Annotated in this window: 44 protein-coding genes (1 of these 44 running past the window's edge); 20 read left to right on the plus strand and 24 right to left on the minus strand. The window is 71.2% G+C overall.

All coding sequences use genetic code 11. The annotated features are described in order from the left end of the window. Positions 1 to 2,369 carry the 3' portion of an AAA family ATPase gene (locus ACH34Q_RS21280; RefSeq protein ID WP_395984739.1) on the plus strand. It extends 478 nt beyond the left edge of the window, so only the last 2,369 of its 2,847 coding nucleotides appear in the window; its start codon lies off the left edge, out of view; it ends in the stop codon at positions 2,367 to 2,369. Positions 2,370 to 2,759: 390 nt separating this feature from the next. Continuing rightward, a complete protein-coding gene (locus ACH34Q_RS21285; RefSeq protein WP_395984740.1) occupies positions 2,760 to 3,200 on the plus strand; it encodes an ATP-binding protein in 441 nt (146 codons plus the stop codon). Positions 3,201 to 3,249: 49 nt separating this feature from the next. Here ACH34Q_RS21285 and ACH34Q_RS21290 read toward each other — a convergent pair whose 3' ends face one another. Both ACH34Q_RS21290 and ACH34Q_RS21295 read right to left on the minus strand, forming a co-directional pair. Next, positions 3,250 to 4,857: an AMP-binding protein gene (locus ACH34Q_RS21290; RefSeq protein WP_395984741.1), complete on the minus strand. Its 1,608-nt coding sequence runs from the start codon at positions 4,855 to 4,857 to the stop codon at positions 3,250 to 3,252. Next, on the minus strand, positions 4,854 to 5,153 hold the full coding sequence (locus tag ACH34Q_RS21295) for a WhiB family transcriptional regulator (protein WP_395984742.1): 300 nt from the start codon (positions 5,151 to 5,153) through the stop codon (positions 4,854 to 4,856). Before ACH34Q_RS21295 ends, ACH34Q_RS21290 begins: the two co-directional genes overlap by 4 nt. A 317-nt stretch (positions 5,154 to 5,470) precedes the next feature. Between ACH34Q_RS21295 and ACH34Q_RS21300 the strand changes: the two genes are divergently transcribed. Continuing rightward, positions 5,471 to 6,526: an alpha/beta hydrolase gene (locus ACH34Q_RS21300; RefSeq protein ID WP_395984743.1), complete on the plus strand. Its 1,056-nt coding sequence runs from the start codon at positions 5,471 to 5,473 to the stop codon at positions 6,524 to 6,526. On the opposite strand, the gene ACH34Q_RS21305 is transcribed toward ACH34Q_RS21300, so the two are convergent. Beyond that, the gene (locus ACH34Q_RS21305; RefSeq protein ID WP_395984783.1) at positions 6,507 to 8,129 is read right to left on the minus strand and encodes an MDR family MFS transporter; all 1,623 of its coding nucleotides are present in this window, start codon (positions 8,127 to 8,129) and stop codon (positions 6,507 to 6,509) included. The genes ACH34Q_RS21300 and ACH34Q_RS21305 overlap by 20 nt on opposite strands. A 167-nt stretch (positions 8,130 to 8,296) precedes the next feature. On the opposite strand from ACH34Q_RS21305, the gene ACH34Q_RS21310 reads away from it, so the two are divergent. Next, positions 8,297 to 8,887 (plus strand): TetR/AcrR family transcriptional regulator, encoded by a 591-nt coding sequence (locus tag ACH34Q_RS21310; RefSeq protein WP_395984744.1) that lies wholly within the window; start codon positions 8,297 to 8,299, stop codon positions 8,885 to 8,887. A gap of 5 nt (positions 8,888 to 8,892) precedes the next feature. Here the strand turns inward: ACH34Q_RS21310 and ACH34Q_RS21315 are convergent, their stop codons facing one another. Both ACH34Q_RS21315 and ACH34Q_RS21320 read right to left on the minus strand, forming a co-directional pair. After that, the gene (locus ACH34Q_RS21315; protein WP_395984745.1) at positions 8,893 to 10,518 is read right to left on the minus strand and encodes an ankyrin repeat domain-containing protein; all 1,626 of its coding nucleotides are present in this window, start codon (positions 10,516 to 10,518) and stop codon (positions 8,893 to 8,895) included. A gap of 92 nt (positions 10,519 to 10,610) precedes the next feature. Next, a complete protein-coding gene (locus ACH34Q_RS21320) occupies positions 10,611 to 11,321 on the minus strand; it encodes an IclR family transcriptional regulator (RefSeq protein WP_395984746.1) in 711 nt (236 codons plus the stop codon). Between the two features lie 120 nt (positions 11,322 to 11,441). Here ACH34Q_RS21320 and ACH34Q_RS21325 point away from each other — a divergent pair, with 120 nt between their 5' ends. From ACH34Q_RS21325 to ACH34Q_RS21370, 10 genes are all read left to right on the plus strand, one after another. Next, positions 11,442 to 11,882, plus strand: coding sequence for a nuclear transport factor 2 family protein (locus ACH34Q_RS21325; protein WP_395984747.1), 441 nt, complete (start codon positions 11,442 to 11,444; stop codon positions 11,880 to 11,882). Next, the gene (locus tag ACH34Q_RS21330; protein ID WP_395984748.1) at positions 11,879 to 12,679 is read left to right on the plus strand and encodes an SDR family NAD(P)-dependent oxidoreductase; all 801 of its coding nucleotides are present in this window, start codon (positions 11,879 to 11,881) and stop codon (positions 12,677 to 12,679) included. Before ACH34Q_RS21325 ends, ACH34Q_RS21330 begins: the two co-directional genes overlap by 4 nt. Continuing rightward, the gene (locus ACH34Q_RS21335) at positions 12,672 to 13,460 is read left to right on the plus strand and encodes an SDR family NAD(P)-dependent oxidoreductase (RefSeq protein WP_395984749.1); all 789 of its coding nucleotides are present in this window, start codon (positions 12,672 to 12,674) and stop codon (positions 13,458 to 13,460) included. Before ACH34Q_RS21330 ends, ACH34Q_RS21335 begins: the two co-directional genes overlap by 8 nt. Next, on the plus strand, positions 13,457 to 14,941 hold the full coding sequence (locus ACH34Q_RS21340) for an FAD-dependent oxidoreductase (RefSeq protein ID WP_395984750.1): 1,485 nt from the start codon (positions 13,457 to 13,459) through the stop codon (positions 14,939 to 14,941). Before ACH34Q_RS21335 ends, ACH34Q_RS21340 begins: the two co-directional genes overlap by 4 nt. Positions 14,942 to 14,956: 15 nt before the next feature. Next, on the plus strand, positions 14,957 to 16,273 hold the full coding sequence (locus tag ACH34Q_RS21345) for an MFS transporter (protein WP_395984751.1): 1,317 nt from the start codon (positions 14,957 to 14,959) through the stop codon (positions 16,271 to 16,273). A 45-nt stretch (positions 16,274 to 16,318) separates the two neighbouring features. Beyond that, positions 16,319 to 16,897 (plus strand): MarR family winged helix-turn-helix transcriptional regulator, encoded by a 579-nt coding sequence (locus ACH34Q_RS21350; protein WP_395984752.1) that lies wholly within the window; start codon positions 16,319 to 16,321, stop codon positions 16,895 to 16,897. Between the two features lie 145 nt (positions 16,898 to 17,042). Beyond that, the gene (locus ACH34Q_RS21355; protein WP_395984753.1) at positions 17,043 to 18,248 is read left to right on the plus strand and encodes a homogentisate 1,2-dioxygenase; all 1,206 of its coding nucleotides are present in this window, start codon (positions 17,043 to 17,045) and stop codon (positions 18,246 to 18,248) included. After that, positions 18,245 to 19,081: a hypothetical protein gene (locus ACH34Q_RS21360; RefSeq protein ID WP_395984754.1), complete on the plus strand. Its 837-nt coding sequence runs from the start codon at positions 18,245 to 18,247 to the stop codon at positions 19,079 to 19,081. Before ACH34Q_RS21355 ends, ACH34Q_RS21360 begins: the two co-directional genes overlap by 4 nt. Then, on the plus strand, positions 19,078 to 20,256 hold the full coding sequence (gene fahA, locus ACH34Q_RS21365) for a fumarylacetoacetase (protein WP_395984755.1): 1,179 nt from the start codon (positions 19,078 to 19,080) through the stop codon (positions 20,254 to 20,256). Before ACH34Q_RS21360 ends, fahA begins: the two co-directional genes overlap by 4 nt. Positions 20,257 to 20,359: 103 nt before the next feature. After that, entirely contained in the window at positions 20,360 to 21,574 is a 1,215-nt protein-coding gene (locus tag ACH34Q_RS21370; protein ID WP_395984756.1) for an Ig-like domain-containing protein, read from the plus strand. A 43-nt stretch (positions 21,575 to 21,617) separates the two neighbouring features. Here the strand turns inward: ACH34Q_RS21370 and ACH34Q_RS21375 are convergent, their stop codons facing one another. The 7 genes from ACH34Q_RS21375 to ACH34Q_RS21405 form a co-directional block, all read right to left on the minus strand. Further along, positions 21,618 to 22,112: a DinB family protein gene (locus ACH34Q_RS21375; RefSeq protein WP_395984757.1), complete on the minus strand. Its 495-nt coding sequence runs from the start codon at positions 22,110 to 22,112 to the stop codon at positions 21,618 to 21,620. Positions 22,113 to 22,144: 32 nt separating this feature from the next. After that, the gene (locus tag ACH34Q_RS21380) at positions 22,145 to 23,404 is read right to left on the minus strand and encodes a DUF4032 domain-containing protein (RefSeq protein WP_395984758.1); all 1,260 of its coding nucleotides are present in this window, start codon (positions 23,402 to 23,404) and stop codon (positions 22,145 to 22,147) included. A gap of 5 nt (positions 23,405 to 23,409) precedes the next feature. Continuing rightward, positions 23,410 to 24,735 carry an ABC transporter ATP-binding protein gene (locus ACH34Q_RS21385; RefSeq protein WP_395984759.1) on the minus strand — a complete coding sequence of 442 codons (1,326 nt, stop codon included), beginning with the start codon at positions 24,733 to 24,735 and terminating at the stop codon, positions 23,410 to 23,412. A 17-nt stretch (positions 24,736 to 24,752) separates the two neighbouring features. Next, complete coding sequence (locus tag ACH34Q_RS21390; RefSeq protein ID WP_395984760.1) at positions 24,753 to 25,583, minus strand: carbohydrate ABC transporter permease; 831 nt, start codon at positions 25,581 to 25,583, stop codon at positions 24,753 to 24,755. Continuing rightward, complete coding sequence (locus tag ACH34Q_RS21395; RefSeq protein ID WP_395984761.1) at positions 25,583 to 26,524, minus strand: carbohydrate ABC transporter permease; 942 nt, start codon at positions 26,522 to 26,524, stop codon at positions 25,583 to 25,585. The genes ACH34Q_RS21390 and ACH34Q_RS21395 overlap by 1 nt, the downstream gene beginning before the upstream one ends. Positions 26,525 to 26,537: 13 nt before the next feature. Beyond that, the gene (locus tag ACH34Q_RS21400; RefSeq protein WP_395984762.1) at positions 26,538 to 27,887 is read right to left on the minus strand and encodes an extracellular solute-binding protein; all 1,350 of its coding nucleotides are present in this window, start codon (positions 27,885 to 27,887) and stop codon (positions 26,538 to 26,540) included. A 391-nt stretch (positions 27,888 to 28,278) separates the two neighbouring features. After that, on the minus strand, positions 28,279 to 29,241 hold the full coding sequence (locus ACH34Q_RS21405; protein WP_395984763.1) for an SCO0930 family lipoprotein: 963 nt from the start codon (positions 29,239 to 29,241) through the stop codon (positions 28,279 to 28,281). A gap of 241 nt (positions 29,242 to 29,482) precedes the next feature. On the opposite strand from ACH34Q_RS21405, the gene ACH34Q_RS21410 reads away from it, so the two are divergent. Next, the gene (locus tag ACH34Q_RS21410) at positions 29,483 to 30,583 is read left to right on the plus strand and encodes a hypothetical protein (protein WP_395984764.1); all 1,101 of its coding nucleotides are present in this window, start codon (positions 29,483 to 29,485) and stop codon (positions 30,581 to 30,583) included. A 59-nt stretch (positions 30,584 to 30,642) separates the two neighbouring features. Here the strand turns inward: ACH34Q_RS21410 and ACH34Q_RS21415 are convergent, their stop codons facing one another. Next, on the minus strand, positions 30,643 to 30,819 hold the full coding sequence (locus ACH34Q_RS21415) for a DUF6243 family protein (protein ID WP_395984765.1): 177 nt from the start codon (positions 30,817 to 30,819) through the stop codon (positions 30,643 to 30,645). 215 nt (positions 30,820 to 31,034) lie between these two features. Between ACH34Q_RS21415 and ACH34Q_RS21420 the strand changes: the two genes are divergently transcribed. Further along, a complete protein-coding gene (locus ACH34Q_RS21420) occupies positions 31,035 to 32,105 on the plus strand; it encodes a quinone-dependent dihydroorotate dehydrogenase (RefSeq protein WP_395984766.1) in 1,071 nt (356 codons plus the stop codon). A 1-nt stretch (position 32,106) separates the two neighbouring features. Here the strand turns inward: ACH34Q_RS21420 and ACH34Q_RS21425 are convergent, their stop codons facing one another. The 4 genes from ACH34Q_RS21425 to ACH34Q_RS21440 form a co-directional block, all read right to left on the minus strand. Next, entirely contained in the window at positions 32,107 to 33,555 is a 1,449-nt protein-coding gene (locus tag ACH34Q_RS21425; protein WP_395984767.1) for a methyltransferase, read from the minus strand. Next, complete coding sequence (locus ACH34Q_RS21430; RefSeq protein WP_395984768.1) at positions 33,552 to 34,379, minus strand: N-acetylmuramoyl-L-alanine amidase; 828 nt, start codon at positions 34,377 to 34,379, stop codon at positions 33,552 to 33,554. The genes ACH34Q_RS21425 and ACH34Q_RS21430 overlap by 4 nt, the downstream gene beginning before the upstream one ends. A 65-nt stretch (positions 34,380 to 34,444) precedes the next feature. Next, a complete protein-coding gene (locus ACH34Q_RS21435) occupies positions 34,445 to 34,678 on the minus strand; it encodes a hypothetical protein (protein WP_395984769.1) in 234 nt (77 codons plus the stop codon). Between the two features lie 152 nt (positions 34,679 to 34,830). Further along, on the minus strand, positions 34,831 to 35,913 hold the full coding sequence (locus tag ACH34Q_RS21440; RefSeq protein ID WP_395984770.1) for a LacI family DNA-binding transcriptional regulator: 1,083 nt from the start codon (positions 35,911 to 35,913) through the stop codon (positions 34,831 to 34,833). Positions 35,914 to 36,212: 299 nt separating this feature from the next. On the opposite strand from ACH34Q_RS21440, the gene ACH34Q_RS21445 reads away from it, so the two are divergent. Next, positions 36,213 to 36,893: a TetR/AcrR family transcriptional regulator gene (locus tag ACH34Q_RS21445; protein ID WP_395984771.1), complete on the plus strand. Its 681-nt coding sequence runs from the start codon at positions 36,213 to 36,215 to the stop codon at positions 36,891 to 36,893. Positions 36,894 to 37,320: 427 nt separating this feature from the next. Here the strand turns inward: ACH34Q_RS21445 and bldC are convergent, their stop codons facing one another. Continuing rightward, entirely contained in the window at positions 37,321 to 37,524 is a 204-nt protein-coding gene (bldC, locus tag ACH34Q_RS21450; RefSeq protein WP_012850682.1) for a developmental transcriptional regulator BldC, read from the minus strand. Positions 37,525 to 37,842: 318 nt separating this feature from the next. Beyond that, positions 37,843 to 38,697 carry a hypothetical protein gene (locus ACH34Q_RS21455; protein WP_395984772.1) on the minus strand — a complete coding sequence of 285 codons (855 nt, stop codon included), beginning with the start codon at positions 38,695 to 38,697 and terminating at the stop codon, positions 37,843 to 37,845. A gap of 159 nt (positions 38,698 to 38,856) precedes the next feature. Between ACH34Q_RS21455 and ACH34Q_RS21460 the strand changes: the two genes are divergently transcribed. Beyond that, positions 38,857 to 39,966 (plus strand): Leu/Phe/Val dehydrogenase, encoded by a 1,110-nt coding sequence (locus ACH34Q_RS21460; protein WP_395984773.1) that lies wholly within the window; start codon positions 38,857 to 38,859, stop codon positions 39,964 to 39,966. 308 nt (positions 39,967 to 40,274) lie between these two features. Next, entirely contained in the window at positions 40,275 to 40,487 is a 213-nt protein-coding gene (locus ACH34Q_RS21465) for a DUF3073 domain-containing protein (protein WP_395984774.1), read from the plus strand. A gap of 85 nt (positions 40,488 to 40,572) precedes the next feature. Here ACH34Q_RS21465 and ACH34Q_RS21470 read toward each other — a convergent pair whose 3' ends face one another. From ACH34Q_RS21470 to ACH34Q_RS21490, 5 genes are all read right to left on the minus strand, one after another. Continuing rightward, positions 40,573 to 41,220: a vancomycin high temperature exclusion protein gene (locus ACH34Q_RS21470; protein ID WP_395984775.1), complete on the minus strand. Its 648-nt coding sequence runs from the start codon at positions 41,218 to 41,220 to the stop codon at positions 40,573 to 40,575. A gap of 72 nt (positions 41,221 to 41,292) precedes the next feature. Next, a complete protein-coding gene (gene purM / locus ACH34Q_RS21475; protein ID WP_395984784.1) occupies positions 41,293 to 42,321 on the minus strand; it encodes a phosphoribosylformylglycinamidine cyclo-ligase in 1,029 nt (342 codons plus the stop codon). Positions 42,322 to 42,332: 11 nt separating this feature from the next. After that, positions 42,333 to 43,835: an amidophosphoribosyltransferase gene (gene purF, locus ACH34Q_RS21480; RefSeq protein WP_395984785.1), complete on the minus strand. Its 1,503-nt coding sequence runs from the start codon at positions 43,833 to 43,835 to the stop codon at positions 42,333 to 42,335. A gap of 71 nt (positions 43,836 to 43,906) precedes the next feature. Beyond that, positions 43,907 to 44,542, minus strand: coding sequence for a LamG domain-containing protein (locus tag ACH34Q_RS21485; RefSeq protein WP_395984776.1), 636 nt, complete (start codon positions 44,540 to 44,542; stop codon positions 43,907 to 43,909). Between the two features lie 112 nt (positions 44,543 to 44,654). Next, positions 44,655 to 45,095: a sterol carrier family protein gene (locus ACH34Q_RS21490; protein ID WP_395984777.1), complete on the minus strand. Its 441-nt coding sequence runs from the start codon at positions 45,093 to 45,095 to the stop codon at positions 44,655 to 44,657. A gap of 166 nt (positions 45,096 to 45,261) precedes the next feature. Between ACH34Q_RS21490 and ACH34Q_RS21495 the strand changes: the two genes are divergently transcribed. Continuing rightward, positions 45,262 to 46,161: serine/threonine-protein kinase (locus ACH34Q_RS21495; protein WP_395984778.1), on the plus strand; the 900-nt coding region annotated here is incomplete at its 3' end.

Consider the following 46,161-nt stretch of genomic DNA (forward strand, 5'->3'; position numbering starts at 1 on the left):
GCTGGATCGACGACGCCCACCGGCTCGACCGGGTGTCGCTGGAGGCGCTGGCGTTCACCGCGCGCCGGATCGGCGACGCCCCGGTCGCCATGCTGTTCGCCGCCCGTACCGGGCACCAGGCGTCCGCCGTGGACGACTGCCTCGCCGACATCCCGCGGCTCCCGCTGGGCCCGCTCGACGAGGCCGACGGCGTCCGGATGCTGGAGAGCCTCACCCGCGGCGACCTGGACGACGAGCTGGCCACCGAGGTGGTCGAGCTGGCCAGCGGCAACCCGCTGGCGCTCGCCGAGTTCGCCGCCGCGTTCACCCCCGACCAGCTGGCCGGCACGGCGGCACCGCCGCGCGCGCTGCCCGCCCGCAGCACGCTGCGGTCCCACTACCGGCGCCGCTACCTGCGGCTGACGTCCGGGGCGCGGCGGCTGGTCCTGCTGGCCGCCGCCGACGACCGGCTGGACCAGAACACGCTGGCCCGCGCCGCCTCCGAGGACGGCATCGACATGCGGGAGCTGGAATGGGCCCGCGCCTCCGGGCTGATCCGGATCGAGGGCGACCGGGTGGAGATGGCCAGCCCGCTCGTCCGGTCCAGCCTGTACGCGGACGCCTCGCCGGCCGAGCGGCGCGCCGTACACGACCTGCTGGCCCGCGTCCTGGACCGCGGCTGGCACGCCCCGCGCCGCAGCTGGCACCGGGCCGCGATGGCCGAGGGCGCCGACGACGCGCTGGCCGGCGAGCTCACCGGCGCGGCCGAGGTCCTGCAGGGCGTCGGCAGGCACGCCGAGGCCACCCGCTCCTGGCAGCGCTCGGCCGAGCTCACCGCCGATCCCGAGGCGCGCGCCGACCGGTACATCGCCGCCGCCCGCGAGGCCTGGAAGGCCGGCCGGATGCGGCGCGCCCGCGCGATGCTCAGGCAGGTCCGCCCCTGCACCGCCGACCCGGGCCGGCTCGGCCGCGCCGACCTGCTCCAGGGCGAGATCGAGCTGTTCGACGGGCTGCCGGTGATGGCGCTGTGGATCCTGCAGGAGGCCGCCGAGCAGCTCGCCGAGGTCGACCCGCCGCTCGCGCTGAACGCGCTGCTGCAGGCCTCGGCCGCCGCCGACACGACCGGCGACCACCACTGCCACCGCGTGATCGTGGAACGTGCGATCCGGCTCGCCGAACGGTCCTCGCCGGCGGAGTCCCCGCTGGTGGAGCTGGCCCTGGAGTACTTCACCGGGATGGCGGCGGCCGCGCACCACCGGCACCAGGAGGCGGCCGGCAGGCTGGGCCGCGTCCTGGAGCTGGCGGACGCGATGGACGACGGGGACGTCAAGACCTGGGCGGCGGCCGCCGCGATCGTGCTCGGCGACGACCGGCGGGCCCGCGAGCTGGCCGCGCGGGCGGTCGCCGGGAGCCGGGGCCGGGAGGGCGCGGTGATGGAGCCGAGGGCGCTGACCCTGCTGGCGCACTGCGAGGTCCTCCTCGGCCGCTACCCGGCCGCCGAGTCCACCGCCCGGGAGGGGCTGCGGCTGGCCCGCGCCGCCGGGCAGCGCAACCAGGCGATCGAGCAGCGGGCCGTACTGGCGCTGCTGGCCGCGTTCCGCGGCGACCGGGACACCGCGCTCGGCCATCTGGACGGCCTGGCCGAGGAGGGCGGCCGGCGCGAGCTGGTCCGCGCCACCTCGCTGGGCAGCTGGGCGATGGCCTGCCTGGACCTGGCCGACGACCGTCCGGCGGACGCGGTCGCCCGGCTCCGCCACCCGACGGGCGCGGGCTACCCGATCCTGCGGCTGCTGGCGATCCCGCACTTCGTCGAGGCCGCCGTCCGGATCGGCCGGCCCGAGATCGCGCGGCGCGCGCTCGCGGCGTTCGAACGCTGGGCGGCCCGGTCGCAGAGTCCCGGCCGGCGAGCCCTGGTCGAACGCTGTCGGGCCCTGCTGGCGGACGACGACGAGACCGCCGCCGCGCACTACGAGGAGGCGCTGCGGCTGCATGAGGACGGCGAGTCGGCGTTCGAGCTGGCCCGTACCGCGCTGCTGTACGGGCACCGGCTGCGGCGCGGCCGGCGTCCCCGCGACGCGCGGGCGCATCTGCGCAACGCCGCGCACATCTTCCAGCGGGCCGGCGCCGAGGCCTGGGCCGCCCGCGCCCGCGCGGAACTGCGCGCGGCCGGGGAGACGCTGGAGGACACGGAGCGGACGGAGGCCGGGCCGCTGGACGAGCTGACCGCGCAGCAGTTGCAGATCGCCCGGCTGGTCGCGGGCGGCGCCACCAACCGGGAGATCGCCGCGCAGCTGGTGATCAGTCCGCGCACCGTGGACGGCCATCTGCGCAACATCTTCGCCCGGCTCGGCATCCGGTCCCGGATCGAGCTGGCGCACCTGCTGCGCTGAGCGCATGCCGGACTGAGCGGGGTCGGACCGAGCACGGGCCGGACCGAGCACGGGCCGGACTGAGCGCGGGCCACGTCCCGAACGACCGAGGTCGCGGGCGGCAGGGGGTGCCGGGAGGCCCTCCGCCGCCCGCGACCTCTGCGGTTTCGGCGGAGCGGCCCGGTTTCCGCCTTGCATCGCGGTACGGTGGAACCCGCCATCGGTCCGGCCCCGGTACCCGCCCCGGGACCTCGGCTCGGGGCTGCCTCTCCCTGAAGAAAAAAGATCAGTCGCACGATGCGTTGCCTCATCACTCCCTGTAGATGAATGATGACGGTGCGCGCTTCCGATCTCACAGAGTGGTGATCCCGTGATCTTCGGTAAGACATGGACCGTCATGGAGGCGCCGTCATGACGACCGCCATGGAACGCCTCGGCGACCGGCTCCTGTTGTCCGGTGGCCTCGTGCAGGGACGGGCGGCTCGCCGCGCCGTCCGGGAGCGCGCGGCCAAGGTCATCGGCGACGGTGACCTGCTGGACGACATCGAGCTGATGACCTCCGAGGCCATCGCCAACGCCGTGCTGCACGGCTCCGAGCCGATCGGGGTCACGGTCACGACCGACGGGCACCAGGTGCGCGTCGAGGTCCGTGACGGCGGCCCGGACGGGCGGCGCGACCTGGCCAGATGCGGCACCGACCACGGCCGCGGCCTGGGCGTCATCGACGCGCTCGCCGCCGAGTGGGCCTTGGAGCAGTCGACCGGCGAGACCCGGCTGTGGTTCGTCGTGGCGGCGTGCGCCGGACCGTCGCCCGGCTGCACCTGCTCCGTACCGCCCGCTCCACCGCCTTGACCGGCCCCGTGGCCGCCGCCACGGCCGCCACCGTGGGCGCCGGTGCGGGTCAGGCCGGGTCGTCCTGGGCTTCGGGAGTGAGACGGGCGCGGACCACCTTGCCGGTGGCGTTACGCGGTAGCTCACCGACGAAGTGCACGTCCCGGGGCACGGCGAAGCGGGCCAGGTTGGCACGCACGTGCGCGCGCACCGCGTCGGCGTCGAGCGTTTCGCCGGGCTTGGGCACGACGTACGCGACGAGCCGCTGCCCGAACTCGTCGTCCGGTGCCCCGATGACCGCGACCTCGCGTACCTCCGGCAGCCGCGCGAGCACCTCCTCGACCGCGCTCGGGAACACGTTCTCGCCACCCGAGACGATCATGTCGTCGTCCCGGCCCCGGACGAACAGCCGGCCCGCCTCGTCCAGCCGGCCGAGATCGCCGAGGCACATCAGCCCGTCCCGCATCTCCTTGGTGCCGCCGCCGACGTAGCCGGCGAACAGCAGCTCGTTGGCGGCGAAGATCCGTCCCGTGGTCCCGGCCGGCACCGGCTCGCCCCGCTCGTCCAGGATCGCCACCCGGGTCCCCGGCGGCGGGGTCCCCGCCGTGTCGGGGCTCGCCCGCAGGTGGGCGGGGGTCGCGATGGTGACCCAGCTGGCCTCGGTCGACCCGTACAGGTTGTAGAGGACGTCGCCGAACGCGTCCATGAACGCGGTCGCCAGCTCGCCCGGCAAGGCCGACCCGCTGACCGCCGTGATCCGCAGCGACGAGGTGTCGCAGGAAGCCAGCGTTTCAGCGGGCAGCTCCAGCACTCGCTGCAGCATGACCGGGACCGCGACCAGCGCGGTGGCCCCGGTCGACTCGACGGCCTTCAGGGTCGACTCGGGATCGAAGCGGCGCCGCAGCACGATCGTCGCGCGCAGCGAGATCGCCGTCTGGAGCATCGCGTAGCCCCAGGTGTGGAAGAGCGGTGCCTCGATCAGCATCCGCTCGTGCAGCCGGTACGGAATCCGCGACAGGATCGAGGCGAGCGGCGTCATGCCCGGACGGGAGTGCCGATCGGCGCCCTTGGGCGGGCCGGTCGTCCCCGAGCTGAGCATGATCGTACGGCCGGCCTTCGGCGGCGGCGCGAGCCTGGTGTCCGGGGCCGACGCGATGAGCTCGTCGAGGCCGCGGTCGGGCCCGTACGCGGTCACCACCCGTACCGCGTCCGGTACGGCGGCCAGAAACTCGGCGAACTCGGGGTCGGCGATCACGACCCCGATCTCGTGCCGTTCCAGTACGGCCAGCAGCTGCGCGGTGCTCATCCCGGTGTTGAGCAGTACGAGATCGGCGCCGCCCTTGCTGCACGCGATGAGCGTCTCCAGCATGCCCCGGTGGTTGCGGCACAGCACCGCGACGCGGGACCCGCCGAGCACTGCGGCCAGCCGGTCGGTACGGGCGTCGAGCTCCGCGTACGTGAGCTCGCCGTCGTCGTCGATGAGCGCGATCCGGCCGGGGTCGCGGGCGGCGGCCGACGTGAACGTGCCGCCCAGCAGGGTGCCCCAGCGCCGCAGCGCGTTCAGCTGGCGGGCGACGCGGTGCGGCGGGCCGGGACGCAGCAGCCCGCTGCGCGCCATCATCGCCGCGATCCGGCCGACCGCGCGGGTGCGCCGTCCGATGTCCGATGCTCCGCTCATGCGCCGCCCCCACGACGGTTCGGGGGAAGGCGGCGGGCCTGGCTCCGCCGCTCGCCCGGGGTCATGCCGCCCCAGATGCCGTACCGCTCCTCGCTCATCAGCGCGTGCGCCAGGCACTGGCGGCGGACGCGGCAGCCCTCGCAGATCCGCTTGGCCGGGCCGGGGTCGGCGTGGTCGGGGAAGAACAGCTCCCAGTTCCCCACGCACTCCGCGCCGTCCATCCAGATCTCGGCCAGGGGCTCGGCCACGGTCGCGCGCACGGCGGCGGCGGGCGGGTAGGCGGTAACAGGGGCCATGGACATGGGCCTCCTCCCAGGAAGCGGCGGGGATCGGGCGGCTCTCCGCTTGGGTCCCGACCGTAGGGGCGGCGGTACGGGGCGGGCTCCTGCGTCAGACCAGGTATTCGGACGCGTCGTTATTAACGTCATGACAACTTCCGGGTGCGAGCGGCCGGCCTACACGGCCCCCCACCCCCTGCGCCTACTCAATCCCGCTCAGTCCAGTAAGCCCGGATTGTCACACTTGTACCTAGATCCACTCGGCCCGATCCAGGACACTGCACCGACGGCCGTGTGCCCGAAACCCGATCCGGCCATCGCAGCGAGGTGAAGGCATGACAGGTAAGGCCCGCCTGACGAGGCGCCGTCCGAGCTCCGCCCCGGGCCGCGGCAGGCGGCCACTCGCCGCCGGCGCGCTCGCCGCCGTCATGGTCGCGTCCCTGGGTGTCACGGCCACCGGTACGGCGCAGGCACGGACCGGGTTCGCCCTCAAGGCGGCCGACACCGGGGCGAAGATCACCAAGACCGCGAAGCTGAGCGCGAACCAGGTGGACGTCACCATCGACTCGCCGTCGCTGGGCAAGTCGGTCAAGACCCGGATCCTGCTGCCCGCGAACTGGCGGGCGGACGCGACCACGACCTGGCCGGTGCTGTACGCCTACCACGGCGGCCAGGACGGCTACACCTCGTGGACCCGCAACACCGACATCGAGGCGTGGGCCGCCCAGTACAACGTCATCGTGGTCATGCCGGAGGCCTCGAACGGCTCGTACGCCGACTGGTTCAACTACGGCAAGCGCGGGACGCCCAAGTGGGAGACGTTCCACACCACGGAAGTGCGCCAGCTCATGGAGCGCAACTACCACGCGGGTGGGCTGCGCGCGGCGATCGGGAACTCATCGGGTGCCCAGGGCGCGTTCTCCTACGCCGCCCGCCACCCGGGCATGTTCAAGCACGTTGCGTCACTGAGCGGGCTGCTGTCGATGCGCTCGCCCGGCATCCCGGCCCTGCTGATGTTCACCAACGCGGGCAACGGCCAGGACCCGTTCGCCATCTGGGGCATCCCGTGGGCCGACGACGCCAACTGGAAGTCGTACGACCCGTCCGCGCAGGCCGAGAAGCTGCGCGGCACCAAGCTGTTCTTCTCTTCGGGAACGACCGGCCGGCCAGGCCCCGGTGACCCGGACGTCGCGCCGTGGGACATCGGCCTTCTCAGCGAGATCGCCATCGGCAACAACAACGTCGAGTTCCGCAAGCGCCTGGACCAGCTCGGCGTTCCCTACACGGCCCACATCTACGGGGACGGCCGGCACAACTGGCCCGCCTGGATCCGCGAGACCAAGACCGTGTGGCCGTCCCTGATGGCCTCCATCAGCGCTCGGAGGCTTTGACACCGGCCGTCGCGGGCACGGCCTCGGACCCGGCTTCGGCCTCGGACCCGGCTTCGGGCTCGGGGCCGGCTTCGGGCTCGGGGCCGGCCCCCGCCTCGGGGGCGGCGGGCATGTCGAGGGCGTCACGCAGGACGACCGGCTTGAGCGCCGCCGCCGCGATGATGCCGACGACCGCGATGGCGGCCGAGACCAGGAAGATCTGGCCGGTGGCGTCGCCGTACGCGGCGCGTACCACCTCCTGGACCGGGCCCGGCAGGGCCGCGATGTCGAGGCTGCCCCCGGCCGCGTCGCCGCCGCCCTGGACCCCCATCTTCTCCAGGCCGCGGGTGATGTTGGTGGCGACATGGCTGGCCAGGATGGCGCCGAGCACCGAGACGCCGATCGTCCCGCCGAGTGAGCGGAAGAACGTGACGACGCCGCTGGCCGCGCCGATCTCGCGCAGCGGTACGGAGTTCTGCACGACCAGCACGAGGTTCTGCATCGAGGCGCCGACGCCGATACCGACCAGCAGCATCCCGAACCCGACGTACACCAGCGGGGTCGTGGCGTCGATGAAGCCCAGCACGAGGAAGCCCGCGGTCAGCACGACCGTCCCGAACACGATGTAGGGCTTGACCTTGGCGGTCTTGGTGGTGAGCCGGCCGATGATCGTGGACGAGAGCAGCACGCCGGCCATCATCGGGATGGTGAGCAGGCCCGCCTTGGTCGGGCTGTAGCCGCGGCCGATCTGGAAGTACTGGCCGAGGAAGACCGCTCCGCCGAACATCGCCATGCCGACCGCCAGGCTCGCCACGATCGACAGCGCGGTGTTGCGGCGGGCGATGACGTCCAGCGGGATGACGGGCTCGGCGACCTTGGCCTCCACCAGCACGGCCACGGCCAGGATCGCGACGCCGCCGCCGGCCATCGCGGCGGTCTGCCAGGACAGCCACGGGAACGAGGCGCCCACGAACGTGATCCACAGCAGCAGCAGGCTGACGCCGCCCGCGATGAACAGCGCGCCCCAGTAGTCGATCTTCACATCGTCGCGCCGGATCACCGGCAGCTTCAGCGTCTTGTGCAGCAGCACGAACGCCACCACCGAGAACGGGACGCCGACGAAGAAGCACCAGCGCCAGCCCAGCCAGGAGGTGTCGACGATCAGGCCGCCCAGCAGCGGGCCGCCCACCGTCGCCACCGCCATCACGCCGCCGAGGATGCCGTAGTAGCGGCCGCGCTCGCGCGGGCTGATCATGCTGGCCATCACGATCTGGACCAGGATCTGCAGCGCGCCCATGCCCAGGCCCTGGAAGGCGCGGGCGGCGATCAGCTGCGTGGTGTCCTGCGCGAAGCCGGACAGCAGCGAGGCCACCGTGAAGATCACGATCGCCAGCTGCAGCAGCTTCTTCTTGTCGTAGAGGTCGGCCAGCTTGCCCCAGATCGGGGTACTGGCCGTGGAGACCAGCAGGGTGGCGGTGACGACCCAGGTGTACTGCGACTGGCTGCCCTCGAGCGCGCCGATGATCTGCGGCAGCGCGGTGGACACGACGGTCCCGCTCAGCATCGCGACGAACAGCACGAGCAGCAGGCCGCTCAGCGCGTTCAGGATCTGCCGGTGCGTCATCGGCGGGGCGCCGGGTCCGGACGAGGTCTGCACGCTCAAGTGCTGCCTCCAGGCGTGAGGTTCGGGGAGAGTGACACAGCTGAAATGCCGCTCGACCGGATAATATTCCCAGTGGGCAACTTTTCCCAGTGAGCATGATTAATTTCCCTGGATAGGCTGGTCGCATCATGGGCACCCCGGTGGGACTGCGCGAACGCAAGAAAGAGGCGACGCGCACGGCGCTGCACGAGGCGGCGGTACGGCTCGCGGTCGAGCGCGGCCTCGAGGAGGTCACCGTCGAGGCCATCGCCGACGCCGCCGGTGTATCCCGCCGCACCTTCTCCAACTACTTCGCCGCCAAGGAGGACGCCCTCCTCTACGGCGACGAGCAGCGGATGGAGACGCTGCTGGAGGCGTTCACCGCCCGCCCGCCCGGCGAATCCTCCTGGGCCGCGCTCCGGCTGACCTGCCATGCCCTGTACGAGGAGAAGGGCGAGCCCGACCCGCAGTGGGCCGTCCAGACCCGCCTCGCCCGCCGGCATCCGACCGTCCTGGGCCGCCAACTCGCCCACGTCGCCACGTTCGAGCGCCGCCTCGCCGAGGCCATCGCCGCCCGCGACGGCCTCCCCGAGACCGCCCTCCGCGCCCGCGTGATGGCGGCCGCGTTCCTGACCTCCATGCGGGTCGCCTCGCAGCGCTGGACCGACGAGCAGCCGCCCCGTTCACTGCGCACCCTCATGGAGCAGACCCTCGACGAGATGTCCGGCCCGTTCGCCTGACCCCCCTAGCTCAGCCTCTCTTTGAGGAAGTCCAGGTCGTCACGTCGGTCGAGCATCTGGGCCGGCCAGGAGGCCGGGTGGCCCGGATCGGCTCGCGCGCCCGCGTCCAGGAGCGCCCGTACGGTCGCGGCGGGCGCCGGCCCAACGATCGCCGCCATCAGCGGCGTCCGTTCCTGCGCGTCGCGCGCCTCGATGTCCAGCCCCGCGTCCAGCAGCCGGGGCAGCAGTTCCTCGTACTCCAGACGGCTCAGGCAGTGCAGCAGCGAACGGCCCTCGCCGTCCCGCGTGAACGGGTCGTGACCGAGATCCAGGAGCCGGAACACCCCCTCGGTGTCGCCGTACGAGGCCCTCCAGAACAGCTCCCGCCGCTGCTCTCGCAACGCCCGGGGCAGCGCGCCGCGTCCCGCCCACTCCTCCCGTACGGCGAAGCAGCCCGCGACCGCACCGCCCAGGGCACGCATCGCATGCTCCCGCTGCCACTCCTGGTCCGTGTGGTCATGGCACAGCCGCCCGTTGCGGAACGACACCTCATGCCACTTTCCCTGGCACCGCACCCGCGCCAACCCCGGAGGCTCAGGTTCACGTGGCCCGACCGGTCCGGCCGCCGGCTCCCGCGCCGGGAACAGAGCGTCCCGTACGAGCGGATGCAACTCGTCCGGGGTGAGCCGCCCCGCCCGCACCAGATCAAGATCTGGAAGCCGATGCCAGAACATCTCAGGCAGTTGAGGAACGTCCTTCTGCCGGCCCGCTTCAGCCGGATACATGGCGCGTAGGCCGTTCCCCTGCTCGGGCAACTCCAGCAACAGGCCCGCGCGGCCGGCCGGACCGTACTGATCCAGGCTCTGTTGAACGACGAAGGTCCGTGCACCCTCCGGGGCAAGCCGCCTGACCTCCGCCTCCACCCGGTACAGAGCGATCGGAAGCAGCCGCAGCATTTCGAGCCGCCGGTCCCTGGAGAGCCGTTCATTCCTCCACAACCGCAACTCGATACCGGCCGCCGCGAACGCCGCCTCGACCTCGCCACGCTCATGCAGCGACGAGATCCACTCGGCCTGCTCGACCGCCCCCTCGGGCTCCGAACCGGGCAGCTCCTCCCGCAATGTCCCGTCCGCGTTGAAGAACGGCGCCCGCTCTCGCCCCCCGCCCCGTACGAGAAGCTCCCCGGCCCGCCGCACGTCCCAGAGATGGCGAGGCGTGAACCACGTCGCTCCCTTCCCCTGACCGAAACCGAGGCACGGCCGCATGCTCCCCCCGCGACCGGCCCCGGCCAGGCGGAGCATCGGAAAGTCCCCAGACCGAAGGAACGACACCTCAGGCCCACTCGAATCCCCGGGACGGTACTCACTCAACACCTGCGTGTTCCCGCCATCGCCCACATGCCAGCGGAGCAGGTCAGGGGCCAGATGCCGCAGGTCCTCCTCCAGCGCCTCCGCAACGGCCGCGCCGTACTTCCGGCGAACCTCGCCCAGCTCGAATCCGACCTCGATCCCCGCCGCCGCACAGGCACCACGCCAGTCCCCCGCGACCCGCCGCCCGGTGGCCCGCTCGATCACCCAGCGAGGCACCCCGTACCGCCGTTCCCGCTCCCACCCGGCCGCGACCTGCCCAGTGAACGGCCCAACCCTCACCATGCCCCGCACCCTAAGCCCACCCGAGCGGTTGAACACGCGGCGGCACCGGCTTGCCCGCCTCCTACCGGGAGGCACTCATTCACTGGCCAGGGTCAGCGGAGGTGGGTGGCTAGGCGGTCGGCGGCTTCGAGGACGGTACGGCCCAGCTCGTCCACATCGGGGGCCTCGAAGAGGGACAGGCCGATGCTCGTCTGGGTACGGGCGCCGGGGACGACGGCGGAGACGCCGATGACGGACGAGGCGATCTCTCCGTAGGAGACGGCGAAGCCGCGGCTGCGGGCCAGGGCGACCTCCTCGCGCTCACCGGGGACGGGCGGGAGGGCGGCCAGCAGCGCCAGGCCGGCCGAGCCGCGGTCGATCGGGTCGACCTGGCCGGGACGGAACGCGACGTGCATCCGGGCGCGGCGGGGTTCCACGATCATCAGCATCCGGACCGTCTCCGCGTCCTCGCGGACGACCAGGTGCGCGGTCGCCTGCGTGCGGTCGGTCAGCTCCTCCAGGACGGGCCTGGCGAGGGTACGCAGGTCCTGCTCGACCGGCTCGGCCAGCCGGACCAGGCCGGTGCCGAGGGAGATCCGCTTGAAGCGGTCCCGGCGGCACAGGTGGTGGGCCTCCAACGTCCGGACCAGGCGGTGCGCCACGGTGCGGTGTACGCCGACGGCTTCCGCGATCTCGGTGAGTGACAGCCCGTTCGGATGGCGGACCAGCAACTCCAGGATCTGCAGGCCGTTGTGCAGCGTCTTGGACATCCCGGAATCCGGCTGGATCGCGGCCGGGACGCCGTCGCCGCGCGTCGCTGACATGGCACTCCTCTTGACGGACGTGAAGCAGGCTACATACGGTGGCCGAACATCGCACGTTGATTGCGATAATCGCACATCTCACCGAGAAAGCAAGCGCTTCCGGACAGAAAGGTCCATGACATGCCGCCCGCCGACCCGATCAGCGCCGAGACGCTGCTGCGCATCCAGTGGCTGTACGGGGCGCAGAGCCATCTGATCGACGAGGGCCGGGCAGCGGAGTGGGCGGCGACGTTCACCCCGGACGGGGAGTTCCACTCGCCGTCCTATCCCGAGCCCGTGATCGGCACCCGCGACCTGACGGCCTTCGCCGAACGGTTCGCGGCCGGTGCCGGACGGGCGCGCCATGTCCTGACCAACGTCCATGTCGAGGCGGCGGACGCCCATCGCGCCACGGTCCGCGCGTACCTGCAGATCGTCAGCACGCCGGCCGGCGGGCCGTCCCGGCTCGACCGGATGACCACCCTCACCGACGACCTGCTCCAGGTCGGCGGCCGGTGGCTGATCCGGCGCCGGACCGTCCGCCGCGACGACGCCCCTGAAACCACCGAGGAGAACGCATGACCGGCACAGCCGGGCCCGGGCGGGTCCAGCACGATCCGATGACCGCCGTGTACCCGGAGTTCCCGGGCAAGGTCGCGGTGATCACCGGCGCCGCCCGCGGCATGGGCGCGCGGTTCGCCGCCGGGCTGGCCGCGCGCGGCGTGCACGTCGTCGGCGCCGACATCGACGAGGCCGCGATGAAGGCCACCGCCGATGATCTCGCCGGGCAGGCCGGCCAGGTGGTCGCCGTCCACGCCGACGTGACCCGGGCCGGGGACCACGAGACGCTGGCCCGTACGGCGGTGGAACGGTTCGGCCGGCTCGACTTCTGGGTCAACAACGCGGGGATCTTCCCGTACGCGACGGCCGACGAGATCTCGTCCGAGCAGATCGGCGCGGCGCTGTCGGTCAACGTCGAGGGCGTCCTGTACGGCGCGCAGGCCGCCGCCCGCCACATGGGGCCCGGCGGCGCGATCGTCAACATGTCGTCGGTGTCGGCCCTGCGTGTACGCCGTGGACGCGGCGCGTACTGCGCCTCCAAGGCCGCGGTGGCACACCTGACCGAGTCGCTCGCGGTCGAGTTCGGCGACCAGGGCATCCGGGTCAACGCGCTGGCGCCCGGCTACATCGACACCGAGATGACCCAGTGGGTGAAGGACGACCCCGCCGCGCTCCGGCACGCGCTCGACGCCGTACCGCTACACCGGCTCGGTTCGCCCGAGGAGGTCCTCGGCCCGCTGCTGTTCCTGCTGTCGGACGGCGCCCGGTACGTGACCGGCCACAGCATCGCGGTGGACGGGGGATCCCGCCATGTCTGAGGAGCTCGTCCGCTATCCGGGGGTCGTACTGATCACCGGAGCGGCCTCGGGCATGGGCGCGGGCCATGCCCGAGCGCTGGGCGCGCGCGGCGTCCACGTGTGCGTGGCCGACGTCGCCGACACCGCGCCGGTCGTGGACTCGATCCGGGACGCGGGTGGCTCGGCGAGCGGTCACGCTCTGGACGTCACCGACGCCCCTGCTTGGGCCCGTACGGTCGAGGAGATCCGTACCGCCCAGGGCGAACTCGGCGGCCTCGTCAACAACGCCGGGATCTCGCGGCGCCTTGAGTTCCTCGACACTCCGGACGAGGTCTGGGACCAGGTGCTGCGGATCAACCTCTCCGGCCCCTTCTACGGCATGAAGGCCGTCGCCGGGCTGATGCGCGACTCGGGCGGCGGCTCGATCGTGAACATCTCCTCGATCTCGGGGCAGATCGGCTACTTCTCGCCCGCGTACTCGTCCAGCAAATGGGGCCTGACCGGGCTGTCGAAGTCGGCGGCCGGCAGCCTCGCCGAATGGGGGATCCGGGTCAACTCGGTCCATCCCGGCCTGGTCGACACGGCATTGCTGGACGGCTCCGACACGTTCGTCCAGGCCGCGCTCGGCAGCATCCCCGCCGCCCGCCTGGGGCGCCCGGACGAGATCACCGACGTGGTCCTCCACCTGCTGTCGGACCGTTCCACGTACATGACCGGCAGCGAGGTCACCGTCGACGGCGGCCTGGTCTCCAACGGCCTCTACCACCGCATCCTCGCCGACGCCGGAGGCGATCTGTCATGACAGATACCCAGTGGGATCTCGTCGTCGTTGGGGGCGGGGGTGCCGGGCTTGCGGCTGCGGCTTCGGCGGCTGAACGGGGCGCGTCCGTGCTGCTGTTCGAGTCGGAGCGGGAGCTGGGCGGGTCGACGGCGCTGTCGGCGGGGATGTTCACCGCCGGCGGTACGAGCGTGCAGGCCGGACTCGGGATCGAGGACTCGGCCGAGCGGTTCTACCAGCACTACATGGACCTCAACCACTGGCGGCTCAATCCGGGCCTGGTCAGGACGTTCTGCGAGCAGGCCGGGCCGGCGCTGGAGTGGCTCATCGGGCTCGGGGTGGAGATCCCGGCCGCCGTCTCGCACAACGCGCACATGCCGGGCCTCACCCGGGCCGGAGTCGAGGACGTCTGGCGCGGGCACGTCCCCAAGGATCAGGGGCTCGGGTTGGTGAACGCGCTGGCGCGGGCCTGCCGGAAGGGCGGCGTGGAGATCGTCCTCGGCACGCGCGTCCAGCGCCTCATCGAGGAGGACGGGCGCGTCGCCGGGGTCGTGGCCGACGATGTCGAGGTACGGGCCGGTGCGGTCGTGGTGGCCAGCGGCGGCTTCGCGCAGGATCCGGATCTGCTGAAGCGCTACTACCCGGCGACCGGCCGGGCGGGCGAGGCGCTGTTCGTGGTGGCGGCGCCGGGGAGCCGGGGCGACCATCTGCGCTTCGGCGAGCAGGTCGGGGCGGCGGTGACCGGCGAGGACTGGGGGCTGATGCTCCCGACCGCGTACTTCCAGCGGCTGCACCACTGGCAGTCGGGGTTCCCGCCCGCGTCGCGGATCCACGTGAACGGGCGGGGCCGCAGGTTCATGGACGAGGACGCCTCGTACGCGGTGTCGGGCGGCATCATCGACGCCCAGGACGGCCCGGTCTGGGCGGTCTTCGACGAGCGGGCCCGGCTCGGGCTGCCGCCGGGGTACGCGCACTGGACGCCCGAGGTCGTGCGCGCGGAGGCCGAGGCGGGCCGTACGGCATGCGCGGGCAGCCTGGACGAGCTGGCCAGGGCGATCGGTGTCCCGCCGGACGCGCTGGCGGCCACGGTCCGGCGCTGGAACGATCAGCTGCCGCGCGGGCGCGACGACGACTTCCGGCGGCACGAGACGCTCGCCGCGAAGGGCGCGTCCGGGCCGCCGGACCCGATCGGCGAGCCGCCGTTCTACGCCGTACGGACGCTGCCCGCCGAGCTGGTGTGCACGCATGCCGGGCTGGAGATCAACTCCGCCGCCGAGGTCCTGGACGCGCGCGGCGAGGCCGTTCCAGGGCTGTACGCCGCGGGCGAGGCCGGCGCCGGCGTGCTCGGGCTCCGTTACGTCGGCGGCGGCAACGCCGTCGCCAACGCGCTGACCATGGGCCGCCTCGCGGGCCTGGCCGGCGCGCAGGCCGCCCGTCTTCAAAGTCCCGGCCCAGCCCCTGAGGCCAGGCCGGCCGTCGCGGCCGGTCCCCCCGAATTTTCCTGAGTCGAGGAGCGAGAGATGGCCAGTCCGACCACCTCCCAGAAGGACACCGACATCGGTGCCCGCACCGTACGGCGGGTGTCCCTGCGCATCCTGCCGATCGTGGGACTGCTCTATGTCTTCAACTACATGGACCGTGCCAATATCAGCTACGCGCAGCTCGGCATGGAGCACGAGCTGGCCATCACGACCGCCACCTTCGGCGCCGCGGCGGCGATCTTCTTCCTCGCGTACGTGGTGTTCGAGATCCCCAGCAACATGGTGATGAAGCGGGTCGGGGCCCGGCTGTGGCTGGCCCGGATCGCGATCACCTGGGGACTGGTGACCGTGGGCACCGGCTTCGTGCACAGCGTCACCCAGCTGTACGCGGCCCGGATCCTGCTGGGCGTGGCCGAGGCGGGCCTGTTCCCCGGGCTGCTCCTCTACATGACGCTGTGGTTCAGGTCCGGCGAGCGCGGCCGGGCGATCGCGGCGCTGGCGCTGGCGCAGCCGATCGCGATGATCCTGGGCAGCCTGACCGGCGGGCTGATCCTCGACCACGTGCAGTGGCTCGATCTGAGCGGCTGGCGCTGGGTGTTCATCCTGCAGGGGCTGCCGGCCATCGTGCTGGGCGTGCTCGTGCTGTTCTACCTGCCCGACAACCCGGCCAAGGCGCGGTTCCTCAGCAAGGCGGAGAGCACCTGGCTGAACGAGGAGATCGCGAAGGAGTACTCGCCGGAGGAGCACAAGGGCCCGCTGGCCGAGCTGAAGGTGATCCGCGATCCGAAGCTGCTCTACCTGGCGGTGGCCAACTTCTTCGCGGCCTGCGGGCTGTACGGCTTCACGTTCTTCCTGCCGAAGATCGTCCAGCAGATGGATCCGTCGTACTCGGCGACCAACATCGGCTTCCTCGGCGCGATCCCGTTCCTGGTCGGCGCCGTGGGGATGCTGCTGGTGGCGCGCAACTCCGACCGTACGGGCGAACGGCGCGGGCACGTCATCGCGCTGATGCTGCTGGCCGCGGCGGGGCTGTTCGGGACGATCCAGTTCCGGCACGAACCCGTACCGGCGCTGATCTGCCTGTCGCTGGTGGCGATCGGCGTGCTGGGCTACATGGCGCCGTACTGGGCGATGGCCGCCCGGGTGCTCTCGCGCGAGCACACCGCCGTGGGGCTGGCGGCGATCAACTCGATCGCGGCGCTGGGCGGGTTCTTCGGCCCGTACGTGATCGGCCAGAACGCGACTGTGGACGACGCCACGGTCGGGCTCTTCTTCCCGATCGGCTGCCTGGTGGTCTGCGCCGTGATGCTGGCCTTCCTGCGGGTGCCCCGGGACCGTCCGGGCGCGCTGAAGTAGTACATGCATGAACCACATTGCCGTCCGATGGCTAGAGTGACGACCATGGCCGATGAGCGCACCGACGAGCGCACCGACGATGAGCGAGCCCCGGCGGCGGGCGGCGGCGATGCGGTGGACTTCTGGTCGTTCGTGGAGCTCGCCGACCGGCGGCTGGCGGAGGAGTTCGGGTTCCCGCACCGGCTCGCCACCCGGACGCTGCTGACGCTCAACCGGGCCTCGATGATCGTCACGTACGACCTGGAGGCCGCGGTGCACCGGCCGCGCGGGCTCTCCTGGGCGGGGTTCCGGCTGCTGTTCGTGACCTGGCTGGCCGGGCCGCTGGAGGCGCGGCGGGCCGCCACGCTGGCGGGGATGAGCCGGGCGGCGGTGTCCAACCTGGCCAAGACCCTGGTGGCGGACGGCCTGCTCGCCCGCACGCCCGGCGAGCGGGACGGGCGGGCGGTCCTGCTGTCGCTGACCGAGCAGGGACAGCGCAAGATGCTGGACGAGTTCAGCGCGCAGAACGAGCGCGAGCACCAGTGGACCGGCGTCCTCACCGAGACCGAGCAGCGGATCCTGGTCATGCTGCTGAACAAGCTGATCGCCAACCGGGACCAGTTCGACGTCCGCGAGCGCAGCTGACCCCTGTTGACTCGTGGCGTGTTCGCCCGTTCGCCGCCGTGGAAGGGCGAACACGCCACGAGTCAACGGAGCGGGCGGGGGCAGGGTTGACGGGACGGACGACGCGCGGAAGATAGTACATAGATGAACTACCTGGGAGGCGGTCATGGGGTACTACCGGCAGGTCGGCGATGTTCCGCCGAAGCGGCACACACAGCTCCGCAGCCAGGACGACAAGCTCTTCTTCGAGGAGTTGATGGGTGAGGAGGGGTTCTCCTCCGACTCCTCGCTCCTCTACCACCGGGGCCTGCCGTCGGCGATCGTCGACTCGCAGGTGTGGGAGCTTCCGGACGTCGCGACGGCGCCCAACCATCCGCTCAAGCCGCGCCACCTGCGGCTGCACGAGCTGTTCCCCAAGGAGAGCTGGGCCGGGAACGACGCCGTGACCGGGCGCCGGCTCGTCCTCGGCAACGCCGATGTACGGCTCTCGTACGCCGTGTCCTCCGCCGCGTCGCCGCTGTATAGAAACGCGACCGGCGACGAGGTCGTGTACGTGGAGTCCGGGCGGGCGACCGTCGAGACCATCTTCGGGGCCCTCCAGGCCAAGCCCGGCGATTACGTCGTCATCCCGACGTCGACCACGCATCGCTGGCTGCCCGAGGGCGACGAGCCCCTGCGCACGTACATCATCGAGGCCGTCGGGCATATCCACCCGCCCAAGCGCTACCTGTCGCGCTTCGGGCAGTTCCTCGAGAACGCCCCGTACTGCGAACGGGATCTGCACGGCCCCGCAGCGCCGATGAGCAGCAGCGGCACCGACATCGAGGTCCTGGTCAAGCATCGCACCTCGCGCGGGCTCGCGGGTACGCGGATGGTCTACGCGGAGCATCCGTTCGACGTCGTCGGCTGGGACGGCTGCCTCTACCCGTTCACGTTCAGCGTGCACGACTTCGAGCCGATCACCGGGCGGGTGCACCAGCCGCCGCCCGTGCACCAGGTGTTCGAGGGCCACAACTTCGTGGTCTGCAACTTCGTCCCGCGCAAGGTGGACTACCACCCGCTGTCCATCCCGGTGCCGTACTACCACTCGAACGTGGACTCCGACGAGATCATGTTCTACTGCGGCGGCGACTACGAGGCGCGCAAGGGCTCGGGCATCGCGCAGGGGTCGATCTCGGTCCATCCGGGCGGGCACTCGCACGGGCCGCAGCCCGGCGCGTACGAGCGCAGCATCGGGGTCGAGTTCTTCGACGAGCTGGCCGTCATGGTCGACACGTTCCGGCCGCTGGAGCTGGGTGAGGGAGGTCTGGCCTGCGAGGATCCCGCGTACGCATGGACGTGGGCGGGCCGCAGGGTAGGAGACACCTCGTGAGGCTTCCCCCGGTCTTCCATGGATTGTGCGATGACGCCGCCGTCTTCCCGCCCGGGCTGATGCCATTGGCAGAGGCCGTACCGGCCCATCTGCGGCACAAGGCGTCCGGCCACGCGGAGCTGATCGGCTCGTTCGTCGTGGCGGCGCCCGCGCTCAAGGACCTGGAGCCACTGCTTCCGGACGGGGAACGGCTCGATCTCGTGGTCACCGTTCCGGCGGGTCCCGAGCATGTGACCGGGGCGCTCGCCGAGGCCGCCGCGCTGCCGAACGTACGGCTCGTCGCCATCGAGGTCGCGGTCCCGGAAGGCATGCCCCCGGCCGAGCTCTTCGGCGTGCTCGACCGCATGGATTCCGATGTACCGGTCTTCGTGGAGATACCCCGGGACGAGCGCCGCCCCGGCCTCATCGCCGCGCTCCCCGGCACCCCCTACCGGGCCAAGTTCCGTACCGGCGGGGTCAAGGCCCACCTCTACCCGGACGAGGCGGAGTTGGCTGACGCGATCCGGGCCGTGGTGGAGGCGGGCGTGCCGTTCAAGGCGACCGCCGGGCTGCATCACGCGGTCCGCAACACCGATCCGGAAACGGGCTTCGAACAGCACGGATTCCTCAACGTCCTGCTCGCCACCGGCGCCGCCCTCGGCGGAGCGTCGCGGGCGGATCTGGCCACGGTCCTGGCCCGGCGCGACGGGCCCGGGCTGGCCGGGGCCCTCGCCGGTCTGGACGCGACGGCCGTCCGCGAACGCTTCCTGTCCTTCGGTACGTGCAGCATCACCGATCCCCTGACCGACCTCGCGAACCTCGGCCTTGTGGCCGGAGGAGGAGACCCCGCATGACCGCGATCCATATCCCGGACGGCTCCCCGTTCGGGCTCGCCAACCTCCCGTACGGGATCTTCTCGACCGCCGGGACGGCACCTCGCGCGGGCGTCCGCGCGGGCGATTCGGTCGTGGACCTCGCGGTCGCGCTGGGGGACGAGGTCTTCGCGCGGCCCTCGCTCAACGCGTTCATGGCGCAGGGGTACGAGCGGTGGGTCGAGGTGCGGGCCCGCATCACCGATCTCGTACGCGGGGACGTGCCGGACGAGGCGGTCCATCCGATCGGCGCGGTGACGATGCACATGCCGATCGAGGTCGCCGACTACGTGGACTTCTACGCCTCCGAGCACCACGCGTCCAACCTCGGCCGGCTCTTCCGTCCCGATGACGAGCCGCTCAAGCCCAACTGGAAGCACCTGCCGGTCGGCTACCACGGCCGCGCCGGGACGGTCGTGCTCTCCGGGACGGAGATCGTCCGCCCGTACGGCCAGCGCAAGGCACCGGCCGAGGCCGCGCCGACGTTCGGCGCGTGCCGGCGGCTGGACATCGAGGCCGAGCTCGGCTTCATCGTCGGCGCAGGATCGGCGCTCGGCAGCCCGGTGAGCTGCGACGACTTCGCCCGGCACGTGTTCGGTGCCGTGCTGGTGAACGACTGGTCGGCGCGCGACATCCAGGCGTGGGAGTACGTGCCGCTCGGCCCGTTCCTGGGCAAGAGCTTCGCCACGTCCATCTCCGCGTGGGTCGTCCCCCTGCTGGCACTGGACGCGGCGCGCGTACCGACGCCGGTCCAGGACCCCGAGCCGCTGCCCTACCTGCGCGAGCAGACCCCCTGGGGGTTGGACGTCGATCTCACGGTGGAGTGGAACGGCCAGGCCGTCTCGCACCCGCCGTACCGCGAGATGTACTGGTCCCCCGCCCAGATGCTCGCCCACATGACCGTCAACGGCGCCTCGGCCCGGACCGGCGACCTGTACGCGTCGGGCACCATCTCCGGTCCGGAGCCGCACCAGCGCGGCGCGTTCATCGAGCTGACCTGGGGCGGGAAGGAGCCGGTCACGGTGAACGGGGAGGAGCGATCGTTCCTGGAGGACGGCGACGAGGTCGCGATCACCGCCACCGCGCCGGGCGCCGGCGGTACCCGGATCGGCTTCGGCGAGGTGCGCGGACGGGTGGTCGGCCGCACGACTCCGTGATCGTTCGATTCCAAATCGCAACCTCGGTCACAGCGGACACGGCCTGCTAAGGGGGTATTTTTTCAACATCCACAGACAATGACCTTCATATGGTTGCGGGAGCGTGCTCGGGGTGGCGCTGGTGCGGATCAACGGTAGAGGCAATCCACTGCGAGTGGCCGGAGCGACGCTGCTGGCCGGTGTCCTGGTGCTGACGGGGTGCAGCGACACCAGCAAAAAGGGCACGACGGCGGCCGGTGACACCCAGGTGGCCCCGGCCCAGGTGACGATCACTCCCGCGCAGGGGACCAAGAAGGCCCGGCCCGACCAGGACGTCGTCGTGAAGGCGACCGGCGGCGCGCTGGAGTCGGTGAACCTGCAGCTCAAGGGCAAGGCCGTCCCGGGCGACTTCAACGCCCAGAAGACCGAGTGGCGGTCCCGCTGGACGCTGCGTCCCGCGTCCACGTACACGGTGAACGCCACCGCCAAGAACTCCGCCGGCGCCGCGTCGCAGGCCGCCAGCACGTTCCGGACCTTCAAGCCGGACGCGACGTTCGCCGCCTCGCTGGACTGGATCCTGGAGGGCAACCAGGGCAAGGACTACGGCGTCGGGATGCCGATCATCCTCGACTTCGACCGCGCGGTGCACAACAAGGCCGAGGTGGAGAAGGCGCTGGAGGTCAAGGCCGAGAAGCCGGTCGAGGGCGCCTGGCGGTGGATGGGACACCAGAAGGTGATCTACCGCCCCAAGACGTACTGGCAGCCGCACCAGAAGGTGACGCTGACCGCCCGGCTGGCGGGGGTACGTGCAGCCAAGGGCCTGTACGGGATGAAGGACCTGACCCGGACGTTCGAGATCGGCCAGTCCCGGATCACCAAGGTCGACCTGAAGAAGCACAAGATGACGGTCACCGTGGACGGCAAGAAGGCCCGTACCGTCAAGGTGAGCGGCGGCAACGCCAGCACGATGGAGTACACCACCAGCAGCGGCGTCCACATGACGATGGAGAAGGACAACCCGGTCCGGATGGTCTCGCCCGGCCGCAAGAAGGGCGATCCCGGCTACTACGACGAGCTGATCGGCTACGCGGTCCGCATCTCCAGCCGCGGCGAATACCTGCACCAGACCTCGGGCGAGGAATGGTGCCTGGGCAAGCAGAACTGCAGCCACGGCTGCGTCCGGCAGCCCACCAAGGACGCGGTCTGGTTCTACAACAACGTGCAGCCGGGCGACATCGTCGACATCAAGGGCACCAAGCGCAAGCTCGACTACGCCAACGGCTGGTCGTACTGGCAGCTGTCGTGGACGAAGTGGAAGCAGGGCAGCGCCCTCCAGTAACCCGCTCGGGCGAGTCGACCGAGGGTGTGCGGGCCGGCAGGGACTAAGGCTTGAGGATCTGTTCGCGGACGATGTCGGCGTGGCCGCAGTGCTGGGCCAGTTCGCGGAGCATGTGGAGGTAGATCCAGCGCAGCGGCAGCGGGCCGCGGCGGTTGCCCTGCGTCAGGTCGTCCAGCGTCAGGTCCGCCGTCGCACGGCGGGACGCCTCGCATGCCCGGCGGTAGGCGAGCTGGATGGAGGCGACCGTGTCGCCGTCATCGAGGTCGAACGACTCGTCGGGGGTGTCGGGGATGCCGATCTCGGCGCGGGAGCGGCACGTGATCGCCTCGTCGAACCAGACCAGCTCGACGAACGTGGCGTGCTTGACCAGGCCGAGCAGGGTGGTCTTGGACGCCACCAGCGAGCGGCGCGCCTGCTCCTCCGTCAACCCGTTGAGGCTGTCGTGCATCTTCGAACGGTGCTCGTCGAGGAACGTCTCGAACTGCGCGCGGAGCGCCGCGTGGAAGACGGCGGGCTCCAGCGACGGCAGGGTGTCCATGCCCCGCAACGATAGAGCCACAGGCCCTGCGGTCATGGGGCAGGGCGTTGGGGGCGGGTCTTCCCGGCGGTGAGGGTCAGTTCGATGGGGACTTTCGGAAGGACGCTGCGGAAGTAGTCGCGGGCCGCCGTGCGGGTGCCGACGTCGCGGTCCGACCGTTCGGACAGGAACCAACGATGTTCCAGGACCTCGTGGAACACTTCGACTTCGTCCAGGCGGTCGCGCAGCTCGTCGGGAATGGCCTGGACGATCGGCTCGTACACGTTGGCCAGCCACTTGCTCGCGGCGACGACCTCGGGGACCGGGCGGCCCGTCTCGTGTTCCAGGTAGCCGCGGTAGCTGGCGATGTCGTTCAGGAGGCGGCGGGCCTGGTTCTCCTGGGCGACCAGGCCGGTGCGGCTCAGGAGGAGGCGGCGGTGGTGGCCCGGCTCTGCGACCCGGGTGCGGACGCGCAGGCGGGACTCGTCGGGGCCGCCGGCGTCCAGGAGTTCGACCTCGTCCACGTCGAAGCCCAGCTCGTTGATCCGCCGCATCCGCTCGCCGATGCGGTACCGCTGGTCGTCATGGTGCAGCAGTTCCTCACGGGTCAGCTCGTCCCAGAGCGCCTCGTACCGGCGGACGGTCTCGTCGGCGATCCCGATCGGGTCGGTCTTCAGCGGCAGCGTCCCGGCGGCCTGCAGATCGAACAGCTCGCCCGCGATCCGTTCCCTGGCCAGGCTCACGTCGTAGTTGCGCTGGCCCTCGCTGAGCGACGGATGCAGCTCGGCGGTCTCGGCGTCGACGAGGTACGCGGCGAACGCGCCCGCGTCCAGCCGGAACAGCACGTTCGACAGCGAGCAGTCGCCCCACATGAAGCCCGCCAGGTGGAGCCGTACGAGCAGCTCGACCAGCGCGTCCAGCAGCAGGTCGGTGGGGTGGCCGCCGCGCGGGTTGGCGAACAGCGCCCGGTAGGAGCTGGAGAACTCCAGGAACCTGGTCACCAGGATCGCGTCCAGGTCCCCGCCGTCGTGGTCGGTACGGTCCACGACGGCGCCGAGCACCTCCACGGCGGGGACCTTCAGATCGCGCAGCGCGCGCAGCAGCCGGTACTCGCGGCGCGCGAGCCTCCCGTCCAGCTCCTTCAGGGCGTAGACGTGCTCCCCGTCGGCGACGAAGCGCACGACATGGCGGGAGAGCCCGCGCTGCCGGATCTCCACCAGCCGGTCGTCGGCCCACTCCTCCAGCGGCTCGCGCCACGGAAGGTCCAGCAGGCCGGCGGCCGTGTCCGCCGGTGGCGTGAAGACGAAGTGCATCGTCCCTAGTCGCCGCCCTTGCCCGGCTCAGGGGCCGGCGCTTCCGGCGAGGTCTCGCCGGCGGAGGCCGTGGCACCGGCGCCGGGCCCGGCCGGCTCGTCGCCGCGTTGAGCACGGCGCTGCGCCTCCCTGGCCTGGTCGGCGCGCTTGCCGAGCGCGGCCACCCGCTCCTCGTCCCGGGTCAGGTTGTCGCCGGTCGCCGGATCGAAGATGTGCACCTTGCCGGTGTCGATCCAGAGATCGGCCTCCTCGCCCGCGTTGATCAGGCTGGCCGCGTCCAGCGACACCACCGCCTGGGTGCGCATCTGGTCGCTGTCCAGCTCCCGGGACAGCTCCCGCAGCTGCGCGGCCACGTCGGCGGGCGCCTCGTACGGGACGTACGCGTACTGCTCGTTGCCCAGCCACTCGGTGACGTCCACGTGCGCCCGGACGACGACGCCCCGGGCCCGCTTCTCGTCGGAGACCAGCCCGGCGTCCTCGAAGTTCTCCGGCCGGACACCGACCAGCACGATCTCGCGGTCGCCCACGGCCGCGGCCTTGCGCTCGTCCATCTCGAAGCGGCCGAGCGGCGTCTCCAGCTCGCCGTCCACGACCGTGGCCGGCAGGAAGTTCATCGACGGGGAGCCGATGAACCCGGCGACGAACAGGTTGGCGGGCTGCTCGTACAGCTCGCGCGGGCTGCCGACCTGCTGCAGCAGGCCCTTGCGCAACACCGCGACGCGGTCGCCGAGCGTCATCGCCTCGGTCTGGTCGTGCGTGACGTACACCGTGGTCACGCCGAGCCGCCGCTGCAGCCGGGAGATCTCGGTGCGCATCTGGCCGCGCAGCTTGGCGTCCAGGTTGGACAGCGGCTCGTCGAACAGGAACGCGTCGGCCTGCCGGACGATCGCGCGCCCCATCGCGACCCGCTGCCGCTGCCCGCCGGACAGGTTGGCGGGCTTGCGCTCCAGATGCTCGGTGAGCTCCAGCAGCTCGGCCGTCTCGGTGACCCGGCGGCGCACCTCGTCGTCGGAGGTCTTGGCCAGCCGCAGCGGGAACGCGATGTTCTCGTACACGGTGAGGTGCGGGTAGAGGGCGTAGTTCTGGAAGACCATCGACAGGTTCCGCTCGCGCGGCGCGATCTTGTTGACCACCTTGCCGCCGATCAGCATCCGGCCCGAGGTGATGTCCTCCAGGCCCACGATCATGCGCAGCAGGGTGGACTTGCCGCAGCCGGACGGGCCGACCAGGATCATGAACTCGCCGTCCTGGACGTCCAGGCTGACGTCGTTCACGGCCGGGAACCCGTCGCCGTACTGCTTGACGATGTTCTGCATGGAGATGGCGGCCATGAATGGGCTCCCTATTCCTATCCCTTGACGGCGCCGGACGTCAGCCCGGCCACGATGCGGCGCTGGAACAGCAGGACGATGATCACGACGGGCACGGTCACCACGACCGCGGCCGCGCAGATCGCGGTGGTGGGCTGCTCGAACTGCGACTCACCGGTGAAGAACGCCAGCGCGGCCGGCACCGGCCGGGCGGCGTCGCTGGAGGTGAGCGAGATGCCGAAGACGAAGTCGTTCCAGCAGAAGAAGAACGTCAGGATCGCCGCGGTGAACACCCCGGGCGCCGCCAGCGGGACGATCACCTTCCGGAACGCCTGCCAGCTGGTGGCGCCGTCCACCTGCGCGGCCTGCTCCATCTCCCAGGGGATCTCGCGGAAGAACGCCGACAGCGTCCAGATGGCCAGCGGCAGCGCGAACGAGATGTACGGGATGATCAGGCCGGGCCAGGTGTCGTACAGGCCGATGTCGCGCCACAGGTTGAACAGCGGCCCGACCAGGGAGACCACCGGGAACATCGCGATGGCCAGCGCGAACGACAGGATGATCTTCTTGCCGGGGAACTCCAGCCGGGCGATCGCGTACGCCACCAGCGTCGCGAACACCACCCCGACGAACGTGGCGATCAGCGAGATGCCGATCGAGTTGATCAGGGCCGAGGTGAACAGGTCGGTGGAGAAGACCGTCCGGTAGTTCTCCCAGGTCCAGTCCTTGGGCAGGAACCCCTTCTGGTTGCCGATCTCGCCGGGCCGCTTGAACGACAGCATCACGATCCACAGGATCGGGAAGATCGACCAGACCAGGATCAGGATCGCGCCGACGATCCACAGCACCTTGGAGCGGGTCGTTTCCATCAGCGATCACCCCGTACCTGGGACAGGTCCACCCGGAACCCCTTGATGAAGATCACCGCGATCAGCAGCACGGACAGGAACAGCAGCACCCCGACGGCGTCGCCCAGCCCGATCGCGGTCCGGGTGATGGTCTGCCGGTAGGTGAGGAACGACAGCGTCTCGGTCTCGTTCTGGCCGGCCGTCATGATGAAGACGTTGTCGAAGATCCGCCAGGCGTCCAGGGTGCGGAACAGCACCGCGACCATGATGGCCGCCTTCATGTTGGGGATCGTGACCCGCCACAGCCGCTGCCAGGCGGTGGCGCCGTCGACCGTCGCCGCCTCGCCGAGATCGCGCGGGACCTGGGCCAGGCCCGCGAGCAGCAGCAGCGAGATGAACGGGGTGGTCTTCCAGATCTCGGACAGGATGATCACGAACAGCGAGGACCAGCGGCCGCCGAACCAGTCGAAGTCGCCCAGGCCCAGCCACGAGTTCACGAACCCCGACTGCAGGTCGAAGGCGAACAGCCAGGCGAAGGCCGAGATCACGGTGACGATGCCGTACGGCAGCAGGATCGCCGTCCGCAGCGTCCGGCGGGCGAACAGCGCCCGGTGCATCACCATCGCCAGCGCGAAGCCGATCACCAGCTCCACCGCCACCGTGATGAAGGTGATGACGAACGTGGTCCACACGTTCTGCCAGAACAGCGGGTCGGTCAGCGCGGTGACGTAGTTGGCGAACCAGACGAACTCGCGGTCCTCGGGCGAGGTGATCCGGTAGCTGAACAGCGACAGGTACAGCGCGTTGAACAGCGGGTACGCGGTCACCAGCAGCATGACGATCACGGCCGGGGCGGCCAGCATCAGGCCCAGCCTGCGCTCGGACCGGCCCCGGTCGGAGACCTCCGCCCGCTTCTTCCCGCCGCCGGGGCCCTTCGCCGGAGCCGTCTTCACTGCGGTCATGGGGCACCTCCGGTCATAGCAGGGCCTCGTCGTTCAGGACCTGGCGGATGAACGTGGCGGACTCGGCCGGTGTCGTCGCCGGGTTCACCTTGCCGGGCGGGTGCCAGCGGCTCTGCACGGCGCCGGACACGTCGGTGTAGTACGGGGTGATGGGACGGGGCGCCGCCGCGTTGATCGAGTCGCGGATCAGCCCGGCCATCGGGAATTCCTTCTTGATCTCCGGATCGTCGTAGACCGCGGCCCGGGCGGCCGGGTTACCGGAGTCGAGCATGTACTTCTTCATGTTGTCGGCGGAGGTGATGCACTTGACCGCCTCGACCGCGTGCGTGTCCTTGTACTTGCCGTACGCGCCGATGCCGAGCTCGATGCCTCCGAACGGTGGCTTGCTCTCCTTGTCGGCCGAGACCCGGGGATAGCGGGCCCAGCCCATGTCGCCCGGGATGCTCTTGTCGATGACGCCGTCCTTGGCGTCGCCGTTCTGGGCCCGCCAGATGTAGCCCCAGTTGACCATGAAGCCGCCGCGCGGGCTGTTGAGCAGGTTGCGGGCCGCCTCCTCGTCGTCGGTGGACATCGTCGGCGAGGCGGCCCCGGACCCGGCCAGCTTGGCGATGACCGCCGCGGCCTGCCGGCCGGCCGGGGAGCCGATCTCGATCGTGGCGTCGTCGCCGCGCTGGGCGGCGCTGATGATCCGCCCGCCGGCCGACTCGATCAGGGCATTGATCCACACCATGTAGCCCTCGTACTTGTTGGCCTGGACCCCGACGGTGACCCCGGCCCGCGCCGCGCCGTCGATCAGCTTGTCCCAGGTGAAGTCGGCGGCGGTGGGATCGATCCCGGCCTTCCGCGCGGCGGACTTGCGGTACCACAGGACCTGCGTGTTGGCCCAGAACGGGGCGGCGTAGAGCTTGCCCTCCCAGGTGGAGTTCTCCACGGCGGGCGGGAAGACGTCCTGCGTGAACTGGCCCGCCTCACTCGCCGGGAACGGCCGCAGGAACCCGGCGTTGGCGGCCTCGGCCACGAACACCGGGTCCATGCTCATGATGTCGAGCCCGGAGTCCTTGGCGGCCAGGCGCCTGATGAGCTGCTCGCGCTGCTGGGTCGCGTCGTTCGGCAGCACCGAGGTGGTGATCCGGTACTTCCCGCCGGCGGCCTTGGTGCACGACTCCGCGAGCCGCGCCTGCCCGCCGTTGTCGGGATTGACGTACCAGGTGAGTTTCGGCGGCCCGCTCTCGCCGCCGCAGGCCGCCATCCCTGACGCCAGCAGCGCCACGGCGACCACGCTCCGGCCGGCTCGCGCGCCCCTGCCCGTACCCCGGCGTCCCCCGTACCGGGTCCGGGTCCTGGTCCTCGTTCGTTCGACCATCGGACCTCCAGAAGTTCCCACCACGTGCGGGCACTTCGCCGGGCCGCATTGCGTAGCGAGACCGTTCTCTACTCAAACACCCGACTCAGAAGCTGTCGAGAGTGGTGATCAAGTACCCGCGCCATGGTGATCAAAACACGACTCACCGGCCACGTACGGCACAAGGGAAACCGCCCGACATCGGCCACATATCGGACGCATATCTTCCGCCGGCATCACCGGGAAAGGAGAAGGCGCGGAGACCCGCGGACCCCGACCGACCCGCGAATCTCCACGCCTTCGTCTGTGCGGCGGCGATCACTCAGGTGACCGCCGCCGATGCTCCCCCCGTGTTGGTAAGCCCCTGCCGGTACACACGTCCTGGTCAGCGCGTTCCGGTACGGGGCGGGGCTCAGTAGCCGCCGCCACCGCCGACGGCCGTGGTGATCCTGTTGCCCTGCGGCGACACGGCCCACCAGACGTTCTGCACGCCCTGGCCCTTGGTGTCCCCGGCCTGCTCGTCCTTGGCGAAGTAGTACATCGGCCAGCCATTGATCGTGAGCTGGCAGGCGGGGTCGCCCTTGCGCTCGATGAATCCGACGCGCTTGCGATCCACGCCCTCCACCTTGACCTTCTTCCAGTTGGTGAACGGGACCGGCGGCCATGCCTTCTTGCAGTCGCCGAAGCAGTTGGTCTTCTTCACCCGGTCCTTGTCGAACCGGTACATCACGCGGCCCTTGCCATCGGTCACGATCAGGCCGAGCGCGGGGTCCTGCTTGACCTTGATGACCGTCCAGCCGGCCCACCGGCCGCCCTCGTCCTCGCCGCCCTGCTCCCGCTGCGGCTGCGCCGCCGCCTTCTTGCCGTCGGGCGCCGCCGCGTACCAGGTGTCGCCCACGCCCTGCCCCTTGACGTCACCGGGGCTCGCGTCCTTGGCGTACCGGTACAGCGGCCAGCCGCCCAGCGTGACCTGCCACTGGCCGTCCGGGCGGCGGACCTTCCCGATGAGGTTCTCGTCGACGCCCTTGAGCTCGACCTCGCCCTGCCCGGTCATGACCGGCGGCCATGCCTTGGCGCAGGCGTCCGCGCAGGTGGAGGCGGGCGGGCGGGAGGTGTCCTTGTCGAACCGGTAGAGCGTGCGCCCCTCCCCGTCGGTGACGACCTTGCCGAGCTCGTCCACGTTGGCGACCTCCAGCGTGGCGGGCTTCACCTCCGGCTCGGCCGAGGGATCGGCGGACGGGTCGGCCGCCGGGGACTGCCTCGAACCGGCCCCGGCGTTCTGGGTCCCCGTGGTCTCCTGCCCGCAGCCGGTGAGGAGCAGCCCGGAGGCGCTCATCACGGCCGCCACGGGGATCGCCCACCGTGGGAATTCCATGTCTGTCCTCCCAGTCGAGTCGGGTTCCGGCCGTGACCGGCCGGGCCCGGATGTTCGATCGAGGCGGAGCAGCCGCACCGCTCTCCCGGATCGAGGAGCAGTACGCGAGGCGGGAGGGAACTGGTTCATTTCCCGCGCTGAAGAACCCGGAACGTCCCGGAAACGTCCAAGATGGAGTGATCGCCGCTTCCCGGAACCCTCCGGGTCACGCGGCTCGGCAACCGGCATCGGAGCACGGCGAATGAACGAGGGGCCGCTGCAGAAGGCGACGGACGTCCCACCCATCGACCTCACCAAGGCCCCACCTGCACCTTCACTCTTCACACCCCTGGCGCCCGAGCCGGCGTCGGCACCGTCGCGGGTACGGCCGACGCAGGCGGGCCCGGCCTGGATCGTCCTGCCGGCCCGGGTGATCGCCGTGGTGATCGTCCTTCCGGTACGGCTCGCGTACGACCTGCTGGCGACGCTCTTCCGTGGCCTGATGCGGTCGCCCCGGTGGCTCGGCCGCGCCCTGCGCGCCGCGTACATGGCCGTGCTGCACCCGATCCTGCGCCCGATCGGCGCGGGCATCGCCTGGCTTTGGATGAACGGCGTGTACGGCCCGCTCCACTGGCTGGCGGTGACCGTCCTCCTCGGCGGCCTCCGCCTCTTCGGCCGCGGCACCGGCTGGTTCTACACCACGTTCCTGGCCCCGGTCGTCGCCTTCCTGGGGGCCGGCCTCAACCTGCTCCTCGTCCGCCCCCTCGCCGCCCTCCTGCACGGCGCCGTCTGGCTCTTCAAGGGCCTCGGAACCGGGCTGGCCTTCCTCGGCAAGATCCTCCTCGTGATCCCCGCCGTCGCCCTGTGGCACGGCACCGTCTGGCTGTTCAAGGCCATCGGCGCCGCACTGGCGTTCCTGGGCAAGATCCTCATCGTGATCCCGGCCGTCGCCCTATGGCGGTACGTACTGCGCCCGCCGCTGGCAGGCCTGGCCTGGCTGGCGCGCAAGGCCGGAACCGGGATCGCCGCCGTCTGCGCGATCTTCGCCGGCGCGATCGTCTGGGCCTGGCGGATGCTCGGCCGCCTGTTCGCCGTCCTGGGCCGGATCCTGTTCGTGATCCCCGCCGTGGCCCTGTACCGCTACCTGCTGCGTCCGATCGGCCAGTCGGCCGCCTGGCTGTGGCGGACGCTCGTGATGGCACCGTCCCGGGCGGTCAAGAACGCCGTGCTCCTCCCGGTCGGCCGGGGCGTCCGTTCCAGCTGGCGCGGTACGTCCGCCTGGATGCGCCGCAACGTCTTCGGCCCGATCCGCCAGACCGGCCGCGACGTCCGCCTCCAGGTACGCCGCGCCTTCCGCGGCTGAAGCCGAAAAGGAAGCGAGCCGCCGTACCGGTGACACCGGTACGGCGGCTCGCGGAATCTCTACGCCTCGGAGTCGCGCGTCGCGTTGCGCTCGCGCATCTTCCTCAGCAGCTCCTTCTTGGTCGCGGCACCATCGCTGGACGGGGCAGCGCCCCCGGCCTGTCCGCGGAGGGCCTTGCGCGAGATCTTCTTGCGCTGGCCGCCCACGCCGAGCATGCCGTTTCGGCTCTTGGCCATGTGTTCACTCCCTGTGCGATGAGCTGGTGTGCACGTCGCTCCGGCACAGGGATCAGTGGCTGATCCCTACCGGAGGGAGCCGGCCCGGTCTCGGTAGATGCGCTTCGGGAAGGCCCGCCACTGGCAGACGGGCTGGTAGGTCGTCATGCGTGCCAGGGTAGGCAAGGAGGGCCTGGGTCCCCAACCGGTTATCCGGGCTGAGAGAATCGATCCCGATGTACAGACTCCTGTTCGCACTGGTCATCTCCCGGATGCCGGCCGAGACCGTGCACCACCTCACGCTCCGCGCGCTGCGCCTGATCCAGGCGTTGCCGGGCGCGCCCGCACTGCTTCGGCGGGTGCTCGCCCCGCGCGATCCGGCGCTGACCGTACGGGCACTGGGCCTGGAGTTCCCCGGCCCGCTCGGGCTCGCTGCGGGCTTCGACAAGGACGCCGTCGCGTACGACGCGCTGGGCGGGTTCGGGTTCGGGCATGTCGAGATCGGCACGGTCACCGGGCGGCCGCAGCCGGGCAACCCGCGTCCGCGCCTCTTCCGGCTGCCGCGCGACCGCGCCGTCATCAACCGGATGGGCTTCAACAACGAGGGCTCGGCCGCCGCGATGCCCCGATTGCGGGCCCGGAAGCCCGGGACGATCGTCGGGGTCAACATCGGCAAGACCAAGGTCGTACCGGAGGAAGAGGCGGCGGCCGACTACGTCGCCAGCACCGAGCGCCTCGCCCCGTACGCCGACTACCTCGTGGTCAACGTCAGCTCCCCCAACACGCCGGGACTGCGCAATCTGCAGGCCGTCGAGCACCTGCGGCCGCTGCTGACCGCGGTCCGCGAGGCCGCCGACCGGGCGACCGCGCGGCGTGTCCCGCTGCTGGTCAAGATCGCTCCCGATCTGGCCGACGACGATGTGGACGCGGTCGCCGACCTGGCCCTCGAACTGGGCCTGGACGGCATCATCGCCACCAACACCACGATCGGCCGTGAGGGGCTGGCCAGCGCGCCCGAGCTGACCAAGGAGACCGGCGGGCTGTCCGGTGCCCCGGTCAAGGCCCGCTCGCTGGAGGTCCTGCGCCGGCTGCGGGCCCGTACCGGCGACCGGCTGGTCCTGGTCTCGGTCGGCGGTGTGGAGAGCGCCGACGACGTGTGGGAACGGATCCGGGCCGGCGCCACGCTGGTCCAGGCGTACACGGCGATGATCTACGGCGGCCCGCTCTGGGCGAGCCGCACGCAGCGCGAGCTGTCCCGGCGGCTGCGCGCCAGCACGTTCGCGACCCTGGACGACGCGCGCCGCTGAGCTATCCCTCTGGGGCGAACTCGAAGAAGCCGTCGGCGATCAGCTCGGGCAGTACGGCCTCCGCGTGCGCCCACACCTCGGCCTGGTCGAGTCCCATCAGCTGGGCGATCGCGTCCAGGAGCGGCTCCAGCGGGAGCGACCCGTCGCAGACCCCGGCCAAGGCCGCCTCGACCGTCCCGACCCCGGCCGCCCGGCGGAGCCGGTCGCGCTGCCGCAGGACGATCCGTTCGGGGTCCTCGGCTCCGGGCGGGCCGATCTGCTCCTGGACGAGACCGGCCACGGCCCGCAGTGACTTTCCACAGGCTGTGGAAAAGTTTCTGGCTCCGGTGAACCCGTCCAGGATCCGCGCGACGTAGGCACCGACGGGCTCCTCGACCGCGTGCCGCAACTCCTCGATCCGGGTCGCGGGCCGCCCGCCCGCCGGCGTCCGCAGGGCGATCCATCCGAAGCCGATGCCGGTCACGTCATGGCGCTCGAAATGATCGAGCCATGCGTCGTACCGCCGCCGGTACTCGGGCGTGCCCGCCTCGGCGGAATCGCGCAGCCACAGCTCCGCGTACTCCGCCGGATCCTGGACGTCCCGCTGGACGACCCACGCGTCGCAGCCGGACTCCTCGATCCAGCCACCGACCCGTTCCTCCCACGGAACGCCCTTGACCTGCAGCCAATTGGCCAGGAACCGGCACTGACCACCCTCGTTCAGCAACCGCGGAGCCTCGACGACCAGGCGCCGGCAGAACTCGTCCCCCGGCAGGCCCGACTCCCGGTAGACGTACCGGGGACCGGGCGGCGCGACCACGAACGGCGGGTTCGAGACGATCAGATCGAACCGGCGCCCGGCGACCGGCTCCAGCAGTGAGCCCTCCAGGAACTCGACCTCGCCGACCCCCGACAGGCCCGCGCTCAGCGCGGCCAGCTCCAGCGCCCTCGGGTTGACGTCGGTCGCGGTGATCCGCCCCGCCCGCCCGGCCAGATGCAGCGCCTGCACTCCACAGCCGGTGCCGACATCGAGCACGTTATCCACAGGGCTGTGGACGGCCAGCCGGGCCAGGCTGGCCGAGGCACCGCCCGTACCGACCACATGATCGGGCCGGACCGTACCGCCGCTGCCCGGCCGGACCCTCAGATCCGAGACCGCGTAGCCGACATGCCCGTCACCCTCCACCGGCTCGACCCGCAGCCGCGCCCGGACCTCGTCCCCGGACACCTCCGCGAAACCGGCCGCGACGAGCTCATCGACGAGCCCGCCGCCCGCGACCGGAACCTGCAGCCAGAACAGCCGGAGCAGCGTCTCCAGCGGCGACCCGCCACCGGACGCCCGCAGCGCCGGAACGATCTCGTCCCGCGCGAGCGCCCCGCCCGCCACCGGCCCCAGCAGCGTCCGCACGCCGTCGACCGTGTACTCGGCCCGTTCCAGGGCGGCACCGAGCCGCCGCAGAGCATCGGTCACGACGCGAAGTAGGCGTCGAAGCCCGACGCCAGCGAGTCGGCGATGCGCTGCCGGAACGAGGCGTTCGACATCTTGGCCGCCTCCGACGGGTTCCGCATGTTGCCGCACTCGATGAACACCTTCGGCACCTTGGACAGGTTGAGCCCGCCCAGGTCGTCCCTCGGGTCGAGGGCCTTCTTGCCCCGGTAGTTCGAGTACGGGATGCCCGTACCGGCGCGGTACGCGTCGCGCAGCGCCACGCCCAGCCGATGGGCGTCGGGGACCATCTCCGCATTGAAGCCCTTGACCGCGATCGGCTCGATGATGTGGAACCCGTGCGCGGAGGCCGGCGCGCCGTCCGCGTGCACCGACAGCGCCGCGTCCGCCTTGACCCGGTTGCCGAGCCCGGCCCGTTCGGTGATGCACGGCCCCACGCTGGTGTCGTTCTTACGCGTGAGATACACCTTGGCGCCCTTGGCCTTCAGCAGCTTGGCCAGCCGGTTGGACACGTCCCAGGTGAAGGCGTGCTCGTTGTAGCCGGCATTGGTGGCGGTCCCGGTGGTATCGCACGCCTTGCTGCCGTTGCCGATCTTCACCTGCTTGTTGATCTCGGACGGATGCTCGCCGTTCGCCCCGTTGTGCCCGGGGTCGATCACGATGGTCCTGCCCCGCAGCGCGGCCCCCTCGGCCGGCTTCTGCGCCCCGCTCGGCGTGGTCGATTCCGACGTCGGCGGCGGCACGCTCGACCCCTGCCCCTGCGGCGTGGAACCGCCACCGCACGCGGTGAGCGCGCCGAGGCAGAGCGCCAAGGCCGCCGCGGTCGAACCGCGCCGGTGAATTCGCATTGGGCCCGTCCCCCTGTGACGACTCCGTTATGGACCCTGCCAGTTTGCACACCGGCATGCGTACGTCAAACGGAGCGCTCCCGGCCGAGCAGCGCCGCGAGGGCCCGAGCCTCCTCCGCGTCCAGGCCGAGCACCACGCGGGGACGTCCCCACGGATGGTCGATCGAATGGGCCACATAGCTGGCGACCGACTCGGAGAACTCCTCGGCCAGCCCGCGCGCATGGCGCCACTCCGACCACGCCTGCTCCAACTCGCCCGCCGCGCGCTGCGCCAACGACACCAACTCCGGATCACGCACGGACTCAACCCCCCTGGTGAACATGGTCCGCCGAACGGTCCACCCATTAACCCGCCACCGGTGCCCCGCGACCCGCCGAATCCACCGACCTTGGCCATCCCCTTACCTGCGGCCGGGAATGATCGACCTTCGCGCGGGGCACCGGGGGCACCTCAATGGGTGACGGGCTGGGGCACCGGACCCGTGGTGGACCGTACGACCAGATGCGGGACCACCAGGTTCTGCCGGGCCGCCCGCTGCGGATCGTCGATCCGCGCGGTCAGCAGCTCGGCCGCGACCCGTCCCATGTCCCGGCGCGGCTGGTCCACGCTCGTCAGCGAGATATGCCGGATCGCCGCGAGATGGGTGTTGTCGTACCCGACGATCGAGACCTGCTCGGGTACGGGAAGCGCCAGCTCGTCGGCCGCCGACAGGGCACCGGTGGCCACCAGATCGTTGGGAGCGAAGATCGCGGTGGGCCTCCTTCCCCGGGACAGCAGGGCACGCGCGGCACGGTAGCCCCCCTCCTCGGTGAAGTCGCCGGGTTCCACGACGATCTCCTCCGCCAGCCCGTGCCGCCGCATCGCCTTCTCGTACCCGGCCCGCCGGTAATGCGCCGTGGTCGAGCGAGCCCCCTCGATATGCGCGATCCGCCGGTGGCCCAGATCCACCAGATGGTCAACGGCCAGGCTCGCGCCGAGTTCGTCGTCGTCGACCACGATGTCGACCCCGACGACATCACGCTCGCCGACGACCACCACCGGCACGCTGGCCGCCGCGTCCTTGAGCGAATCGGGCACGACGCTCAGCAGCACCAGCCCGTCCACCCGCATCTCCAGGAACGCCTCGACGGCCTCCGCCTCGAACAGCGGGTCCCAGCGCCCGCTGCCGACGAGCATCCGCAGCCCCTCGCCGTGCAGCGACTCCTGCAGCCCGTCGAGGAACTCGGCGAAGAACGGGTTGTGCAGGTCGGCCACGATCGCGCCGATCAACCGGGTCCGCCCCTCGACCAGGCTGCGCGCGACCGCGTTCGGCCGGTACCCCAGCTCGCGGGCGGCCTGGAGCACGGCTTGGCGGCGCCGTTCGCTCACATGGGGGGAGCCGCGCATCACCAGCGAGACCAGGGATTTGGACACGCCCGCACGTTCGGCAACGTTACGGATCGTGGGTTTGGACACGGGCAGTGACCGAACCTCACCGCTTCGTGGCAGCGGGACACGCTCGCGCGGGGGACTACTACCTTCACCAGCTGACATGGCACTCCGTCCAGGGGGGCCTGCAGGACCTGCCGCCTCGGCGCTCCGGGACCGTTCGATGACCGGGCGCGCCTCCCCCCGCTCGGGGGGAGATGCCATGATGCCTCGCCTTCGCCCCGGCTCGTCGCAACAGTGAGTAACGGCCAGCCGTCAATGGCAGTTCGGGCATGTGGTGTGCTGGATCACAGACACGGAATTAGTCGATCACAGTGCGAAAAAGCGCCCTGATCACCCTGCGCGTCCGGCCGCGAGCACCGCGTGCGCACGGTTCGGGTCGCGCCCTCCGATACTCTTCCTGGGTGGGAGAACGCGCTACGGCCGCAAGCAAGCCGAAGAACGGGCAGCGGGCCCGCCGGCGGCTGAGCGTCGACGAGCGCCGGGACGAACTGATCGAGGCGGCGCTGGAGCTGTTCAGCACCCGGCCGCCCGAGGACATCTCCATCGACGACGTCGCCGCCGCCGCGGGCGCCTCACGCGCGCTGGTCTATCACTACTTCGGCGGCAAGTACGAGCTCTACCTCGCCGCCCTCGGCAGCGCGGCCAAGCAGCTGTCGGTCCTGCTGGAGATCCCGACAGAGGGCAAGCCCCTGGAACGGCTGCGGATCTCCCTCGAGCGCTACTTCGACTTCGTCGAGAGCCACGCCGCCGGCTACGCCGCGCTCCTGCGCGGCGGCCCCGCCGACCGTTCCGGCGAAGTGGGCGAGATCGTCGACGGCATCCGCCGCCTCCTGCTGGGCCGGATCCTGCAGGCCCTCAACGTGGAGACCCCGCAGCCCGTCCTGCGCATCACCCTGCGCTCCTGGATGGCCTCCGTGGAGACCGCCGGCCTGGACTGGCTCGAGACCCGCGACGTGACCCGCGCCCAACTGGAGCGCCTGCTGGTCGACCAGCTGATCGTCCTGCTCCACGTAGCCGGCACCCACGACCCCACCATAGGCGTCCTCTTCGAAGACCTCACCCGCCAAGAGCTCGACTCCTAGCCGCGTCCCCAGCAACCTCGTCCGCTGTCGTGCACGCCAAACCTTGGCTCGCACTCAACGACCTTGGCTCACACTCACCACCTGTCCAGCAACCTCAGCAGGCAGCTCAGGTGGTGCGGACCTCAAGGCGTGCGAGCGCGTCCGAAGGCCCAGCCGAGATCAATGCCGTTCAGGCGAGATCTCGCTGATCGCGAAGCGATGCCAGCGCGAGCCGCGAGCGCCACAAGCGACGAGCCGCCAGGCGAGGAGCGCAGCTGGCGCTCGCCATAAGTAGGACCCGGGACCGCGATTCTCGGATGATCGTGGTCCCGGATCCATCGCCCAGGAGAGCCCTGAACCGGGTGGTTCAGCGTTCTCCTGGCCGCCCCCCTCATGGTGCGCCGTGTGCGGCCGGCGAGTGCCGTGGCGCTCGCCGGCCGGAGTGTCGTTACTCCGACCTCTGCTGCGGGATTCCCGCGAGCAGCGCTCGCACCTCAGCCTCGCGGTAGCGCCGGTGACCCCCCAGCGTCCGGATGGACGTCAGCTTTCCAGCCTTCGCCCAGCGCGTGACGGTCTTGGGGTCGACGCGGAACATCGTCGCCACCTCTGCCGGTGTGAGCAGGGGCTCGGCCTCTGGCGTACGTGCTGACATGTGTGCGGCCTCTCCTCCGTGGACCGATGACAGCGATCCTGCGATTGATCTCGCGCGGTCACTGATGTCCCCTATGGCCCGAAAGAGCCACTATGACATCACAACGTGTAACCTTGCCACCACTCAACGCGACAAGCAAGTTCCTGGCGATAGTTGCGTGAGAACATCCCCCGCGATCACCCGGAACCCCGCGCCTTCATGGCCACTGGGTCACGCTGCGTGATTCTAGCGACACGTATAGTCGTATCGCGCGCAGATTCGGGAAATTTGTTCAGTACGTCCAAGCGAGGCCCTGCTCACCTGCGCGTCCAGGGGCGCTCAGTTCGCCGATCGCAGCGCCCGGACGGGGCGCCAGCGGGCCAGCAGCCGCTTGTACATCGCGACGCAGAGTTCGACCTCACCGCGTGTCATCGCGGTCAGCGCCACCCCGACCTCGGCGACCGATTCGTCGGTACTCAGCGTGCGGTCGTCCAGCAGGTGGACGAGGCCGCCGTAGTCGAGTTCGACCAGGGCCTCGTGATGGAACTCCGCCAGCCAGTGGGCCAGGGTCTCGATCCGGCCCGCCGCGAGCCCCGAGTCGTGGTCGAGGTGGTCGCGTACGGCGGGCAGCGCGGCGTCGATCCGGCTCCGGGCCTCCCGCATCGACGTGACGTACATGAGCGTGCGGGTCGCCGACGCGGTCACCGGGCCGCGGCCGATGGGTTCGCCGCCCTGCGGTGCCGCAGGGGGTGGCGGGCCGAGCATGAGGCACCGCTCGGACGCGGCGAACGGCACGAACCACGACAGTGGCACGTGCCAATTGCTGGTCCGGATGTGGGGACGCGTCCCGCGGCCGGCCTGCTTCCAGCGCTCGAAGGCCTCCTCCACCTGGTGCGCCACCGGCGCCGGTACGTACGTGCCCGCCAGCCGGGACGGGGTCTCCTCCCTGAACCGGGCGAACGCGAGCCACGAGCGCAGCCGGGTCTCCCAGGGGCAGACGTAGACCATGTCCTGCGAACGCCGGATGTAGGCGTCGCCGCTCTCCCGTTCCGGGGCCACGATGGGCGGGGCGGCCACGAGGCGGAGCTTCGCCTCGCCGTGCTCGGCTTCCAGCGCGTGGGCGCGCCGCGGGCGCCGCCTGGAGTCGGCATAGGCCGTCCACAGGGTCCTGGCGGGCTCGGGGAAGGCGGTCACCGGCTCATATACCCGTAGGTACGCGGCGTACGGAAGCACAACCGCATAGTGACATGCCTCTCGCCGGTACGCCGCCACCGAGACCGCTGTGTTACCTCGTCACTCGGGTGACCCGTCTCACCCTTAGTCTGATCGTGAGACAGAGAGGAGGGCACCACCGTGCCTAATGTCTTCGGGTCGCCCCACAAGGGCACAGCACCCACCGAATCCCCGGCCTCCCGGTTCGGGACGCACGAGCAGGTCGTCTTCTGCCAGGACGAGGCCAGCGGCCTGCGTGCGATCATCGCGATCTACTCGACCGCGCTCGGCCCCGCGCTGGGCGGCACCCGCTTCTACCCGTACGGGTCGGAGGACGAGGCCCTGACGGACGCGCTGAACCTGTCCAAGGGCATGGCGTACAAGAACGCCTTGGCCGGGCTGGACCACGGCGGCGGCAAGGCCGTCATCATCGGCGATCCCGCGACGGTCAAGTCCGAGGGGCTCCTGCGGGCGTACGGGCGGTTCGTACAGTCGCTGAACGGGCGCTACTACACCGCGTGCGACGTCGGCACGTACAGCGAGGACATGGACATCGTGGCGCGCGAGTCGCGCTTCGTCACCGGTCGTACGCGCGCGCACGGGGGTGCCGGAGACTCTTCGATCCTGACCGCGTTCGGGGTCTTCCAGGGCATGCGGGCCGCGGCCGAGGCACTGTGGGACGCCCCCACCCTGCGCGGACTGCGGGTGGGAGTCGAGGGCGTCGGCAAGGTCGGCCACCGGCTCGTGGAGCACCTGCGCGAGGACGGCGCCGAGGTCGTCGTCTGCGACGTCAACGAGGCGGCCCTGGAACGCGTGCGCACCCGCCATCCGCAGGTCCAGGTCGTCGCCGACAAGGACGCCCTCATCCGGGCGAACCTGGACGTGTACGCCCCCTGCGCGCTCGGCGGCTCGCTGGACGACGACGCCGTTCCCGCGCTGACCGCGCGGATGGTCTGCGGTGCCGCCAACAACCAGCTGGCCCATCCGGGCATCGAGAAGCAGCTCGCCGATCGGGGTGTCCTGTACGCCCCCGACTACGTGGTCAACTCCGGCGGCGTGATCCAGGTCGCGGACGAGATCGAGGGCTTCGACTTCGACCGCGCCAAGTCCCGGGCCACCGGGATCTTCGACACCACCCGGCGGATCTTCGCGCTGGCCGCCGAGGAGGGCGTGCCGCCGGCGGTGGCGGCCGACCGCCTGGCCGAGCGCCGGATGTCCGCCATCGGCCGGTTGCGCGGCATCTGGCTGTGACCGCCGGACGGTGATCTCCGGCCGGACGGGAGCGCGGGTGATCTTGCTTGCGGTCCCGTCCGGCCGTACCCTCCGAACTGCCCGGTTCAAGGTCTGTTGACCGAAGTCGGGTGGCTCGCGGGTAGCGGATACACTGGTGTTTCTCCGCAACGGGCGTGCCGCCACGTACCGACGATGTACCGAGCCGGGCGCAAAACGGGTACGGTTGTATCCGTGACTGACGCATGGCTCATCAGGCATCGGTTCGTGTGGTACACGCGCGCGTTGATGGGCCCACGAAAGCCCTGACCATCGAGGGGGTCGAGCCAATGGGTCGCGGCCGAGCCAAGGCCAAGCAGGTAAAGGTAGCCCGCCAGCTCAAGTACAACGGCGGCAACACGGACCTCGACCGCCTGAAGGACGAGCTGGGAGTCTCCGACCCCGCCGGCGACGACTACGACGCCTACGACGAGCTCGCTGAGAAGTACGCCGACTACGCCGACGAGGGAACCGAGGACCGCAAGGAAGGTACCGGCTCCTGACCGTCCGGCCACGCCACCGCCCGCGCGTACACCCCGCGGGCGGTGGCGAAGTCTTTTGTCCGACCGGCGAGTCGCCGCCTGTCGGTCAGGAGCCCGCGAGGGCTTCTCGTACGCCGGGTTCCTGGCGGCCCAGCAGGGCCGGGTCGGGGCGGGTGGCGAGGCTTCCCATCGCCTTGAGCATCGCCAGGGGCTCGCGGCCGTAGCCGATGACCGTGGCGTTCATCTCCGGCGGGCTCGCGTCGCCGACGCCCCACGCGTCCAGGCCGGCCGCCCGGCAGAGGGCGACCGCCCTCGGCAGGTGGAAGTTCTGCGTCACCACCGTCAGGCTCCGTACCCCGAAGATCCGCTCGGCCCGCGCGCAGGAATCCCAGGTGTCCAGGCCCGCGAAGTCCCGGACGATCTTGCCTTCCGGCAGTCCCTCGGCCATCAGGTAGTCGCGCATCACGGTCGGCTCGTCGTAACCGGCGACCCGGTTGTCGCCCGAGACCAGCACGGCCTTGACCTTGCCCCGCCGGTAGAGGTCCAGGGCCAGATCCAGGCGGCGGGCCAGGAAGAGCGACGGCTGGTCACCCCAGATCCCGGCGCCGAGGACCAGCGCCACCTGTGTCGCCGGGACGTCCTGTACGGGCTTCCTGTAGCGCGCCGTGTCGGCGTAGGCCCAGCCAAGGGGAGCCATCACTCCGTACGCCACCAGGCCGCTCAGGACCGTCAGGGGCCCCGTCCAGCGCCGCACCGACCGCCAACTGAGGATCACGCCCCGTGTGACGCCCGATCCCCGCTCGAAGTTCCCGGGGGCGGCCGGGTGTCAGGACAGGGTGGCCTTGGCGGTGCCGGGGACGATCTCGCCCAGAGTCCAGGAGGGGACGCCGCGGTCGGCCAGGAGGCGCAGGGCGGCGTCGGCGGTGTCCGGGGCGACGATGGCGGCCATGCCGACGCCCATGTTGAACGTCTTGTCCATCTCGGCCGTCGGGACCTGACCGGCCTTCTGGAGGACCTCGAAGATGGGCGGGACGGTCCAGGAGGAGCGCCGCAGGGTCGCGTCCACCGTGGGGGGAAGCGAGCGGGCGAGGTTGGCCGCCAGCCCGCCGCCGGTGATGTGAGAAAAAGCACGTACGCCGCCCGCCCGGGTGAGGGCCAGGCAGTCCTGGGCGTAGATGCGGGTCGGGGTGAGCAGTTCCTCGCCGAGTGCACGGGCCAGCTCGGCGGGCTGGGACTCCAGGGTCAGGGCGGTGGTGGCGAGGATGTGCCTGACCAGGGAGTAGCCGTTGGAGTGGATGCCGGAGGAGCCCATCGCCAGGACGACGTCGCCGGGGCGTACGCGTTCGGGGCCGAGAAGCTCGTCGGCCTCCACGACGCCCGTACCGGCTCCGGCGAGGTCGAACTCGTCGGGCTCCAGGAGTCCGGGGTGCTCGGCGGTCTCGCCGCCGACCAGTGCGCAGCCGGCCAGGGCGCAGGCGTCGGCGATCCCGCCGACGATGTCCGCGATGCGCTCGGGGACGACCTTGCCGCAGGCGATGTAGTCGGTCATGAACAGCGGCTCGGCGCCGCAGACGGCCAGGTCGTCGATCACCATGCCGACCAGGTCGTGCCCCACGGTGTCGTACACGCCCAGGCGGCGGGCCAGATCGACCTTGGTGCCGACGCCGTCGGTGGAGGTCGCCAGCAGGGGACGGCGGTAGCGCAGGAACGCGGAGGCGTCGAAGAGGCCGGCGAAGCCGCTGGCGTCGTCGACGACCTCGGGGCGGCGGGACCGGGCCACCCGGGCCTTCATCAGCTCCACGGCGCGCTCGCCCGCCGCGATGTCGACGCCGGCCGCCTCGTAGGACGTGCTCATATCTCCCGCGCTCACGTGGTCGAAGGTTCCAGCAGGTGCTTGCCGCGCGCGCTCTCGTCCAGCGGGATCGGGTAGACGCCGTCGAAGCACGCCCGGCACAGGTCGTCCTTGGGGATCCGGGACGCGGCGATCAGCTCGTCCAGCGAGATGAAGCCGAGCGAGTCGGCGCCCAGGGAGTCGCGGATGCCCTCGACCGAGAGCTCCCCGGCGATCAGCTCGGCCCGGGTGGCGAAGTCGATCCCGTAGAAGCAGGGCCACGAGATCGGGGGGCTGGAGATCCGGACATGGATCTCGGCGGCCCCGGAGTCGCGCAGCATGGCCACGATCGCGCGCTGGGTGTTGCCGCGGACGATCGAGTCGTCCACCACGATCAGCCGCTTGCCCTCGATCGCCTCGCGCAGCGGATTGAGCTTGAGCCGGATGCCCAGCTCGCGGATCGTCTGCGAAGGCTGGATGAACGTGCGGCCGACGTAGGAGTTCTTGACCAGGCCCTGGCCGTACGGGATTCCGGAGGCCTCGGCGTAGCCGATCGCCGCCGGGGTCCCCGACTCGGGCGTGGGGATGACCATGTCGGCTTCGACCGGATGCTCGCGGGCCAGCCGGCGGCCGACCTCGACCCGGGTGGCCTGGACGCTGCGGCCGGCGATGGTGGTGTCGGGACGGGCCAGGTAGACGTACTCGAACAGGCAGCCCTTGGGCCGGGCCTCGGCGAACCGCTCGGACCGGACGCCGTCGGCGTCGATCGCGAGCATCTCGCCGGGCTCGACCTCCCGGACGAACTTGGCGCCCACGATGTCCAGCGCGGCGGTCTCCGAGGCCACCACCCAGCCGACGTCCTCGAAGCTGCCCAGCACGAGCGGGCGGACGCCCTCGGGGTCGCGGGCCGCGTACAGCGTGTGCTCGTCCATGAAGACCAGGGAGTACGCGCCGCGAACGGTCGGCAGGATCTCGCGGGCGGCGGCGATCGGGTCGCCCCCGCCGTGCGGGGCCAGCAGGGCCGTGAGGACCTCGGTGTCGGTGGTGGCGGTCAGCACGCCGGGAGGGAGCCGGTCGGCCAGCTCGCCGGTGTTGATCAGGTTGCCGTTGTGCGCCAGCGCCAGCCCGCCCGCGCCGGTCGAACGGAACGTCGGCTGGGCGTTCTCCCAGGTCGGGGAGCCGGTCGTGGAGTAGCGGCAGTGGCCGACGGCCAGATGGCCGCGCAGCGTGTTCAGGACGGACTCGTCGAAGACCTGGGAGACCAGGCCCATGTCCTTGAAGACGACGATCCGGGAGGCGTCGCTGACCGCGATGCCGGCGGACTCCTGGCCCCGGTGCTGCAGGGCGTACAGGCCGTAGTAGGTGAGCTTGCTGACTTCGGCACGATCCGCCTCGCTCGGAGGCACCCATACGCCGAAGACCCCGCAAGCGTCCTTGGGGGAGCGGTCCGAGGGGTCGAGGTCGTGGCTCAACTGTCCATCACCGAGAGGCACGCCCGCCAGTCTAGGTGCCCCCTTCACCTGCTCCGATCGGCGCATCACCTGGAACGGCCCTTACCCGCCGGAACGGCGGCCCCAAGGCGGCGCGGATCGCCTTGCCCCGCCTGGCCTCAGTCGGGCAAGGGGTGGGCGAGGGCTTGGATGGTGGACTCGTCCAGGGCCGACGCGTACACCCGGAAGTCGTCCAGGAGCCCCGTGAAGCCCGGCTTCCCGGGCTCGCTCCCCAGGGAGATCGGGCCGGACAGCGGGACCACCGCGTGCTCCAGGGGGACGGCCACATCCAGCTCACCGTCGATATACAGGAACATCCCGTCGGAGTTGACCACGAAGGCCACATGCGCCCACTCCCCGACCGGCAGCGATCTCCGGCTGTCCACGTAGTCGGGGCCCTTGATCGTGAAGAGCTGGGTCCGCAGGCGGGTGCCGTCCGGGTAGAGCCACATCCCGGCGCTGCGGGCGTCGTCCTCGCCGACCGGCTTGTAGAACAGGCCGCGCCACTCGCCGTCCGGTCCCTCGGCCACGTTGACGTGGAAGGCCAGGGCGAAGCCGAAGATCTGGCTCAGCACGAGCTGCGGTACCGCCGGGACGATGGCCCGCCCCCGGCCGTCGAAGGACAGCGCCTCACCGTCCCGGCCGGGCACGATCTCCACGGACTCGCCCAGCGTCACGGCGGGCCCGCCCTGGACGTCGGCCACGCTGCGGCCGTCGATCGTCTCGATGTCGAAGGTCCAGTGCGCGATGAGCATGGCGGCATCCCTCCATGCCGTGCCCCCGGCCGTTCGTGCGTACGATCCCCACGCTGTCAGCGTCCGGGCGCGGGGGCAAGGCCCCAAATCAGACGCCGATTCAATAGCCGGATCAGCCGGTGGGAACCGGGAGATGGCCGGTCAGATCGGCCCGCGGGCCACTGGCTCGCACCAGTCCTCCGTTCAGTGCCTCGTCCCAGGTCAGGCGGCCGGTGGCGAGAACGATCCAGGTGTGTGCGTCCATCTCGACCACGTTCGACGGGGTACCACGGGTATGGTGCGGCCCGTCGATGCACTGGACGGCGGCGTACGGAGGCACCCGGACCTCCACCGACCGTCCGGGCGCCAGCTCGGCGAGCCGGTCCAGCAGATGGCGCACGGCCCCCCGCAGGACCGGCCGCATCGGCTCGGTGCCCGCGTCGTAGGCGGCCAGGACGGCCGCCGGAGCGGAGCGGCGGAGCTCGGCCGGTTCGTCGGTGCCGCCGTACGGCGGGAGTCCGAGTACGCTGCGCTGTTCGTCCAGCACGGCGCGGGTGAGAGGTGTTCGCGACACGGGTGCGACGCTACCGTCCCGGTCCCTCCGGCCGCCTCCCGCCGTTCCTGGCACCGGTACCCCCCGGCCGGTGGGAGGATGTCCGCGCCGGTGCACCGAACGCCAGATATCCGGGGGAACCGCCGGGGAACGGTTCCCCGGCGGGAGAAGCACGGAGGTTGTCCAGATGGCCGAGGCGCTGCCCCTGCAGCCCGGTGATCCGAGCCGACTCGGCGAGTACGAGATCACGGGCCGGCTCGGCGTCGGTGAGCACGGCGCCGTCTTCCTCGGCCGGGACCCGTCCGGCCGTACCGTCGCGATCAAGCTGCTGCATCTGCGGGTGAGCGGCGAGCCCGCCGCCCGGGCCCGGTTCACCGGTGCGCTCGCCGCGGTACGGAAGGTGTCCGGCTTCTGCACGGCCGCGGTCCTGGACGCCGATGTCGAGGGCGACCGCCCGTACGTGGTCGGCGAGTGGGTCGACGGGCCCTCGCTGCTGCAACTGGTCGCCGACGAGGGACCGCGCGGCGCCGCCGTCGTCGAACGGCTCGCGGTCGGCACGGCCGTGGCGCTCGCCGCCGTCCACCGGGCGGGAGCGGTCCATCACGACTTCGAGCCCGGGGACGTCCTGCTGGGCCGCAAGGGCCCCCAGGTCACCGACGCGGGCCTCGCCGGGGCCTTGGACGCGGTGAACGCCGCTCCGACCGGCCGGGCCGGCGAGCATCCCTCGTACAAGGCCCCCGAGCAGCTCAGCGGCGTCGACATCGGCCCGGCCGCCGACGTGTTCGCCTGGGCCGCGACGCTGCTGTACGCGGCGACCGGGCGGCCGCCCTTCGGCGACGACGCGCCGTCGGAGGTCATGCAGCGGATCATGTACGACGATCCGGACATCACGGCGCTGCCCTTCTACCTGCGCGGGATCGTCGCGGACGCCCTCGCCAAGGAGCCGGCCAAGCGCCCGACCGCAGCCGCGCTGCTCGGGCGGCTGCTGGACGGCTCGGGCCCGCTGGCCGACCGGATCCCGGAATCGCTGGTCGCCGAGGGCCGGGCCCTCGCGGGCGGTTCCGAACCTTCGGCCCCCGCCCCCGCC

It is taken from the genome of Actinomadura sp. 9N407 (assembly GCF_044326315.1).
In the GTDB taxonomy this organism is placed as follows: domain Bacteria; phylum Actinomycetota; class Actinomycetes; order Streptosporangiales; family Streptosporangiaceae; genus Spirillospora.

Excerpts from the sequence above, each read along its gene's own strand:
- ACH34Q_RS21355 (WP_395984753.1), top strand. The coding sequence starts at position 17,043 with ATGGGGTACTACCGGCAGGTCGGCGATGTTCCGCCGAAGCGGCACACA.
- ACH34Q_RS21420 (WP_395984766.1), top strand. The coding sequence starts at position 31,035 with ATGTACAGACTCCTGTTCGCACTGGTCATCTCCCGGATGCCGGCCGAG.
- ACH34Q_RS21300 (WP_395984743.1), top strand. The coding sequence starts at position 5,471 with ATGACAGGTAAGGCCCGCCTGACGAGGCGCCGTCCGAGCTCCGCCCCG.
- ACH34Q_RS21315 (WP_395984745.1), bottom strand. The coding sequence starts at position 10,518 with ATGGTGAGGGTTGGGCCGTTCACTGGGCAGGTCGCGGCCGGGTGGGAG.
- ACH34Q_RS21310 (WP_395984744.1), top strand. The coding sequence starts at position 8,297 with ATGGGCACCCCGGTGGGACTGCGCGAACGCAAGAAAGAGGCGACGCGC.
- ACH34Q_RS21380 (WP_395984758.1), bottom strand. The coding sequence starts at position 23,404 with ATGCACTTCGTCTTCACGCCACCGGCGGACACGGCCGCCGGCCTGCTG.
- ACH34Q_RS21330 (WP_395984748.1), top strand. The coding sequence starts at position 11,879 with ATGACCGGCACAGCCGGGCCCGGGCGGGTCCAGCACGATCCGATGACC.
- ACH34Q_RS21430 (WP_395984768.1), bottom strand. The coding sequence starts at position 34,379 with ATGCGAATTCACCGGCGCGGTTCGACCGCGGCGGCCTTGGCGCTCTGC.
- ACH34Q_RS21400 (WP_395984762.1), bottom strand. The coding sequence starts at position 27,887 with ATGGTCGAACGAACGAGGACCAGGACCCGGACCCGGTACGGGGGACGC.
- purM (WP_395984784.1), bottom strand. The coding sequence starts at position 42,321 with ATGAGCACGTCCTACGAGGCGGCCGGCGTCGACATCGCGGCGGGCGAG.
- ACH34Q_RS21305 (WP_395984783.1), bottom strand. The coding sequence starts at position 8,129 with ATGACGCACCGGCAGATCCTGAACGCGCTGAGCGGCCTGCTGCTCGTG.
- ACH34Q_RS21390 (WP_395984760.1), bottom strand. The coding sequence starts at position 25,583 with ATGGAAACGACCCGCTCCAAGGTGCTGTGGATCGTCGGCGCGATCCTG.
- ACH34Q_RS21325 (WP_395984747.1), top strand. The coding sequence starts at position 11,442 with ATGCCGCCCGCCGACCCGATCAGCGCCGAGACGCTGCTGCGCATCCAG.
- ACH34Q_RS21285 (WP_395984740.1), top strand. The coding sequence starts at position 2,760 with ATGACGACCGCCATGGAACGCCTCGGCGACCGGCTCCTGTTGTCCGGT.
- purF (WP_395984785.1), bottom strand. The coding sequence starts at position 43,835 with ATGCGCCGATCGGAGCAGGTGAAGGGGGCACCTAGACTGGCGGGCGTG.
- ACH34Q_RS21295 (WP_395984742.1), bottom strand. The coding sequence starts at position 5,153 with ATGGCCCCTGTTACCGCCTACCCGCCCGCCGCCGCCGTGCGCGCGACC.
- ACH34Q_RS21340 (WP_395984750.1), top strand. The coding sequence starts at position 13,457 with ATGACAGATACCCAGTGGGATCTCGTCGTCGTTGGGGGCGGGGGTGCC.
- ACH34Q_RS21410 (WP_395984764.1), top strand. The coding sequence starts at position 29,483 with ATGAACGAGGGGCCGCTGCAGAAGGCGACGGACGTCCCACCCATCGAC.
- ACH34Q_RS21345 (WP_395984751.1), top strand. The coding sequence starts at position 14,957 with ATGGCCAGTCCGACCACCTCCCAGAAGGACACCGACATCGGTGCCCGC.
- bldC (WP_012850682.1), bottom strand. The coding sequence starts at position 37,524 with ATGTCAGCACGTACGCCAGAGGCCGAGCCCCTGCTCACACCGGCAGAG.
- ACH34Q_RS21440 (WP_395984770.1), bottom strand. The coding sequence starts at position 35,913 with ATGTCAGCTGGTGAAGGTAGTAGTCCCCCGCGCGAGCGTGTCCCGCTG.
- fahA (WP_395984755.1), top strand. The coding sequence starts at position 19,078 with ATGACCGCGATCCATATCCCGGACGGCTCCCCGTTCGGGCTCGCCAAC.
- ACH34Q_RS21465 (WP_395984774.1), top strand. The coding sequence starts at position 40,275 with ATGGGTCGCGGCCGAGCCAAGGCCAAGCAGGTAAAGGTAGCCCGCCAG.
- ACH34Q_RS21405 (WP_395984763.1), bottom strand. The coding sequence starts at position 29,241 with ATGGAATTCCCACGGTGGGCGATCCCCGTGGCGGCCGTGATGAGCGCC.
- ACH34Q_RS21395 (WP_395984761.1), bottom strand. The coding sequence starts at position 26,524 with ATGACCGCAGTGAAGACGGCTCCGGCGAAGGGCCCCGGCGGCGGGAAG.
- ACH34Q_RS21385 (WP_395984759.1), bottom strand. The coding sequence starts at position 24,735 with ATGGCCGCCATCTCCATGCAGAACATCGTCAAGCAGTACGGCGACGGG.
- ACH34Q_RS21350 (WP_395984752.1), top strand. The coding sequence starts at position 16,319 with ATGGCCGATGAGCGCACCGACGAGCGCACCGACGATGAGCGAGCCCCG.
- ACH34Q_RS21335 (WP_395984749.1), top strand. The coding sequence starts at position 12,672 with ATGTCTGAGGAGCTCGTCCGCTATCCGGGGGTCGTACTGATCACCGGA.
- ACH34Q_RS21485 (WP_395984776.1), bottom strand. The coding sequence starts at position 44,542 with ATGCTCATCGCGCACTGGACCTTCGACATCGAGACGATCGACGGCCGC.
- ACH34Q_RS21320 (WP_395984746.1), bottom strand. The coding sequence starts at position 11,321 with ATGTCAGCGACGCGCGGCGACGGCGTCCCGGCCGCGATCCAGCCGGAT.
- ACH34Q_RS21375 (WP_395984757.1), bottom strand. The coding sequence starts at position 22,112 with ATGGACACCCTGCCGTCGCTGGAGCCCGCCGTCTTCCACGCGGCGCTC.
- ACH34Q_RS21415 (WP_395984765.1), bottom strand. The coding sequence starts at position 30,819 with ATGGCCAAGAGCCGAAACGGCATGCTCGGCGTGGGCGGCCAGCGCAAG.
- ACH34Q_RS21290 (WP_395984741.1), bottom strand. The coding sequence starts at position 4,857 with ATGAGCGGAGCATCGGACATCGGACGGCGCACCCGCGCGGTCGGCCGG.